At 44.2% G+C, this 57671-nt stretch carries 50 protein-coding genes (2 of these 50 running past the window's edge); 23 read left to right on the top strand and 27 right to left on the bottom strand.

What is annotated here, in order from left to right; all coding sequences use genetic code 11:
- Nucleotides 1-5, top strand: the 3' end of a protein-coding gene (locus AC1RM2_RS04330) for an SDR family oxidoreductase (protein ID WP_492983744.1). The gene continues 769 nt to the left of window position 1, outside the view; 5 of the gene's 774 nt are visible here — the last part of the coding sequence; the start codon falls outside the window, past its left edge; the stop codon is at nt 3-5.
- A 56-nt stretch (nt 6-61) separates the two neighbouring features.
- Entirely contained in the window at nt 62-211 is a 150-nt protein-coding gene (locus AC1RM2_RS04325) for a hypothetical protein (RefSeq protein ID WP_492983742.1), read from the top strand.
- Here AC1RM2_RS04325 and AC1RM2_RS04320 read toward each other — a convergent pair.
- The 10 genes from AC1RM2_RS04320 to AC1RM2_RS04275 form a co-directional block, all read right to left on the bottom strand.
- Nucleotides 180-656, bottom strand: a complete 477-nt coding sequence (locus AC1RM2_RS04320) for a (R)-mandelonitrile lyase (RefSeq protein ID WP_492983740.1) — start codon at nt 654-656, stop codon at nt 180-182. The genes AC1RM2_RS04325 and AC1RM2_RS04320 overlap by 32 nt on opposite strands.
- A 63-nt stretch (nt 657-719) precedes the next feature.
- Nucleotides 720-1490 (bottom strand): carboxymuconolactone decarboxylase family protein, encoded by a 771-nt coding sequence (locus tag AC1RM2_RS04315; RefSeq protein ID WP_492983738.1) that lies wholly within the window; start codon nt 1488-1490, stop codon nt 720-722.
- A gap of 70 nt (nt 1491-1560) precedes the next feature.
- Nucleotides 1561-2655, bottom strand: a complete 1095-nt coding sequence (locus AC1RM2_RS04310; RefSeq protein WP_492983736.1) for an efflux RND transporter periplasmic adaptor subunit — start codon at nt 2653-2655, stop codon at nt 1561-1563.
- Nucleotides 2656-2659: 4 nt separating this feature from the next.
- Nucleotides 2660-5833, bottom strand: coding sequence for an efflux RND transporter permease subunit (locus AC1RM2_RS04305; protein ID WP_492983734.1), 3174 nt, complete (start codon nt 5831-5833; stop codon nt 2660-2662).
- A gap of 9 nt (nt 5834-5842) precedes the next feature.
- On the bottom strand, nt 5843-7201 hold the full coding sequence (locus tag AC1RM2_RS04300; RefSeq protein WP_492983732.1) for a TolC family protein: 1359 nt from the start codon (nt 7199-7201) through the stop codon (nt 5843-5845).
- 533 nt (nt 7202-7734) lie between these two features.
- Complete coding sequence (locus AC1RM2_RS04295) at nt 7735-8787, bottom strand: NAD(P)-dependent alcohol dehydrogenase (protein ID WP_492983730.1); 1053 nt, start codon at nt 8785-8787, stop codon at nt 7735-7737.
- A gap of 114 nt (nt 8788-8901) precedes the next feature.
- Entirely contained in the window at nt 8902-10125 is a 1224-nt protein-coding gene (locus tag AC1RM2_RS04290; protein WP_492983728.1) for an MFS transporter, read from the bottom strand.
- 11 nt (nt 10126-10136) lie between these two features.
- On the bottom strand, nt 10137-10979 hold the full coding sequence (locus tag AC1RM2_RS04285) for an SDR family oxidoreductase (protein ID WP_492983726.1): 843 nt from the start codon (nt 10977-10979) through the stop codon (nt 10137-10139).
- A gap of 50 nt (nt 10980-11029) precedes the next feature.
- Nucleotides 11030-11467: a nuclear transport factor 2 family protein gene (locus tag AC1RM2_RS04280; RefSeq protein ID WP_492983724.1), complete on the bottom strand. Its 438-nt coding sequence runs from the start codon at nt 11465-11467 to the stop codon at nt 11030-11032.
- A 19-nt stretch (nt 11468-11486) separates the two neighbouring features.
- Nucleotides 11487-12473, bottom strand: coding sequence for an aldo/keto reductase (locus AC1RM2_RS04275; protein WP_492983722.1), 987 nt, complete (start codon nt 12471-12473; stop codon nt 11487-11489).
- A gap of 322 nt (nt 12474-12795) precedes the next feature.
- On the opposite strand from AC1RM2_RS04275, the gene AC1RM2_RS04270 reads away from it, so the two are divergent.
- From AC1RM2_RS04270 to AC1RM2_RS04245, 6 genes are all read left to right on the top strand, one after another.
- On the top strand, nt 12796-13689 hold the full coding sequence (locus AC1RM2_RS04270) for a helix-turn-helix domain-containing protein (protein WP_492983720.1): 894 nt from the start codon (nt 12796-12798) through the stop codon (nt 13687-13689).
- Nucleotides 13690-13865: 176 nt separating this feature from the next.
- The gene (locus tag AC1RM2_RS04265; protein WP_492983718.1) at nt 13866-14336 is read left to right on the top strand and encodes a (2Fe-2S)-binding protein; all 471 of its coding nucleotides are present in this window, start codon (nt 13866-13868) and stop codon (nt 14334-14336) included.
- Between the two features lie 2 nt (nt 14337-14338).
- Nucleotides 14339-16441: a xanthine dehydrogenase family protein molybdopterin-binding subunit gene (locus AC1RM2_RS04260; RefSeq protein ID WP_492983716.1), complete on the top strand. Its 2103-nt coding sequence runs from the start codon at nt 14339-14341 to the stop codon at nt 16439-16441.
- 132 nt (nt 16442-16573) lie between these two features.
- A complete protein-coding gene (locus AC1RM2_RS04255) occupies nt 16574-17767 on the top strand; it encodes a PQQ-dependent sugar dehydrogenase (RefSeq protein WP_492983714.1) in 1194 nt (397 codons plus the stop codon).
- A gap of 60 nt (nt 17768-17827) precedes the next feature.
- Complete coding sequence (locus AC1RM2_RS04250; protein ID WP_492983712.1) at nt 17828-18163, top strand: winged helix-turn-helix domain-containing protein; 336 nt, start codon at nt 17828-17830, stop codon at nt 18161-18163.
- A 132-nt stretch (nt 18164-18295) separates the two neighbouring features.
- Nucleotides 18296-20899, top strand: a complete 2604-nt coding sequence (locus AC1RM2_RS04245; protein ID WP_492983710.1) for a TonB-dependent receptor — start codon at nt 18296-18298, stop codon at nt 20897-20899.
- A gap of 65 nt (nt 20900-20964) precedes the next feature.
- Here AC1RM2_RS04245 and AC1RM2_RS04240 read toward each other — a convergent pair whose 3' ends face one another.
- The 3 genes from AC1RM2_RS04240 to AC1RM2_RS04230 all read right to left on the bottom strand — a co-directional run bounded on the left by AC1RM2_RS04240 (nt 20965) and on the right by AC1RM2_RS04230 (nt 24545).
- On the bottom strand, nt 20965-21804 hold the full coding sequence (locus tag AC1RM2_RS04240) for a hypothetical protein (RefSeq protein WP_492983708.1): 840 nt from the start codon (nt 21802-21804) through the stop codon (nt 20965-20967).
- A 97-nt stretch (nt 21805-21901) separates the two neighbouring features.
- On the bottom strand, nt 21902-22525 hold the full coding sequence (locus AC1RM2_RS04235) for a response regulator (RefSeq protein WP_492983706.1): 624 nt from the start codon (nt 22523-22525) through the stop codon (nt 21902-21904).
- A gap of 46 nt (nt 22526-22571) precedes the next feature.
- Entirely contained in the window at nt 22572-24545 is a 1974-nt protein-coding gene (locus AC1RM2_RS04230; RefSeq protein ID WP_492983704.1) for a tetratricopeptide repeat-containing sensor histidine kinase, read from the bottom strand.
- Between the two features lie 213 nt (nt 24546-24758).
- Here AC1RM2_RS04230 and AC1RM2_RS04225 point away from each other — a divergent pair, with 213 nt between their 5' ends.
- Together AC1RM2_RS04225 and AC1RM2_RS04220 are read left to right on the top strand one after the other, a co-directional pair.
- On the top strand, nt 24759-25373 hold the full coding sequence (locus AC1RM2_RS04225) for a hypothetical protein (RefSeq protein ID WP_492983702.1): 615 nt from the start codon (nt 24759-24761) through the stop codon (nt 25371-25373).
- 273 nt (nt 25374-25646) lie between these two features.
- Nucleotides 25647-26093, top strand: coding sequence for a hypothetical protein (locus AC1RM2_RS04220; protein ID WP_492983700.1), 447 nt, complete (start codon nt 25647-25649; stop codon nt 26091-26093).
- Nucleotides 26094-26654: 561 nt separating this feature from the next.
- On the opposite strand, the gene AC1RM2_RS04215 is transcribed toward AC1RM2_RS04220, so the two are convergent.
- Nucleotides 26655-26939 carry a hypothetical protein gene (locus tag AC1RM2_RS04215; protein WP_492983698.1) on the bottom strand — a complete coding sequence of 95 codons (285 nt, stop codon included), beginning with the start codon at nt 26937-26939 and terminating at the stop codon, nt 26655-26657.
- Nucleotides 26940-27224: 285 nt separating this feature from the next.
- Here AC1RM2_RS04215 and AC1RM2_RS04210 point away from each other — a divergent pair, with 285 nt between their 5' ends.
- Entirely contained in the window at nt 27225-29588 is a 2364-nt protein-coding gene (locus AC1RM2_RS04210) for a TonB-dependent receptor (protein WP_492983696.1), read from the top strand.
- Between the two features lie 210 nt (nt 29589-29798).
- On the opposite strand, the gene AC1RM2_RS04205 is transcribed toward AC1RM2_RS04210, so the two are convergent.
- Nucleotides 29799-30695, bottom strand: a complete 897-nt coding sequence (locus AC1RM2_RS04205) for a DUF72 domain-containing protein (protein ID WP_492983694.1) — start codon at nt 30693-30695, stop codon at nt 29799-29801.
- 378 nt (nt 30696-31073) lie between these two features.
- Here AC1RM2_RS04205 and AC1RM2_RS04200 point away from each other — a divergent pair, with 378 nt between their 5' ends.
- Nucleotides 31074-31847 carry a DNA-formamidopyrimidine glycosylase family protein gene (locus tag AC1RM2_RS04200; protein ID WP_492983692.1) on the top strand — a complete coding sequence of 258 codons (774 nt, stop codon included), beginning with the start codon at nt 31074-31076 and terminating at the stop codon, nt 31845-31847.
- Nucleotides 31848-31917: 70 nt separating this feature from the next.
- On the opposite strand, the gene AC1RM2_RS04195 is transcribed toward AC1RM2_RS04200, so the two are convergent.
- The 4 genes from AC1RM2_RS04195 to AC1RM2_RS04180 form a co-directional block, all read right to left on the bottom strand.
- Nucleotides 31918-32745, bottom strand: coding sequence for a hypothetical protein (locus AC1RM2_RS04195; protein ID WP_492983690.1), 828 nt, complete (start codon nt 32743-32745; stop codon nt 31918-31920).
- Nucleotides 32742-33134, bottom strand: coding sequence for a hypothetical protein (locus tag AC1RM2_RS04190; RefSeq protein ID WP_492983688.1), 393 nt, complete (start codon nt 33132-33134; stop codon nt 32742-32744). Before AC1RM2_RS04190 ends, AC1RM2_RS04195 begins: the two co-directional genes overlap by 4 nt.
- Before the next feature lie 276 nt (nt 33135-33410).
- Nucleotides 33411-34214, bottom strand: coding sequence for an SOS response-associated peptidase (locus tag AC1RM2_RS04185; protein WP_492983686.1), 804 nt, complete (start codon nt 34212-34214; stop codon nt 33411-33413).
- Nucleotides 34215-34216: 2 nt separating this feature from the next.
- Nucleotides 34217-34705 carry a hypothetical protein gene (locus AC1RM2_RS04180; protein ID WP_492983684.1) on the bottom strand — a complete coding sequence of 163 codons (489 nt, stop codon included), beginning with the start codon at nt 34703-34705 and terminating at the stop codon, nt 34217-34219.
- A gap of 145 nt (nt 34706-34850) precedes the next feature.
- Between AC1RM2_RS04180 and dinB the strand changes: the two genes are divergently transcribed.
- The 6 genes from dinB (at nt 34851) to AC1RM2_RS04150 (ending at nt 45768) form a co-directional block, all read left to right on the top strand.
- Nucleotides 34851-36008 carry a DNA polymerase IV gene (dinB, locus tag AC1RM2_RS04175; RefSeq protein ID WP_492983682.1) on the top strand — a complete coding sequence of 386 codons (1158 nt, stop codon included), beginning with the start codon at nt 34851-34853 and terminating at the stop codon, nt 36006-36008.
- Between the two features lie 4 nt (nt 36009-36012).
- A complete protein-coding gene (locus AC1RM2_RS04170; RefSeq protein ID WP_492983680.1) occupies nt 36013-38955 on the top strand; it encodes a DNA polymerase III subunit alpha in 2943 nt (980 codons plus the stop codon).
- A 32-nt stretch (nt 38956-38987) separates the two neighbouring features.
- Nucleotides 38988-39221: a hypothetical protein gene (locus AC1RM2_RS04165; protein ID WP_492983678.1), complete on the top strand. Its 234-nt coding sequence runs from the start codon at nt 38988-38990 to the stop codon at nt 39219-39221.
- A gap of 57 nt (nt 39222-39278) precedes the next feature.
- Nucleotides 39279-39821, top strand: coding sequence for a GNAT family N-acetyltransferase (locus AC1RM2_RS04160; protein WP_492983676.1), 543 nt, complete (start codon nt 39279-39281; stop codon nt 39819-39821).
- A 318-nt stretch (nt 39822-40139) separates the two neighbouring features.
- Complete coding sequence (locus AC1RM2_RS04155) at nt 40140-44960, top strand: AAA family ATPase (RefSeq protein WP_492983674.1); 4821 nt, start codon at nt 40140-40142, stop codon at nt 44958-44960.
- A gap of 16 nt (nt 44961-44976) precedes the next feature.
- The gene (locus tag AC1RM2_RS04150; protein WP_492983672.1) at nt 44977-45768 is read left to right on the top strand and encodes a hypothetical protein; all 792 of its coding nucleotides are present in this window, start codon (nt 44977-44979) and stop codon (nt 45766-45768) included.
- Nucleotides 45769-45782: 14 nt separating this feature from the next.
- Here the strand turns inward: AC1RM2_RS04150 and AC1RM2_RS04145 are convergent, their stop codons facing one another.
- Nucleotides 45783-46451, bottom strand: a complete 669-nt coding sequence (locus AC1RM2_RS04145) for a hypothetical protein (protein WP_492983670.1) — start codon at nt 46449-46451, stop codon at nt 45783-45785.
- Between the two features lie 290 nt (nt 46452-46741).
- On the opposite strand from AC1RM2_RS04145, the gene AC1RM2_RS04140 reads away from it, so the two are divergent.
- Both AC1RM2_RS04140 and AC1RM2_RS04135 read left to right on the top strand, forming a co-directional pair.
- Nucleotides 46742-46987, top strand: coding sequence for a hypothetical protein (locus AC1RM2_RS04140; RefSeq protein WP_492983668.1), 246 nt, complete (start codon nt 46742-46744; stop codon nt 46985-46987).
- 8 nt (nt 46988-46995) lie between these two features.
- Nucleotides 46996-47433: a hypothetical protein gene (locus tag AC1RM2_RS04135; protein ID WP_492983666.1), complete on the top strand. Its 438-nt coding sequence runs from the start codon at nt 46996-46998 to the stop codon at nt 47431-47433.
- A gap of 7 nt (nt 47434-47440) precedes the next feature.
- Here the strand turns inward: AC1RM2_RS04135 and AC1RM2_RS04130 are convergent, their stop codons facing one another.
- Complete coding sequence (locus tag AC1RM2_RS04130) at nt 47441-48577, bottom strand: hypothetical protein (protein WP_492983664.1); 1137 nt, start codon at nt 48575-48577, stop codon at nt 47441-47443.
- 36 nt (nt 48578-48613) lie between these two features.
- A complete protein-coding gene (locus AC1RM2_RS04125) occupies nt 48614-49294 on the bottom strand; it encodes an ADP-ribosyltransferase (RefSeq protein WP_492983662.1) in 681 nt (226 codons plus the stop codon).
- 395 nt (nt 49295-49689) lie between these two features.
- Between AC1RM2_RS04125 and AC1RM2_RS04120 the strand changes: the two genes are divergently transcribed.
- Nucleotides 49690-49884 (top strand): hypothetical protein, encoded by a 195-nt coding sequence (locus AC1RM2_RS04120; protein WP_492983660.1) that lies wholly within the window; start codon nt 49690-49692, stop codon nt 49882-49884.
- A gap of 317 nt (nt 49885-50201) precedes the next feature.
- Here AC1RM2_RS04120 and AC1RM2_RS04115 read toward each other — a convergent pair whose 3' ends face one another.
- The 5 genes from AC1RM2_RS04115 to AC1RM2_RS04095 form a co-directional block, all read right to left on the bottom strand.
- Nucleotides 50202-51152: a hypothetical protein gene (locus tag AC1RM2_RS04115; RefSeq protein ID WP_492983658.1), complete on the bottom strand. Its 951-nt coding sequence runs from the start codon at nt 51150-51152 to the stop codon at nt 50202-50204.
- A 4-nt stretch (nt 51153-51156) separates the two neighbouring features.
- Nucleotides 51157-52953, bottom strand: a complete 1797-nt coding sequence (locus AC1RM2_RS04110) for an ORC-CDC6 family AAA ATPase (protein WP_492983656.1) — start codon at nt 52951-52953, stop codon at nt 51157-51159.
- On the bottom strand, nt 52940-54136 hold the full coding sequence (locus AC1RM2_RS04105; RefSeq protein WP_492983654.1) for a metallophosphoesterase family protein: 1197 nt from the start codon (nt 54134-54136) through the stop codon (nt 52940-52942). Before AC1RM2_RS04105 ends, AC1RM2_RS04110 begins: the two co-directional genes overlap by 14 nt.
- A gap of 7 nt (nt 54137-54143) precedes the next feature.
- Nucleotides 54144-54986 carry a DNA adenine methylase gene (locus tag AC1RM2_RS04100; protein WP_492983652.1) on the bottom strand — a complete coding sequence of 281 codons (843 nt, stop codon included), beginning with the start codon at nt 54984-54986 and terminating at the stop codon, nt 54144-54146.
- 364 nt (nt 54987-55350) lie between these two features.
- Nucleotides 55351-55551 carry a hypothetical protein gene (locus tag AC1RM2_RS04095; RefSeq protein WP_492983650.1) on the bottom strand — a complete coding sequence of 67 codons (201 nt, stop codon included), beginning with the start codon at nt 55549-55551 and terminating at the stop codon, nt 55351-55353.
- 266 nt (nt 55552-55817) lie between these two features.
- On the opposite strand from AC1RM2_RS04095, the gene AC1RM2_RS04090 reads away from it, so the two are divergent.
- Nucleotides 55818-56972 (top strand): hypothetical protein, encoded by a 1155-nt coding sequence (locus AC1RM2_RS04090; RefSeq protein ID WP_492983648.1) that lies wholly within the window; start codon nt 55818-55820, stop codon nt 56970-56972.
- A gap of 197 nt (nt 56973-57169) precedes the next feature.
- A protein-coding gene (locus AC1RM2_RS04085) for a 2OG-Fe(II) oxygenase (RefSeq protein ID WP_492983646.1) crosses the window boundary here: on the top strand, nt 57170-57671 show its 5' portion. It continues 50 nt past the right edge of the window; only the first 502 of its 552 coding nucleotides appear in the window; the start codon lies at nt 57170-57172; the stop codon falls past the right edge of the window.

The following is a 57671-nucleotide window of genomic DNA, read 5'->3' as shown; positions in this document are numbered from 1 at the left end:
TATAACTGCTCCCATTGATGATGGCCAAAGCCTTCTGAATCTGAATGTTTCCTGGAAGGCAATGAAATTTTCATTTGGAAATGATCCGGCAGGCCGGGTACTGGCTACCGGGTCATTTTTATATACCGGTATAGGTTACAGGATGACCAAAGATCATTTGATGCTGTCCGGATGGAAATTTATAACTTCGCAGCGTATTCCTGATCGGTAACCTTTTCCTGCCAGATCGCAGCACCATTTCTGATATCCGGCACGGTTGCAATATGGGTCATGCTGCTATCAGACGAGGCTCCATGCCAATGAGAAATGCCCGGCAAACAAACAATCACATCGCCCCGGCGAATGATCCGTTTCTGTTTACCCTTTTCCTGGTAATATCCGGTACCTTCGGTTACGATCAGTACCTGCCCGCCGGGATGCTGATGCCAGTTTGTCCTCGCGCCAGGATCAAAAGTTACGGCACCGACTGAACAGTTAATGCCATCCGCTTTGCCCGCAAGCATATTTGTTCTTACCGTTCCGGTAAAATTTTGCGGAGGTGCGATCTGTCCTTCTGCATAGAGATTAGCAGTTTTAGCCGTTTGTGCATTTGATGAACTACTTATCATCAGGCTCAGCGCCAGGATGGCCAGGTTGGCTTTTATATTGATTTTCATGTTACAATTTTCCGTTATTAAAAGAACAGGCCGATCATACGCTTTAACTGTTGTTGGCCCTATTTAGTTATTTGCTATTTCCGATGGAGCGATTTCATTTAAACAGGCCAATGCGGTTAAAGTCCTTGGATAACCAACGTATGGCAGTAGTTGCGTGATGACATCGATCAGCATTTGCCTGCCGTTGCCAACATTCAAATTGCCGCGTATATGTCCTTTGATTTGCGGCTCCGTACCGCCTAATGCGATCAGCACGCTAAGCGTAACCAGTTCACGGGTTTTAAGGTCCAGCCCGGTTCGGGTATAGTAATCGCCAAAGCAATTCCCTGAAAGAAATTGTTGTATGTGCAGGAGGTCTTTTGGGGACTGGGCGTACATGTTATCGATCGCATCGCCGAATATCGCTTTTTGTGCGGCCAGGCCCTTTGCCATTCTGTCTTCTGCGGAAGTAGTCGACTGTCCGGCAAGAGGCAACGTAAACCCTTTCGCAACCAGGAACTCATTCGTTGTATGTAAAAAGTCAATTGCTTTAGCTACCCCAACATAGGCTACCGACTGGTAAAGGATCTCTTTGATCTCGACAGGGGTCAGGCCGACATGTAGGCCGGCACCCAGCATTACTTTATATTCGGTAAGGGCCTGTGCACCGATAGCGGCCGATAATATAGCGGTCAGCCGGGTTTTTACCGGCAGTTCATCGTGAGCGATCACTTCGTCAAAAGCGAAATTATCGAACAAAGTGATGAATTCCGGATCAGTTTCTTTCAACGTTGATTGATGGTTCGGCATCAGTTCTTCATGATTCCTGATGGCTGCTTCTGTTATTTTCATCATAATTTATGTAATGTTATCTTATGTTCAGGAATCAGCCCTTAGCCGGCCGACTCGGGATCGTTTTGTACCGCTATTGCATATGGACTGCTGAGTTCTCCCGGATCTCTTCACTTGCCTTTGTGATCAATTTATCTGCTACCTTTAACTCATCGCTGTATATTTCTATATCATCCGCCTCGGTCAGGCCTTGCTCCACTTTTACTCTTTTTGCTTTGCCATTCTCCACACGTATCACAAATACCCCCTCGCTGGTTGACATTACAGCTGTTTTTTGGACGACAAATGGCATCTTTCTACTTTTAAGCGGCAGCTTAACCTCGGCAACCATACCCGGCAAAAGGTCACTGTGACGGTTGTCTACATCAAGCTCCACACGTTCTGCACGCAGGCGTGAATCGAGTGCACCGGACATCCTGCTGATCTTTGCCTTAAAAAGTTCCCCTTTCAGCGCATTCACTGTGAAGCTGAGGCTATCGCCCGTTTTAAGGTAACCGGTATAATCTTCAGGTACGGATATAGCCAGCCTGAGTTTACGCTGATCCTGTATCGTCAGCATAGGTACAGTTGCTCCCTGTGCTATATAGGCACCTGTATTGATGTTACGGCCTGTGATTTTGCCTGTAAAGGGAGCTCTGATCACCAGGTAACTTTGTGTGACCCGCACTTCCCTGTACGCCGCGCGGGCAGCCTGCAACTGTGCATTGTCCGACTTCTGCCTGCTGAACGCGACTTCCAGGTCATTTTTTGAAATCGTTCCTTCTACTTTACTGGTTTCGAGCAATCGCTTATAGGTGCTGCTGCTTGCCTCATATACAGCTTCCTGCGAGTGGAGACGGGAAGCGGCTGCCGCTAATTGAGAGCTGATTTCCGGAGCCTCCAATACCACCAGCACCTGGCCTTCTTTTACCTCACTTCCGATATCCACCTGCAGCGTTTTCACGTAACTGTTTACCTTGGCAAACAGGTCAACCTGTTTGAAGCCGGCAAGTTCGGCCGGCAAGGAGATCTCTGAGCTGATCGATCTGCGCTGTAGTTCAAAAACAGGTGTCGCGGCCGGTTTGGCTATTGTATCAGCCATGGCCTGCCCGCCTTTTTCGCCGCTGCTGCAGCCGGAAAATGCGATGGCCGTGAAGGCGATGGCCATAATGATATAGGGTGATTTCATATGCTTATTTTGAGATTGTTTCGAGATCATAGAATTTGCTTTGGTCGTCATCCGGATCAAGCGATACCGAGGCGGTGGTTGATTTATCCTGAGCCCATGAAAAGATCAATGGTAAAATGATCAGTACGGCGAACGTTGAGAACAGCAATCCTCCGATAACAGCTCTGCCCAGTGGAGCTGTTTGCTCGCCGCTTTCGCCATGTCCTATGGCCATTGGCAGCATACCTACGATCATGGCAACGCTGGTCATCAATATCGGCCTTAAACGTAGTGAGGCGGCTTCTAAGGCGGATTTGCGTGCATCGCCGTTTTGTCGCCGCAAATGTTCAGCATTGGTTACCAGCAATACCGCGTTCGCTATGGACACACCAACAGACAGGATGATCCCCATATAAGATTGCAGGTTAAGGGTCGAGCCGGTGGCCAGCAGCATGAGCAATGAGCCCAATACTACAGCCGGTGCTGCCGAAATGATGATCAGCGAAACTTTAAAGGATTGAAAGTTAGCAGACAGCATCAGAAAGATGACAACGATGGCAACCAGCAAGCCCGTTTGCAGACTTGATAATGTTTCGTTTAAAACCAGACTTAAGCCAATAGGTTCGATTGTTAACCCGCGCGGCGGCGTACCCAGGCCGGCGATGATTTCCGCTACTTGTTTAGAAGCCGTACCCAAATCGGTGTGGTCCGTGTTGGCTGTTACAGATAAATAAGGCAGTGCGCCCAGGTCGTCGCTTTCGCCATTGGTTACCGCCGGTTTAACGGACGCTACATCACCGATGACCGGGCGGATATTATTGTTTAGCAGCGAGATCTCGTTGATCTGCTGCACCGTAGACATCTGGTTAAGCGGCACCTGTACCTGAACGTTGTAAGACAAGCCTGCCTTGCCGTCTATCCAAAGGTTTTTTTCGGTATAACGCGAAGAGGATGTTGATGCGATGAGTGACCGCGATACCTGGCTCATGTCAACCCCTACCTGTGCTGCCCTTGTTCTGTTAATATCAATGTTCAGCGCCGGGTAGCTGATGGATTGCGCCAGTTGCACATCCCTGAAATTCGGCAATTTCTGCATGGCAGTTATGAGTTTATTGGCATAAATGGCGCTCTGGGCTTTATCCCGGCCCGCCAGCCGGACTTCAATTGGCGTAGGCGATCCCTGGCTTAATATTTTATCGGTCAGTTCGATAGGCTCAAACGATAATTTTACGTGCGGCATTTTCTGCAGGATTCTGACGCGTAAAGAATCTTTGAAAGCATCCATATCGGTATGGATATCTTTGAGCGCAATCTGGAAAACTGATTCCTGCGACCCCGCCATGAAAAGATAGATCGGCGACACGGAAAACTGCGTCGGATGCATGCCCACGTAAATCGAGGATATCCCCATATGGTCTTTTCCGGCCATGTTTTCTATTTCGTGCAGCGCGGTAAGTGTCAGTTCTTCAGTTCTTTCGAGACGGGTGCCCTCCGGGGCGCGTAGTCGGAGCTGAAACTGGCTTGAGTTCACCTTAGGGAACACGTCCCGGCCGATAACATTAAGCATGATCACTGCCAGTATAATAGCAGAAAAAATATAGATGAGGGATGCCGTCCTGCGTGCCATTGTTAACTTTTCAAGCATGGACATAAAGCCATTTCTGAACTTGTCAAATCGACCTTCCTTATGCCCGGTTTTTCCCGGCTCCTGGCCGTGTTTGGCATCCGCTTTCATCAGCCAGTTAGCCATAACGGGTACAAAGGTCTGCGATAACAGGAAGGAGGTCACCATGGAAAAACCGATGGCTAAAGCCAGCGGAAGGAATAAGGCGCCGGGAATGCCGGCCATCGTAAATGCCGGGGCAAATATGGCCAGGATGCAAAGCAGGATAAGAAGCTTGGGAAGCGCAACCTCCCCGCAGGCATCAATGATGGCCCTGGCTTTTGATTTACCCATGTCCAAATGCTGGTGGATATTCTCAATGGTTACTGTACTTTCATCAACCAGGATGCCAATGGCCAGCGCCAGGCCACTTAAAGTCATCAGGTTGATGGTAAAGCCAAATAATTTTAAGAACAGGACACCGGAAATCAGTGATATCGGGATAGTCATGATCACGATCAATGCAGCTCTTTTGTCTCCCAGGAACAGGATGACCATCAAACCTGTCAGAATGGCCCCAATAGCACCCTCTGTGAGCAAACTTCTTAACGAATTGATCACGTACACAGACTGGTCAAATTCATAGGTAATATCAACATCAGGAGGCAGGGTGCTTTTTATCCTGGGAAGGCTCTCTTTTAGTTGCTTCACGATATCCCAGGTCGATGCGTCAGCTGCTTTGGCAATACTGATATAGACCGAGCGCTTGCCATTAACCAATGCATACCCTTGTGTGATGTCGGCACCGTCTTTAATATTGGCCACATCCCCAAGCCTGATATTGGCTACATCGCCTTTAAAAAGAGGGATACTTTCAAAGTCTTTAAGTGATTTAATGGTATTATTAGTTGGCGTAATATAATTGATATCACCTACCCGCACATTGCCGGAGGGCGCTGTCTGGTTATTTAACCTGATGGCTTCCACGATCTGATCGGGGGTAAGATTATGCGAACGTAGCTTTTGCGGATCGACATTTACCTCAATGGTTCGCGGGCTGCCACCGAATGGCGGCGGCGATAATAATCCGGGGATGGAGGTAAACGACGCACGCACATAGACGTTCGCCAGGTCTTGCAGTTCGTTGTTGGAACGGGTCTTACTGCTCAGGACCAGCTGACCTACAGGCAGGGATGATGCATCAAAACGAATAACGAACGGCGGTTGAGAACCCGGGGGAAATATGGCCTGCGCCCGATTGGTCAGCGCAGAAAGTTCGGCAGCGGCCTGCGCCATATTGGTGGTTTCGTAATAGGTAACCTTCATTAAGGTTAAGCCCTGTATATTCTTTGTTTCAATTGACTTCACGCCGTTTGCAAAAAGCATGGCATTTACATAGTTCTTGGCAAAATAGGCCTCCATCTGGTCTGGCGTATAACCACCAAAAGGGTGTGCCACATAGATAACAGGGAGGTTCATTTTTGGTAAAATATCAATCTTGATACTGCGAATTGCGCTGATACCGAAAAAGAACAAGGCTGCTACAAAGACCAAAACTGTAATGGGCTGCCGCAGTGCAAATCTTATTAATTTCATGTCTGATGTTTAAAGTTGATTGCTGAACATGGTAAAATCACCGGTGCTGGCCGCTTTCAGCAGTAAGGCCTGCCATACATTGGTAAATGCAATATCCCGGTCAGTTTCGGCACGATTAAGGGTATACTGTGCCGTAGTAACATCAGTAAGAGTAGTCAGGCCATTGTTATAAAGTGTAATTCTTTGCAGATAGGCCTGGCGGGCGGCCTTCACTTGTTTTGGGGCTTCGAGGTAATTGCGGAAGGAGTAATCGAGCCGGGCGTTGGCCGCATCGTCACGGGCACGCAATTCTACATCAATCGCCTGATATTCGTTTTCCAGCCCTTCGCTGACCAGCTTTTGGTAGCTTACTTTCTTAGCCGATCGTGCAATGGTAGTCAGGTTCCATACGAGTCCAACGCCTAACAAATAATTTTGCCGGGTAGGGTTTATACCGGTCAGGTAGTTTTGGTTATATGAATTCTGGTTGCTGGCGTAATCGTTGCCAAAGCCCGAACCGCGGGCCTGATAGATACCAAAAAATGAAAAAGAAGGCATGTATTCCTTTCTAAACAGCTGTTCCTGCTGTTTGCTCAAGGTGATCTGGCTTTTAAAATATTGGCGGGTTGGATGGTTAACCGTGTCGGAAACAGCTTTAAATGCTTCAATGCTCAGAGGCGCTTTTAAAACCATAGCCGTATCCGTAATGAAATTTTCGGGTGCAATACCCATCAATCTTACCAATTCGTTGTTCTGGACTTTGACCTGCTCCAGGGTCTGGTTGAGGACTATTTTGGCCCTTGATACTTCTGCGGCGGCTAAGGTAGAATCCACACCGGGCAATAGTCCGCCCTTTGCCCGCACGGAAATATTGCGGTAAAAGATCTCAGCGCGGTCAAGGTTTTTCTGCTGAGAAATTTGCAGTCGTTGGCTTGCCAGTAAATTAAGGTAGGCCGCAGAGATCCTGATCTTATGCTGAAAAACCTCCTGTTCATAATCTTTTTGGTAGCGCTGGGCATCAGCACGTGCAACGTTTACCCGCTGCCGGCTACGGCCAAAATTAAAGAACTCCCAGTTGGTGTTGATGAGGTATAGCGCACCAAAGGCCGCATTCCAGTTTTGGCTGGCCAGGGGCAGTCCGGAGGATGCCACGCCCAGACCTCCCAGTCCATACAACGGACCATTTTGGCCGTTTACGGTACCATAGTCCTGCTGCGCGGATAAATTGACATTGGGAAGGTACTCTCTTTTCATTTGGCTGATCGTTTCGCGGGAGGCGGCAGCATAATTGTTTTTTGCTTTTACGATTCCATAATTGGTTACTCCCTTTTCTATCGCCGCCTTCAGGGACAGGTTTTGTCCAAAGGCTGATGCATGGATCGTTGTCACAGCGATAAGGCCGTATTTAAGAATGCCTAAGGGGTTATTAAATCTTTTCAAACATATTTTCATTTCGGATCGGATGTATTTGAGCGCATATTACTTATTCATCAGTTTTGACATCGTATAATGACAGGTTGGAATCCATGCCCTTTGAGCCCGGAACCTACAGGGCCAGTTGGTTAGAAAAACCACAACTTTACCCTGATACAAAAATCTCTTCAATATTTTTGATTGCTGTTATACAGATTACTGGTTTACTTACCATTATCACTGATTGAGCGGCGATCTGTGCCGGCACCTGCCGCAGAAGCCGATAGCTGTCTTCAAAGCAGTGTCTGAAGCGGTCTTTTCTGAAATATCGAAATACTTGCCAATGCCCCGGGAAAGGTAGAAGAAGATTTTCCTGCCTGCCGCAGAAACTATTTGTGCCCCCAATATTTAAGGTGGGCGAACGGTTGTGGGATAGTAAAGCCTGCGATGCTGATTGGTATCAACAAAAAGCCTGACACAGGTGGTCAGGCTTTTTGCTGGAGTTTTATTTACAGGGTGCTCATGTCTATGACAAAGCGATAGTGCACGTCGCTTTTCAGCATGCGCTCATACGCCTCGTTGATGTAGGGCATCTTGATGATTTCGATTTCCGAAACAATTTGGTGCTTACCGCAGAAATCAAGCATTTCCTGGGTTTCTTTTATACCACCTATTACAGATCCCGCAACTGCCTTACGGCCCATTACCATTGGTGCCGAATTAAGGAACGGATCCAAAGGACCTAAGTACCCCACCAAAACCAACGTACCACTGATCCCTAAGGTTGACACATAAGGGTTGATATCATGAACGTAGGGCACCGTATCAATGATCAGGTCAAATTCCCCTTTAACAGCAGCCATCTGTGCCTCATCAGTAGAAATGATCACCCGGTCTGCGCCTAAGTCCAATGCGTCCTGTTCTTTGCTAGCCGAACGGGAAAACAAGGTAACGTTAGCCCCCAATGCTTTGGCCAGTTTAATAGCCATATGCCCCAATCCGCCCAGGCCAACAACGGCAACGTTGCTTCCTTCAGTCACATTCCAGTGCTTCAAAGGTGACCAGGTGGTTACACCTGCACAAAGCAATGGTGCAGCGGCAGCCGGGTCAAGGTTTTCCGGAACGCTTAAAACGTAATGCTCGTGTACGACAACTTTTTCTGAATAACCGCCGTAAGTTTGACCGCCGATATTCTTATCGGGCGAATTGTAGGTGCTGGTAAATCCAGGCACACAATAGTTCTCCAGGTCTTGCTTACAGCTTGGGCAGGTGCGGCAGGAATCCACTATACAGCCAACCGCTGCAAGATCACCTGCTTTAAACCTGGTTACCTCAGCACCAACACGGGTAACCCGGCCCACTATTTCATGTCCCGGTATTGCCGGGTAGATGGTTCCGCCCCAATCATTACGTGCCGTATGCAAATCTGAATGGCAAACGCCACAAAACAAAATTTCGATTTCTACATCCGTTGCCTGCGGTTCGCGGCGATCGATGCTTAATGGTTTTAATGATGCTTCGGCAGCTTCTGTTCCGAAGGCTTTAACTTTGGTAGTTTCCATTTATAAATAATAAAATTTCTCTGACAGTACAAAATTGAGGTCTCTTTTTTACCTGTAGCTTATACAGATTACTGTAATGCTTACCATTATTACTGATCAGTGAAAAATATCACTTCATTGGCGCTGATCATGGAATAGTTTACGCTTTCTTAAGGCGTAATATCCTAAGATGCCGGAAAGGGCCAGCAACACAATGCCGGTAGTAAGGATAGCTTTAAAATCGATCAGGTCGGCCAGATAACCCCAGCCGCCTGCCATCAGCGCACCTCCCGCGGCTAAAGCAATCGAGATATTGGAAAATATCTTGGCATAATCTTTTCCGCCGAACACTGCCCTTACCAGTAAAGCCGTTTCAACGGTTACACCGGCATATGCCCAGCCGAATAAAAATCCCCCGCCGGTCATAACGGCTATCCCGGATCTTCCGAATAATAAAAAGACAAAACCCGCAATTCCCATTCCCACGGAAGCAATGATACCGTAATACGAATTTTTGTCGTTGATCCAGCCCAAAGCGACCTTGCCTATGGTCACCCCTAACATGATGGCGGAAGCTACGACAGCCGACTGCGCAACCGAATAACCGGAACTAACCACATAGGCCGGTAGAAATAAGTTCATAGTGGAAACCGAGATCATCAGGAAGGCAAAAACGATCAGCGAATAAAACACGGGAGATCTGATCGCCGAAGCGTAGTCAACCCCGGTTTTTACGGTTTCAGTCTGCTTTACACCAAAAGCTTTCTGGCCTTTGTCAGCAGGATAATCCCGCAGTAATAAAGCCAGCAAGGGTGTAACCAGGATAAGTACGATACCCCCGAAAACGAGGTAGGTGTTACGCCAGCCGTAGTGAGCGATCAAATAGCCGCCTAAAGGATTAAAGATCACTCCGCCAATCCCTGAAGCGGCACTGCAAAGACCAATGAAAAAACCGATGTTCGCATTGAACCAGCGGTTGATCATCGTCGGGTAACTCAGGTATAGCAGGAAAGCGAGCGTTAAGCCAATGACCGCTCCGGCCATATAAAACTGCCAGACCGCATTAAAAGCAGACATCGAAAGGAAGGCAGCTCCCAGGAGGGCCGAACTTAAGGTCAATAGCCAACGTGCACTGTACCGGTCCATTAGCTTACCTGCCTTCGTCAGCATAAGGGTAGAAAACAGGTAGATGAAGGTCATATATAAACCGAAATCGCCGACCGAAACCTTTAATTCTGAACTTACCGGTTTGTAAAATATTCCGGCGCAACTCATCGCCAATCCGATGTTGATACCCATGATCAGGCAGCAGCAAAAAACGATAACGTAACCGTAATGAAAATTGATGAGTGTTGTCATGACGATATTTTTTAATTTTTTTCCGGCTGAAGCGGACCATAGAAGTAAGAGGCGGTAGCGCCGCCGTCGATCAGGAAATCCGAACCGGTAATAAATGCCCCGGCATTAGACAGCAACAACTCGGCAACGTTGGCTACTTCATCAGCAATGCCGGGCCTGCCGGCAGGGCTCCTGGCGAACATGTTCCTGTAGAATTCTCCTCTTGGTCCGTTAATTTCGTCCAGCGCTAAAGGGGTGATGATGATACCCGGCGAAATGGCGTTTACCCTGGCGCCTCTTTCACCCCATTTAACGGCTTCTGCCATTACCCTTTTACCGTTGGCACGCTTGGCCATTTGGTAAGCGTGAAGCGTGTCTTTGATATTTTCGGGTTGCAGCATTTCCAATTGCAACAGTTCTTCAACCGGTGTTGTAGCGAGCAGCCTGTCTTCATCAGGGGTTAAAGCCGGCATTCTATAGCCGGATTGGCTGGAGATAACAACTCCTGTTCCACCCGCTCTGATCACCTTACCGAACTCATCCAGTAAGAGTGACGTTCCGTAAAGATCCACTGCCAGGATATGTTCGATAGAGGCCTGGCTCGGTGATAGCCCTGCTGCATTGATAAACATGGAGATCTCGCCTTCCTTCCGGGCGGCTTTAATCAAGTCCAAAACAGATTCTTTAGAGGAAATATCCACTTTAAAGGGAATTACATCGAAGCCGGCTTCCGTCAATGTTTTTGCGATGGCCTGGGCATTTTCCAGCTTCCAGTCAGCGACAAAAATTTTATTGCCATAACCCATTCGCCTGACGATAGCCATTCCTAATTGACCTGCCCCGGTTAATACGATGACGTCTTTTTTGATTCGCATAATTTTTAATATTAATATTATTGTTCCTGTTGTAACCCGCCGGGAAGAATTTACTGCTCCGGAATAACGCTGGCATGCAGCGCCAGTAAGGTCCAGGCCCCGTTGGATGATGCCCTGGTGAATACCTCCAGGTAGGTCAGATGTGGTGTTACCTGCTTGCCGTTGACGGTTATCTTAAAAATTCCCTTGCCGGTAACAGTCCCCGTATTCCCGGATACCGTAGCCACATTTTGTTCAACCCGGATGTCATTATGCACAAATTCCCCGCTCCTGAGACGGGCGAGATATTGAGCTTTCGTTTGCGTGGCCCCGGCAGAATTCAGCACCACAAGGCGGTCAGCCAGGGTATTTTCAAGTGAGTCAATCTTATTTTCTACTTCCCACCTGAAAATCTGAGCGGATAGTTTGAGCAGGTTTGATTCGTCCGTTGACTGAGCAGATACAGCTGTGCATATCAGCAAGAACAGTGCGGTTAAGCTGGTTTTCATAGTTTAATTTTTTGTTGATTTATAAACCGGTTGTTTTTTCCAACGCCTCGGTATAGCGTTCGCCTTCTATTTTTACGGACTTCAAAGCTTTTGCGATGTTGTCCAGATCACTTTTGGTAAGCTCTATTGCTGCCCCGCCCAGGTTCTCATCCAGGCGATCCAGCTTCGTTGTACCCGGAATGGGAACGATCCATGGCTTTTGAGCCAATACCCAACCCAGCGCAATCTGTGCAGGTGTGGCATCTTTTTCACAGGCTATAGCGCTCAGGAGGTCAACCAATGCCTGGTTAGCTTTCATCGCTTCAGGCTGGAATCGTGGCAACTGGTGACGGAAATCGTTTTCGGCTATTTGGGTGTCCTCCTTTATTTTACCCGTCAGGAAACCTTTGCCGAGCGGGCTGTAGGCCACCAGTCCAATACCTAATTCTTCCAGCACCGGAAACACCCCGCCTTCATGCTTACGTGTCCACATGGAATATTCGTTCTGCACTGCAGTAAGGGGTTGAACAGCGTGTGCTTTACGGATCGTATCTACACCGGCTTCAGATAGTCCAAAGTGGAGCACTTTACCCTCGGCGATCAGGTCTTTTACTGTTCCGGCAACGTCCTCGATCGGCACGTCAGGATCAACCCGGTGTTGATACAAAAGATCGATCACATTAACATGGAGGCGTTTCAATGAACCTTCAACGGCCTGCCTGATATGCTGAGGCCGACTGTTCAGTCCTGCCATTTTATTGCCCTCGATATTAAACCCGAATTTGGTGGCGAGTACCACGTCTTTACGGAAGGGTTCCAGGGCTTCACCAACGATCTCTTCATTGGTGAAGGGGCCATACATTTCAGCGGTGTCAAAAAAAGTCACGCCTCTTTCAACCGCCGCCCGCACAAGTGCGATGGCATCCTGCTTTTCCAGCGCGTGGCTGTAAGAAAAGTTTAAACCCATGCAGCCAAAACCTATTGCGGAAACTTCTAAACCCTGTTTCCCTAATATCCTCTTTTTCATGGAAATCGCCATTGAATGATTTGTTATCGGACAGTTCCAAAGTTCTGTTGTCTGTTTCACTAATTGCTTATACAGATTACTGGATTACTTACCATTATCACTGATGGCCTCAGCGACTTTTGTCCGGCCCCTGGATAACCCGGTCATGGCCTCCTGCAAGTCCATAGGAATCCGTCCATTGCAGTCGGGGGATGGTCATAGCCTATCATCGCCCATTCACTTATACATATTACTGAATTACTTACCAATTTCACTGATTACAGCGGCTTGTTTTCGAACTCGGTCACCAATGGCTTACATTTGATATACAAAATGTTAAGTGATGGAAGATATTATCAGTTTTGACTCGATCAATCAATATAACAAGTTTAACAATAACGAGACCCCGCATCCGCTGGTTAATGTGATAGACCTTTCCAAAGCGGATCTGCGTACGATACGAAAGCAGCGTTTCGGTTTTTATACGGTGTTTTTAAAGGAAATAAAATGTGGGGATCTGCGCTATGGCTGTAATTACTATGACTATGAAAAAGGGACGCTGGTATTTGTTGCTCCCGGGCAGGTGATCGGCATCGAGTCCAAGGAGCCTTATCAGCCACTGGGGAAGGCCTTGGTATTTCACCCGGATTTTATCAGGGGAACCACTTTAGGGCGCCATATCCAGGAATACTCCTTTTTCTCTTATGAGGTATATGAGGCCCTGCATTTGTCCAGTGCCGAGCGCAAAGTCATCTACGATTGCCTGAAAAAAATAGAAACAGAACTACAGCATGCGATCGATAAACACAGCAAGACACTTATTGTGAGCAATATCGAGTTGTTGCTCAATTATTGCATCCGGTTCTATGATCGTCAGTTTATCACCAGGGAAGTAGCCAACAAAGGCATTTTGGAACGTTTTGAGGAATTACTAAATACGTATTTTGAGTCCGACAAGCCGCAGCGTAATGGTTTGCCTACTGTGGCCTATTGTGCGGAGCAACTTCACCTTTCTGCCAATTATTTTGGAGATCTGGTGAGGAAGGAGACCGGCAGATCAGCGCTGGATTATATCCAGTCCAGAGTGATGGATATGGCCAAGGAAAGAATCTTTGACCCTAAAAAGTCGCTGAGTGAGATCGCCTATGAACTTGGTTTTAAATATCCGCAGCATTTCACCAGGCTTTTCAAACAGCGTACAGGACAAACGCCGCAGGAATACCGGTCACTCAATTAGTTTAACTTGCGTAGTCCCCCGGGGAATGGTTCCGCTTTTTCCGTTTGTTCTTAATTGTAATTATTGATAACCCTGATTATTGAATTTGAATCTTTAACATCCTGGTACATCCGAAGTATTCACAAAAGTTACGAATGTGCCATATAGTATATCTTAATGAATTAACGCTGATCATTATGCCAAAATATACGTTTTCCGTCAATAAGAAGACCGTTTCGGTGGAAGCGGATGCAGATACCCCGCTTTTATGGGTACTGCGGGACAATTTGAACATGCTGGGGACAAAATTCGGTTGCGGAGTCGCCCAGTGCGGCGCTTGTACGGTCCATGTGAACGGACAAGCCATGCGTTCATGTGTATTTCCTATCGCCCATATCGGAGATAAGAAGGTAGTCACCATTGAAGGATTGAGTGCAGCCGGCGACCATCCCCTCCAAAAGGCATGGGAGGAACTGGATGTCGCCCAGTGCGGTTACTGCCAGTCCGGTCAGCTCATGTCGGCGGCCGTGCTTTTGCGGGAAAATCCACATCCGACCGATCAGGATATTGACAATGCAATGGGTGGTAATATTTGCCGGTGCGGAACCTATTCCAGAATACGAAAAGCGATACACCTGGCGGCCTCCGGAAAACTCAATTCAAAATAATTATGGGAACGACGACATCAAGAAGACATTTTTTGAAGGTATCTGCCCTGTCCACCGGGGGCATGCTGCTCAGCTTTTCCTTCCTCAACCAGATCGTCATGGCAGACGCGGCAGATAGCGGGATTTTTGAGCTTAATATGTTCATCCGTATCGGCGCCGATGACACGATCATCTTGCAGGCACCTAACCCGGAGATCGGCCAGGGCGTTAAAACCTCGCTTCCCGTAATCGTCGCGGAAGAGCTGGAGGTGGACTGGCGCAAGATCAAAGTTGAGCTTGCACCGCTGGACAGCAAATTCGGCCGGCAAACAGCCGGAGGAAGCGGGTCCGTACGCGGAAGGTTTACGGCATTGCGCACCGCCGGTGCCACAGCGCGCGAGATGCTGATCGCTGCCGCAGCCCAGGGCTGGGGTGTACCTCAAGAGGAATGCCGCGCGGAGAACGGGATCGTGATCCATAAGGCCAGCGGCAAAAAACTAACCTATGGTCAACTGGCTGCCAAAGCAGCGACCATGGCAGCACCGGCAAACCCCGCCCTGAAGGATACGAAAGATTTTAAGCTGATAGGCTCCCGCATTAAGGATGTGGATGCTCATAAAATAGCAACGGGCCAACCGCTTTATGGCATCGATACACGGCGCGACGGCATGCTGTTCGCCATGGTGGCCCGTCCGCCTGCTTATGGCAAAACCCTGGGTACGGTAGATGATACCGCAGCAAAACAGGTTAACGGCGTCAAAAACATTATCAGGTTGAAGAACTCGGTGGCCGTCCTGGCGACCTCTACCTGGGCGGCGAAGAAAGGGCGTGCAGCATTGATTATTCAGTGGAACGCGACGGATAAGCTGGAGAGCAGTTCCGAGCATTTTGCTGCATTTAAAGGGATGCTGGACAAAGGTGCAGCTACGCCATCGAGGAATGACGGAGATGTGGAAGCTGCGAAACAAAGCGCAGTGAAGACGTTGGATGTGACCTACGAATTGCCGGCCTTATCTCACGGGCAGATGGAGCCGCTTAACTTTTTTGCGGACGTACGCGGCGGCAAGGCTGAACTTTATGGCCCTACACAGGTGCCGGGCCAGGTCCGTAGCGAGGTATCGAAAGCCTTAAACATTCCGGAAGAAAATATTAAGGTAGGTGTACCGCGCCAGGGAGGCGGTTTCGGACGCAAGCTGATGCCGGACAACGGCCTGGAAGCAGCCCTGATCTCTGCCGCGGCACAAAGCCCGGTGCAGGTACAGTGGACACGCGAGGATGATATGCAAAATGACTATTACCGCCCTACTGAAATGTACCGCTTTAGGGCAGCGCTTTCCAATGACGGCCTGCTGGCCTGGCATCAGTCAGGTGTTGGAATTGCCGGTGGCCCGCGTGGCGATGGTTATGTTGCAGGAGCGCTGGCCAATTACCGGTCGGAAGGTCAGGGGTATAAAAGTAATACGCCGACAGGTTGGTGGCGGGCGCCCGGCGCAAATACCCTGGCCTTTGTAGCGGAAAGTTTTATGGATGAGGTATGTTCAGAACTTAAAAAAGACCCGGTAGCCTTTCGGCTGGAGCTTTTCGGTAAGGCTAAACAAAGTCCCGTTGGACGCCTGGGCTATGACCCCGATAAATACAGGAGCGTGGTTGAACTGGTGGCCAAAATGGCCAACTGGGGAACCAGCACTGCCGGCGTGTACAGAGGATTTGCGACCTGGTTCTCTTTTGGCTCTTATGCAGCCCAGGTTGTCGACATCAGGATGCTTGATGGAAAACCCAAGGTGGTGAAGGTCTTTTGTGCGGTCAATTGCGGGCGGGTGATCAATTTAAGTGGTGCCGAAAACCAGATCGAGGGAGCGATCACGGACGGCATCTGCCATGCGATGTACCCTAAAGTAACTTTTGTGGACGGCGCGGTTGCTGAAACCAACTTCCATACCTACAAGTTTTTGCGGATGAATGAGGCCCCGCCTGATATAGCGGTACAATTTGCCCAAACGGAGGCAGCGCCTACAGGTTTGGGAGAACCGGGACTCCCGCCAATCGCCCCTGCACTGGCCAATGCCATTTTTGCAGCCACTGGTAAGCGGATGAGGAAAATGCCTTTTGCTGAGCAACTGGCATAGGGGACGGCAGCCCTTCCGACAACAGTTACATGATATCAACATACAAAAACACCTATTATGAAAAACACAAATCCAACTTCACGAGGTCTCCTTTGTTTTTTTTCGATCTGTGCGATCTGTTTGTTAACCCTGATGAGCTGCTCAAAAAAAAGCAGCACCTCCCCGGATGATGAGGAGCCGACCACTCCTCCGACCGGCGTAAACCCTGTAGAAACCGGCAGAGCCAATACCACTTACTCACCGGCCTTTGCCGGTCAAACAAGGATCTCCGGCATTCGTACAACAACGGCGATCCAGACGGGCGTTTTAACATCTTCTTTAACCGCGCCCTGGGGAATCGCTACGCTTCCTGATGGCCGTTTCCTCATTACCGAAAAAGCCGGCAATATGCGGATCGTAACCTCGACAGGTACGGTAAGCCCGCCTATTACGGGATTCCCTGCTGTTAACAATGCCGGGCAAGGAGGCTTACTCGATGTAGCGGTAGACCCTGGTTTTACCTCCAACCGAATGATCTACTGGACCTACGTTCGATCCGTCAGCGGCGGCGGTGCGATCGCCGTGGGCAAGGGAAGGCTTTCCGATAACGAAACATTGGTAGAATCGCCTGTGGTGATCTACAGCTCCACGACGCCCGCTTCAGCCAGCAGTAACTTCGGGTCACGGATCCTGTTCGATCCTACCGGAAACCTGTTGGTCAGTTTTGGTGATCGTACCTCTAATGAAGTACGCATTGAAGCGCAATCGGTCAGCAGCAGTATCGGAAAAGTGCTCCGTATGACCACAAACGGTACTGTAGCACCGGGAAACCCAACTTTCACGCAGGCCGGTGCGCTACCAGTACTCTATACAATGGGGCACCGCAACCCGCAGGGATTAGCGATCCACCCGGTTACGGGCGAGATTTGGGAAAGTGAGCACGGTCCCCGTGGCGGAGACGAAATTAACCGCTTAACGCCTGGCGCAAATTACGGATGGCCGGTCATCACTTACGGTATCGAATACAGCGGGCAGGCTGTAGGTTCCGCCGTACAGCAGCAAACCGGCATGGAACAACCGGTTTATTATTGGGACCCTGTCGTTTCGCCAAGCGGCATCACCTTTTATGCGGGCAACAGAATACCCGAATGGCAGAATAATCTCTTCCTTTGCTCGCTGACGCAAACCCATATTATCAGACTGGCCTTCCAGGATAACAGGGTCATCGGCGAGGAAAGGTTGCTGGCCAGCGAAAATCAGCGTTTCAGAGATATTGTCCAGGGTGCGGATAATGCCTTGTACGCTATAACCGACCAGGGCCGGTTATACCGGATAGACCGTCAGTGAGCGGTTAGCTGCCATGACGGAACTGCTGAATACGTATCTTTAAGGCAAACATAACAGCTTATGGAGTTTCGATTCACCGGTAAATTATATCTTGAAGTAAACGGCGAACGTGTCATTGGCCCGGGAAGGGTGGAATTGCTGGAGAAGATCCAGGCGACGGGGTCTATCAGGCAGGCCGCCCTTCAGATGAAAATGTCCTACCGGCAAGCCTGGCAGTTCATCGATCATATGAACACGCACCTTGGAGCGCCGGTAGTGATCTCTGAACGTGGCGGAAAGGGCGGCGGTAAAGCGGAAGTTACGCCAAAGGGCCTTGAGGTCATGCAATTATTCAAGGACTTTCACGCCAACTTCAATCAATTTTTAAAAGAAAACAGCTTAACTATTAAATTTTAGTGCCTTTCCGGGGATCGCAGGTTGGCAGCATTCGTTATTCACATTCAGGAATAACGAAATCAATCCTAAGAGCAAGGCGGTGCCAACGAATGATAACACAGCATAATTTTTATCAGCATTAAGCCCCAACCTATGAATCGAATGAATATGGAGCATTACAGCTATCTGAAAACTATTTTATTCCTTTTCGCCCTGGCGCTGTTGTACCCTTTGCATGCGCAGAGCCAGGCGGCGAAAGATTCAGTGAAACAAGCGGACTCGATAAAGAACCGGTCCCTTCAGGAGGTAGTGGTCACGGCTTCCCGAATCAATGAAAGCATTTTGCGGTCACCCGTCAGTATTGAAAAGATCAACAAAGGCTCGTTTCAGCGTTCAGCAGCACCTTCCTTTTTCGATGCACTTGAAAATGTGAAAGGCGTACAATTGATCACCCCCAGCATGGGCTTCAGGATCATCAACACGCGCGGATTCGCCAATACCACCAATGTTCGGTTTACGCAATTGGTGGACGGTGTGGATAACATGGCACCGCATTTAGGGGCGCCGATCGGCAATGCCATGGGGCCGAGCGATCTGGACATCGAAAGCGTCGAAATTATACCCGGAACAGCTTCAGCGTTATACGGTTTGAACGCGATTAACGGACTTGCCAACTTCATCACCAAGGATCCTTTCACCACCGGCGGGATCAGCTTTCAGCATAAAACCGGTGTTAACCATATCAATGATGCTTTAACCTCAGCAAAGCTTTTTTCGGAAACCAGTTTCAGACTTGCGCATTCGCTATCGAACCGTTTTGCATTTAAGCTGAACGGCACCTTCACCAGGGGCTACGACTGGATCGCCAACGATCATACCGACCTGAATGCTTCGGCCAATTCGCGGCTGGGAATTTCGGGAGGCCCTGACAATCCGGGGTATGACCCTGTCAATGGTTACGGAAATGAATCCTCTGACCGCCGGACGATCACACTTGGCGGCAGGCAGTATGTTGTGGCAAGAACGGGCTATGATGAAAAGGATGTCACAGACTATAACCTGAAGAATATCAAAGCAGATGCTGCGCTGGCGTACAAGTTCAGTGAGAACGCAAGACTGACCTACACATTCAGGTTCGCCAGCCTTGATAATATCTATCAGCGTGCCAACAGGTTCCGGCTCGATGGCTATACCTTACAACAGCATGCTTTGGAATTAAAGACACCGGTTTACCAGGTTCGCGGTTACTGGACACGGGAGAATACCGGCAATTCCTACAACCTGCGCTCAGCCGCGGAAAACCAGGATCGCAATTTCAAACCGGATAATACCTGGTATACAGACTTTACATCGGGGTTTAATAATGCAATAGGGAGCGGCGCAAATGTACAGCAGGCCTTACTGAACGCCCGGCAAATGGCGGATGCCGGCCGTTATCAGCCAGGCACGGCAGCTTTTAACAATAAACTGCATGAGCTTGCCGATATCAATAACTGGGACACCGGATCAGCGCTACGGGTTAAGGATGATATGTTCCATATAGAAGGGCAGGCAGACATTTCCAGCGCCATCTCCAAAGACTTTACTGCGAACACCGGATATCGTTTTATGGCCGGTTTTGATCACCGGACTTATTTGATCCATCCTGACGGCAATTATTTTATCAATTATGAGCCAGGACACACTTTTGATGATTTTACCTACAATAAGACCGGGGGATTCGTTCAGGCTGCCAAAGCATTGTTCGAAAACAAGGTCAGCATCACGGCCACGCTCCGTGCGGACAAGAATGATGAATTCGGTATCAAACTCAATCCCAGGATCACCCTCGTCTATTCGCCTATAACAGATCATAATTTCCGGTTTTCCTACCAGAGCGGATACCGCTTTCCCAGTATCTTCGAAGGGTTTTCCAATGTGAACAGCGGCGGTGTAAGGCGCATCGGCGGTTTGCGTATCGCCTCTAACGGGGTATTTGAAAATGCCTATGTCCGTTCATCCATTGACGCTTTTCAACGCGCGGTGATCAACGACTTTAACAGCGGCCTGTCTACCAGTGCAGCGATCGAGCGGGAGAAAGGTCTTTTGGTAAAAAACGATTATACCTATCTGAAACCCGAACATATTAATTCCTTGGAGGCCGGATACAAGGCATTATTTTTTAACGGAAAGCTTTCTGCGGATATTGATTTTTACTATAACAAATACGACAACTTTATTGCGCAACTGGAAATGAACGTCCCTAACACCGGTGTTGCTGATTCCATACCCTATGCCTTAAATGACAGGAGCAAACAGTCGCGTTACCGGGTTTGGACCAACTCCAAAAGTACCGTTTACAATTACGGCGGCAGTCTTGGCTTGTCCTACAGGATCTGGCCGAAATACATACTGGCAGGCAATCTCACTTTCGCAAAGCTTGACCGCAAAACACAGGATGATGCCCTTGAGGATGGATTCAATACCCCCAAATGGATCACCAATGTATCCTTCGGCGGCAACCATGTTGTCAGCAACTTTGGCTTTAATGTCCTGTATAAATACCAGTCTGCCTATTACTGGCAGTCCTTTCTGGTAAACGGAAATGTTCCTTCTTACGGAACCTTTGATGCACAGGTAAATTATGATTTCGTTAAAATAAAATTGAATTTAAAGATGGGTGCAAGCAACCTGACCAATAAGTATTATAACTCATTTCTGGGCGGCCCGGCCATTGGGGGCTTATATTATACGACATTAACTTATAACCTGCTGTAAGGCTAGGCGATTAAAACAACGGTGAACGGGATAGATGTATTGACCTTTCGTTTAATGACAACGGATCAAAGTTTTTTCATGATTTTGATCCCATAAGTTATCACCGAGGGCTGACCGTCCATTTTCACGTTGCCGATGAGCCGCTCGGGTTGAAGGCTGGTTGATGATGTGCCCAGCGAGAAAACCCTAACTTCCGGCATTACGCTGAATTTTGCGGTCTCAAATCCCAATATTCCTATCGAAAGATAGGCGATGGCAATATGCTCGTTCCAGCCTTTGTCGTAATTAAAATCTTTAACCAGGGCCTGCGTTGCGACATCCTGTCCATTATTGTGCAGGTACATATACTGCGCGCCAAAAGCTGTTGAAAGTACGCTCATCCGGAGTTTTGATGAAAGCAGGATGAGCCACTGCGCCCTGAAATAAAGGGAAGCGCCGGCAGTTATCCCGCCCGCTGATATTTGATTGTTCTCATCGTTCAACCAATTGGCAGTCGTTTTGGCCGAAGGATTAAAAAGGATATCTGCGCCGAAGTCAAAGTCCACGAAATTAAAAACAGGGTCGTAATGGGTATCAATATAGTTACCATAATGGTCATAATGACTGGAAAATATGCCATCTCTTAACGCGGGGGTGCCCAACATGGACCTTTTTTCAATACCCAGGCTGAACAGTGTACGGCTCACATCATGGTCAAATCCTCCGGCAGCGTTAAAAAAAGGATCCCCGGTGCCGGGCGGTGTTTGCTCATATTTCCAGTGGGTGGTTTGTATGGCGCCATAACCACCAATCCCGACATACCAGCCTTTACGCTCCCTGACATTTTGTAAGGCCTGTTCTTTGGTTTGTGCCGCGCTTAAAAGCGGCAGCGCTGCTAAAAGCAGCAAAGAAATGATCTGTTTCATGATGGAATAATTTTAGTAATGAATTACTCAAAATTACCCCGTACGGATAAGCCGGGAAATAGAACAAAAGTTACATTTCCTATTAGCGCCTTAAAGCTCATCCCTGCTTTCCGAATATTTTATTGATGGCTTCGGTGCGGTTCTGTACATGCAGCTTTTCATAAATGCGATGAATATGCTGCCGTACGGTACCAGTGCTGATAAATAACTGGTCGGCGATCTCTTTATACAAAAATCCTTTGGACAGCTTGGCGAGCACTTCCATTTCGCGCGCCGAAAGCACGTTTTGCGCATCGGAAACCCGGAAAGAGTTTACCACTTTCCGGGCGATGGATGCGCTCATGGGCGAACCGCCTTCCTGCAGGTCCCTTAATGCTTCAGCGATCTTGTCCGGAGATGCGTTCTTGAGCAAATAACCGCTTGCGCCGGCGGCCAGCGCTTCAAAAACCTGGTCGCTATCCTCGTAAATGGTAAACACCATGAATTGTATCGTGCTACCGGCGGCCTTTAGTTTTCGTATACAATCCAGACCGGTGCCGTCCGGTAAGGAAATATCCATGATAGCCAGCTGCGGAGGATCAGCGAGCAATCCCCGGCAGGCATCAGCCACATTTGCATAAACTGCCAGGCAGCGGAAACCATTGGTCTGGTTGATCATGAAACGCAGGCCCTCGCGGATCTCGTCGATATCTTCTACAATGCTGACAGGGATATTTTCCATGCTATAAATTTCGCCAGATTTATACAAATTTTCGTTGTAACAAAAGTTATACGGGTAAGGGCGCTTCAAACCGGATCAGAGTTCCGTCCTCGCCGGAAATATCCATATTCCCGCCGCACCGTTCTATTCTTAAACGCATGTTTTTTAAACCGTTGCCAAACTTCTCTTTTCCCGTCGGACTAATGCCCCGGCCGTTATCCTGTATCCGTATCTCCAGTTTTCCGTTTCCGGCGGATATCGTGAGCGCCACTTTGGATGCGGCGGCATGTTTGACCACATTATGTACCGCTTCCTTTACGGCCAGGTAAATATTACGCCGGTATTCACCGTTTAATACCGAATCGTTTAAAGGTTCATTCACCCCAAATGAATATTCCAATTGGGCATTTTCCAGCATATCCGCTACGGTAGCGCGGATATAAGCTATCAGGCTGTCCAGGCTATCCTGGTCATCGTTCATGGTCCAGATCACCTCGTTCATTTTTCTGATCAGCTCCTGAGCGGTTTCTCCTATTTTTTCAGCGGATTGATGCTCAACCAGCGTCCTGCTTAAAAAAAGCATACGGGTAAGTCCAGCACCCATGTCGTCGTGCATTTCCTGGCTGATCCTTTTGCGCTCCTGTTGTTCCCCCTCGATCACGCCCTTCAAACGCTGGCTTTCCTGCTCAGCTTGCAGCACCTGCAGCGCTTTGACATTAAGTTGTTGTTTTTGGCGATAATAACGGTAGCCGAAAAAGACCAGCAGCGCCAGTATCAGCATTCCTCCGGTAGTGCCGAGCAGCCATTGCCGCTGCCGCTGGGCATCCCGCTCTTTTTGTTCCAGCAGCAGGTTTTTTTGCAGGATCTCCCGCTGTTTTTTTTCCAGGCCGTATTTGGTTTCCAGTTCCTGGATATTTTTCAGCAGGGACGTATTCGTCAACAGGTTACTCACAGAGTCGTACCGGCTTCTATAGGCTCGCGAGTTTTCTGCTTTACCCATCGCGATCTGCACATCGGCCATCAGCAGCAGCATTTTGCTCCATACTTCTTTTTGATCATGCTGTTGGGCGAAGGCAATACCACTGTTAAGTAATTTCTCGGCCTCATGATATTGTTTCTGCCAGAATAAACCGAGGCAGATCCCGTTAAGGGCATATGCCTGGCCTGAAACATCTTCAATAGCTTCTGCTAAAGGGAGCGCCTGCCGGAAATAACCGATATAACGATCCGGCCGGTTCAGCTGGACATAAGCATCAGCAATACCTATCAGCGCCGTTTCCTGGCTATTGTCATCATTGATCTTTACACCGATGTGATGTGCTTTTTTCAAGTAATATATTGATCGCTGTACCTCTCCGTTGTCTTTAAGTGCATTGCCAATATTAATGCAGGCTGAGGCAGTGGCATACAGGTCATGATCGCGCTCGGCATATTTTAAAGACAGGCGGGCATAAGTCAATGCTTTTTGTGGTTGCTTGAGGTTGCGGTAAAGGCCGCAAAGATTACCATAAGCCAGTGACAGGTTTTGTGTACTGCCGGCTGCTTCTAACAGGGGAAGTGCCTGCAGGTAATAATTAGCCGCGCGGGCGTAGTCCTCTTTATATTGATAAACAGCACCGGTATTCATCAGCGCTTTAACCAGCTGCTGTTTCAAGCCCGCTTTGCGGCAGATGGCTACTGACTCGAGGTTTAATTTTAATGACTCGTCAAATTTTCCTTGCACGTTTAAAACTGCGGTGTAATTGGCAATATAACGCACTACGCCGGCGGGATAATGGATCTGCTGACTGAGGTCGCGGGACAATTGGTAATAATAAACGGCGGAGTCCGGCCGGTTGTTTTCATATTGCTGGCCCAGGGCGATCAGTGTTTGTACTTTCAGGGTATCACCGGGCATTTTGCTCAAAACGCGCTTCAGGCTGTCTTTATTTAAGCCGACCTGCATCTGCGCCAGGGCCGTCGAAACAACCGTCAAAAGCCCCGCCACAGTAATGATGGATACTACCTTTGTAAACCAGGCTCTTAGTGATGTTAAACCCATCAGTGATTTTGTAATGGTCGTCCAGGATCGTTACAGCAGATATATTCTGCCTCCTAAAATTAAGAAAAATCCGGTAAAACGAATATTTTGAGTAAAGGCAATGGTAAATGCATGATCCGGAAAAGGTAAGAATGTAACTTTTGTTCTATTGACCAGGGAAATGGCACCCGATAATTTTGTTGTGAAACATTTACTTCATTTAAAACCAGCAACATGAAAAAACAACTCACATTAATCGCCATGTTATTTATTTGTCTTTTGAGCGCCTGTAAGAAAGATGGGAATGATCCCGGTGGCGGCGGTTCGGCCATTACCGATGAGGCCACTGCGAAAGCAGCCTTTTTAAAGATCAATAATTTGTGGACAGCAACACTTGAACCGATGATCGCTAAAACGGAAAAGACCTATAAAGATGAGACGATATCCGGGCCTAACGGTGGGCAGGCGGTAATAAATGGCCGCTACTATAAAACAAGAATTTCGTCCTCATCATCAAGCACCAGCACTACTAATTTTGATATGCTGATTACATTTAAGAATTATGTTACTGATGGAATGACGCTGGACGGCACTGTACGATTTTTCGAGTTCAGTGAGTCGCGCTCAGCCTGTTCATCCTCGGGCTGCGCGTTTACAAACCATTACAGTATCAGTTATGACACCAACGACGGCCTGGACAACAATTTCCCGCCGTTAGGCATTCAGTTCGACAACAATGGCAGCAAGGTAAATGACAAAATCCTTATTGAATCGGGCAAATCGGACAACTTTCGCTGGGGAATCACCGTGACCAGCAGCGCGGGACAGGCGTTTACATTTAATTATTGAACACTTAGGGGATATCCCGTAAAGGCGCATGGCTGGTTTTAGCCGTATGGCAGGCATAAGCAGTATGACCTGCGATTGTGGTTTTATCTGTTTAATGTTTACGTCAATAAACCGCGAGAGGGATAGGAGCGGCATCCTGCGCAGCAGATACAGCGTATAGCCCGGCCCGGAGGGCTTGCCATTATTCCCCTTTCGTCCGGTTTTGCACTTGACAAAGCGGAACAGCATTGCTTATATTTACAATAAGCGAGGCTTTTACGATATTGAAAGGCTATGGGATTAGTAAATTTCTTATTGAAGCTATTCCGGATCAAACCGCGTTTTAACGGTACGCCGGAGATGTTCCTGGCAATGGTGATGGAGTTCCAGTCAAGGAATAATAAAGAATTTTTGGTACACGAGGTACTGCAATGGGGTGAGGTGATGCAAAAGATGATGAATGTTGATCTTGCACCCTATAAGAGCTTTGCTGACCTGATGCTAAACGGTGTGCCCGATTATACCATGGTAGAGAAAGTGAGAGGGAAATTTGACGAGATACACGGAAGGGTCGAATTAAAAAAAGCGATCTATGGGGAGCATGCCGATCTGGGCGATGACGACGTGATGAAAAGTAACGATGAAGGCGCGGTATTCGCGAGAAGATTTGTGAAAGACCTGTCGAAGTATGTGGATTTTCCGGAAGAAGAACAAAAGAAGATCGATCAGATCGACGATTAACTTTTATATAAATTAGTAGTTTCGACGCTTAGCATAGGATAATATTACGCAGAACAAGGATGATTTCCAACTGGGAAATGGGCAGTGGGCATAAAAAAGGCCGGACGGCGCCGGCCTTGAGAATCTTTGCATACCCGGTAACTGTTACTGGTATGGCCTCTAAATTACTTTTTGAATTTAGCCTTCAGATTATCGAATATCTGCAGCAGTATAAAAACTGCAGACACCACATCATAAAACGTCGTCATAATAACTTGCTTTAAAGGGTTCGGGATTCGATTGTGGTGTACGATAACCAAAACTACCGGATGGTATGATGGCGTGTGCGATTTGTTGAACTTACATACAAAGATAACCACATATATCCAGATTAAAAAATCGGTAGCCGAGGGGTGTTTACCCTGGTCGATCAGGTTCAATAGAAATTGTCAGCGGTCAAACGACATGAGTGCACTATTGCTCTGCTTTCCATGCAGACATAAAGCACTCCAGCGATTCGTTGCGGAGGATTTACAGGCAGAACCAGATTAAATAGAGCTTCTTAAAAAATAAGCTATCCTGTCACGAGGCAGATTTCCAGATCTTAAAACTGTTCTCATAGCGGCCGTCCATATCACGGATAATCAGTGATAAATGTTCTTTTCGTACCGGAAAATGGTGGTCGACCGCGCGATAGATTTGCTGCAGTAAATGTCCGAGGCGGTGTTCAACTTCAAATTTGGAGATGGAAACAATGATCTGGTTGGCCACTGCCTGAACGGTGCCGTCGGTGGCCAATTCACTTTTGATCAGCTTCGCTACTGAGGCCCCAAGATCTGCGACTTGGGAAAGTTCCAAAGGGTTCATTTTCAGTTCGGTTTGCAGTAAAAAAATAAACCTGTTTCTGTGGCGGTGCGCTGCACCGCTATACAAATATAAGCCTTTGATTTATTCCTGCAAGTTTTGAAGCTGCACCAGTTTTCAATTTCTCCGTTTCGCAGCGTACACCTGAATGCTAAACTTAGAATACCCAAGATCCGCAGGAATAACATTTAACAGATGCTGCATTACCCCGGAACAGGCCGGAAGAAATTAAGATTATTATTTAGAATTAGTTTAAATAAACATACTTTTGCAGCAAAATTTTATCATATGAGACCAAGCTTACTTTCATTATTCTCCACGATTTGCCTGCTGATACTAGCCAATATCGCTTTTGGTCAAAGTGCCAAACTACAGGGAACTGTAAAAGACTCCCTGACCGCAATTCCGTATGCCACCATTCAAGTCAATTCATTAAAATTTTCTGGTGACGCCAAAGGCCGCTTCGAGGCGATTGTACCTAGCGGCCAACATTTGCAGATCAGCGTATCCGCAACCGGTTATCAAACCTTATTCTTAAAGCTGTCACCAGTTAAAAAAGATACCGTTATTGCCTTAGCCCTTAAAAGATCAAATCTTTCTCTGGGAGAGGTTATTATTTCCGCCACACGTAAGCCGGAAAGCCCGCGAAACATAGTATCGTCAGTGAGCGTGGTTTCTAAAAAGAAGCTGGAAACGGAGATTGCCGTAAACCCTGACCTGACCAGTATCCTAGCTAACCAGGTGCCCGGATTTGCTCCGGGCGCTCAATCAGGAAGTAACGTCGGACAAAACCTGCGGGGTCGGCCCATGCTGGTAATGATCGACGGCGTGAGCCAGTCTTCGCCGCTCAGAAATGCCGAAGTTGATCTGCGTTCGATCGATCCGTCAGTTCTTCAACAAATTGAAGTGGTCAAAGGCGCAACAGCCATTTACGGCAACGGTGCTGCCGGCGGCTTGGTAAACTATGTAACGCTTGTACCCGATACGGCCAAAACATTTTCCGGTAAAACAGATATTTACCTGAACAGCTCATTAGTCAAGGTACGAAATTCCGTGGGTGGCCGTATAAACCAGCTATTTTATGGCAAGGTGGATAAATTTGATTACGTGGTTAGCGGTGTTGCAGAACAAACCGGCGAATATAAAGATGCAAAGGGTGATGTGGTTGGCCCCAACTACAGCCTCGGTGAAACAGACACCTATAACGCGTTTGCCAAAGTTGGCTTTGAGCCAACCAAAAATCAGCGCCTTCAGTTTGTATATAACTACTACAGCAGTTTGCAGAATAGCAATTATACACTCGTTAACGGCAACCTGGCGACCGGTCAGAAAGCTACCGGGGTGCTGGGAAAACCCCTTGGTATTCCTACCGGGGCCAAATTCAACCATAACCTGCATTTCTCCTACAAAGTTGACAGCCTTTTTCTAAATACCAGTTTAAATGCGGACGCTTTCTACGAAAATCGTGAGGACGTGTTTTATGTTTCCCTTGGGCGGTTTGATGGTGGCGATGGTCAATCTTTGGCACATAATAATAAAAAGGGTGTCCGGTTATTTTTACAAACACCGCTGCTGAAACGTAATACGATCAGTGCCAACCTTTCTTACGGAGTTGACCTGTTAAAAGACAAGACCTCACAACCATTGGTAGACGGACGTGTTTGGGTACCGACCATGGATATGACGAACCTGGCTCCATTTGCCCAGGCAGATGTTACGATCATCCGTGACCTGGTATTTAAAACAGGTTTCCGTTATGAGCGCGTTAATATTGATGTTGACAATTACCGCACACTCCGGATTACGAATGCCACCGGGGCAACCGTTACCCCATCTTTTGATGTGACCGGCGGCACCTTGAAGTACAATACCGGCCTTTTCAATGCCGGTTTTAAATACAACCGTTTTGACTTGTTCAGCCCATATGTAAGTTTTTCGCAGGGGTTTTCTGTAATGGACATTGGTCTTGCCCTGAGGGATGCTAAAGTAAACAGTATAGACAAGATCAATACGGATGCGGTGAAGGTAAACAATTATGAGGCGGGCTTTGAGAGCCGCTACCAGGGCCTTACCTTTTCTGCTTCTGCCTACCGCAGTACTTCAAAACTGGGTATTGAGGTCGTTTACGATCCGGCAACAGACCTGTTTAATACAAGCCGCAGTCCTGAAAAAATATATGGTTTTGAGCTGGCGGCAAGCTATCTGTTGAATCGTCAATTGACCATTGCGGGAAGTTATAGCTACACCGAAGGTAAACGTGACGTGAACAGGAACGGAAAATACAACGACCCGGAAGATGCTTACCTTAACGGAAGAAGGATTTCCGCACCGAAAATCACTGGCAGTATCGCCTATTCGCCGGTACAAGTGCTGGATATTACGCTTAATTATACAGGTATTGCCGGCAGGGACCGCTTTGTAAAAAACAGCACTGGTATTTATAACGGTAATGAAGGCGCGGTTAAAGCCTATAATTTATTTAACCTGATTGCCGGATACCGTGTCAACAAAGGCACCCGTATCAGCCTCGGCGTAGAAAACCTGTTTAACGAAGATTATTTTCCTGCACGCGCCCAATGGTTCATGCAGCCGGGCTTCTATTCAAAAGGAAGAGGAAGAGCAATCAATCTCGGCCTTTCGGTAAGATATTGACATTCGCAGCGCGTTTAATAAATACCAACCGGTTCACCGAAAGGGAAGACATACTATCTGTTTTGATTAAAATGAAAAGGCCTTGTACGGGCCTTTTCATTTTAAGAAGGTAATTAACCGGAAAGATAGTAAACTGAATGAGGCTTTGACCGCGCTTGGCAAATCAGCTCACTTATTTCGCTTGCTGATAACAGATCGTGAAAGGATGATCTATCTGATGAGCCTCGGGGGCGTAATATTTGTGCCCAGTTCTTTATTCATTTTTTTGATAATGTAGTCGCACATTTCCGGACTGTTATTCTCGTCCAGCTGATGTACAAAAAACCACAGCGTCTGTAAACCCTTTTCCATCCAATCCTTAATTCTTGCCACCCATGTATCCGCACGGGAATAATCAGTAGGGTGTAAATTGCTACCGACAAAACGGATCATAGTGTGGGGAGTTGGTAATTCCATGTGTACACAGTCTCTTCGGCCAGCGCTGTCTGTTATCACAGCACCAATTTTCAAGTTATGCAGCGTCTCAAATAGTCTGTGCCTGGCTTCACCTTCTTTAAACCACTCTTTATTACGGACCTCCAGGAATACGGGGGTACTTGTTGGCAGCGCTTCAAGGTAGCTTTTCAGGTTATCAAAACTTTTTGGACTAAAGTTATCTCCAAGTTGTAACATTAAAGCACCTAGCTTATCACCAAACCCATTAATAGATTCATAAAACTGGGCGGTCTGCGTCCCGGCGTTCGCAAGCCTACGTATATGGGTGATGCTTTGAGGAAATCGGGGGCAGAACTTAAAGTCAGATCTCCCATCAACTTGTTCTCTCCATCTTTTTACATCATCCGGTTTGGGAATAGTGTAAAAAGTTGCGTTCAGTTCCAGTGTATTAAATTGTTTACCATACTCAAATAAAAACTGTTTCTCATTGGTTTTTGGCGGATATAGCCTGCCTATCCATCCCCGATTGCCCCATTTCGTACATCCAACATGAATTTTAAAAGGTTCACTACTATTCGACGCTGCAAGGGTCTTATTAGTTAAATCAGGATCAACGGGTAGCCCGAAGTCAATTTCCGCCAGTTCTAAAGAGTCAACTCTGCCAAATTCCATATTGCAAAGTAAACAGTAAAGAACAAAAGTTGTGCATGGAACGGTTTTATAATTAACTTCATATATCGTTTAAGCCACGAGCGATTGCAATTTTGGATGCAAATTTTTACATTGGCGGTAATGGCAAACCCTGTGATTGGATTCGGGATACAATATGGTGAATACTTAATTTATTGTGAAGCAACCATGGCCGAACGGAGTTATGAAATATATTTTGACGGCAAATGGATGGCATCAGTCGAACATACAGACCAATTCAATTGGATTCAGGCATCCGGGGTCATATTACCGCAAAGTATTATCGACGAAATCGGGCAAAGAATCGAGAGCCACTATAATTAAAAGAACACAGTATTTACGATCATTCGCACCTGTATCATGCCGGAAATTCCAGACTTAAACATATTCAAAAAAAATCTTAGCAAGCGTCTCATAGGTAAAGAACTCAACGAGATCAATATACTAGTCCCCAGGAAACTCAAGGTACCGGAATCTGCTTTGAAAGAAGCCTTCGAAGGACAAAAGTTGGCAACGATAAACAGGGAAGGTAAAGAGTTACATTTCGTATTTAAAAACGGGCATGTACTGGGCCTTCATTTGATGCTGCATGGAACTATGTTTTGGTACGACGGCAACAATGAGAACAAGTTTACCATCGCTGAGCTCCTGTTTTCTGATGGGACAGGATTAGCGATTACAGACTGGCAGAAAGCGGTGATAATAACACTTGATCCGAAACCTACAAAAGTACCTGACGCTCTAAGTATCCCTGACGGTTATTTAATTGCAGCATTAAAAGCCACAACTCACCCTATCAAAACGGTTTTAACGGAAGGAAAAGTGGTGCGGGGAATTGGGAATGCATATGTTGACGAAATACTTTATGCAGCAAAGATATCCCCGTTTTCCAAATCGAATAAGATTCCTGAAAACAAGGTGGGCGTTATCGTCAGCGCTATTAAAACCGTCCTGGAAGATGCCGAAAACCATATATCCCAGCTATTCCCTGATACGATCACGGAAAAGGAACGTAATTTCCTTCAGGTGCACCTCCCAAGGCATCAACTGACGCCCTCCGGCGAAATAATTTTAAAGGCCGAAATAAATTCACGAAAAACCTATTACACGGAAAGTCAAGAACTCTTCGAGTAAAATTCTAACCATTGATCCCGGTATCCTGCGTTTTCTAATATTTCATAACGATAAAAGAAAAACCAGAAATTTAAAAATTAACCAGGTCGAGGGAAAAGGCAACACCATTCCACCATTTTTTTTGATAGATCCAGTTCTGGTGACGATCCCCGGAAGCAAAGTCCCAGCCGCCAGCATACCCAAAACCGAACCTGCCGATGCCTACCAGCGCAAAAAGGCCAACAGATTTTGTCAATGACGTACGGCTATAACCAGCCGGCGCGCCAGGCACCGTGGTCTCGCTGAACGAAGTGGTCCCAAGTCCGGCGAACACTCCTGGCGTAAATGACAAGCCGGTTCTATTCAGTCCAAGAAAGTCTTTCTTTGCCTTATAATAGTTCCGGGCAAATTTATAACCAAAGGAAAAGTTTCCGGTAAAACCCGTCTCGACCGTCGAAGGCACCGTCGCTGAAACCGCAGAGCGGAACTTGAACGGAATCGTCAAGGCCTGTAACACCGCGTAACCCTGGTTGACCGCCAAATTTCCGGCAACCGGAAAGCCGGGTTTATTCGCCGGAAAATCTTTATAACTTTTCTTGACGATACTCGAAACGTCCGAAAAGAAATAGTCATTACCGGCTGCATCAAATAAAGCTTTGGGCATATTGGTGAGTGGGATCATCGTACTTATCCCCGGCTTCAATACCATCGATGTCTCATCTAGCACGATCAAGTTATCAGCAGTAGGTACTATTTCGTCCGAATAAGTCTTGACTTGGTAGCTCCACAATTCATTTTGATGGGTAGCTGCATTTTGTTTTAACTGGTAAACCGTAGAACCCGATACGACATTTTGCATCTTACAGGCAGATCCCGAAAGTACAACGGCACCCAAGATCAATGTGCAAAGTTTCCTCATGGCTGTACCCCCGCGTTAATTGGCTTACCCGTACGAATAAATTCCTTTAGCCCGTCATCAAAATAAACATCGTCATTGACCAGAATGGAAGAAAGTGCGGCCACATCGGAAACCGCTAACGCCTTTGTGAAGCGAAAAGTGGTTTCACCATCCAGTTGATATTCGACCTTACCGCGGGTCGGTTCGCCATCAGCCGAAATAGGCAGGTGGATCTTATAAGCAATTACTTTTTTCATAATGGGAACTGAAGTTTTGGTGTTGGCGGTATGAGAGCCTGCGAAATTGTTGGATTGCGGTTTAAAGAACCAGACAAGCAAGCCACCGGCGATAAAAGCCGCCAGGGCGATCAGTAAAATGGCACTCCTGCTAACGCGGGGTTTTAAGGTCATCGGGAAAAGGTTATGGTATAAGACCTAAAAATACTCCTTAATAAATTAATATCCAATAGCTTGCAATAATTTAACAGAGAATTATTTACCGGTAAAGGAACATTGAAAAGATATAAGCCAATCCGAACGATCAGCGATCACGGCACCGCCTGACCCGTATCATGGCAGCGCTGGAACACCGTTACGACGGCCCGGAAATACCACGACGATAGGTTAGCGACAGTCAGTCTAAAATTGTTCAAAAGGTACGAGGCTTTCTTCCACGACCAGACTACTCTAAAACAGTCTGGGCTGTTCGGCCGGCGGCTCTTCCTGGCCATAAACCGGCAATTTTTTACCCCAGTCATAATAAGCGTCCCGTGGCTGACCCGCTGGTAATGCGTTTTTGCCGCGGATGGTCCACACCGGGTAGTGCGCGATAGCATCAGAAGGCATTTCAAAATGGAAAAATTCATCCATGTCATCATCACCGAGGTCATCGAGTACCCATGCTTGTTCCATTTCAGGTGTCAGGAACAATGGCATCCGATGCTTATTGTCACCCGAATTGTGTATCCATTGCATTTTATCATTGGCGTGCCGGGTGATCATCGTGAATGATGCAACATTGTGCAGATCGCCGGTGTATTGGTCCACTTCCTGGCTGACCTGGTAAAGTGCGGGCACATAAAATCCCTTACGGCCTTCCAAACTGATATGATAAGGGATCTTATTCCTGAAGCCTTTTACTTCCCGGTGCTCATAGATGCCGGTAACCGGGATCAGGCAGCGGTTGTTGCGAATTCGATACCAGTAAGATTTTTTATCATCTATAATTCTTTCCGAACGGGCATTAACGTAATTGAGTCGCTGTTTTTGCCTTTCGTTTGGGTCGTCGATAAATGTCGGCACTACACCCCAGCTCATATTCGCTAACACCAAAGCCTTCCTGTTGACTACGATAGGATGCGTAGGTAGCACTTCACAGGTTACATGCACCATTTCATTGGGATAATGCGCCAGGCTGGGGGCCAGTTGAATACCCTTAAAGTCCTGGGTGATGATCTGTATTTCTGAATGAAAGCTGATATCTCTGCACATAGCTATTTGATCATATCATAAAAAAGGGCCGTATGACTTTGCTCACCCGAGGTGATTTCCGCTTTTAAACGCCCGTGCTCCACAAATATACGCACATCATAGTGATCTTCTTTTTTCATGCGGATATAGTGAATATACGCAGAAACATTTTTCACATAGGCTTTTTGCAGCCTTTTTTCATGACGGGCATCTATTGTACCATTGAAGAACATCCTAATGCCCGATTCGTTTTTCAAGAGTTTAACGACCGTCTGATATTGGTTGAGATCGAGCAGGCTCTGGGCTTTGCCCTCCTTAGGTGTTAATTCCAATTCGTGATAAAGGGCTTCCTGCTCATCCGCATAAGCCGACAACAAAAAGGTCTTTTGCAAGGGCTGGCCTGGCCACCAGAAGCGCTGAATAACGACATAAGGCTTGCCTGCTCCCATGAGTTTTTTCAGGGTGTCTTCCTTAATGCGCAGAAATGGATTATAAAACAAGCTATCAGTCATTTAGCCCAGCTCTAAAATTATTTTCAAATATAAACAAAATGCTAATATTTTTAGTATTAGTTTTGTTATCCGTTTTCTGAACGAATAAAAGCAAAAATAATGATGTGATTAAACACTGATGTTATACTAATTAATTGAAGGCATAATGAGCACCGACCGCCAGATCATCCACATGGACCAGGATGCATTTTTTGTATCCGTGGAAGTCCGTAAAAACCCGGAACTAACAGGCAAACCGGTGATCATCGGCAGCCTGTCGGATCGTGGTGTGGTGGCGTCCTGCAGTTACGAAGCCCGTAAATTTGGTATTCACTCCGCTATGCCCGCCCGTATGGCGCGGATGCTTTGCCCGCACGGCATTTGGATCAGGGGTAACATGGATGAATATTCCAGGGCGTCGCACGAGATCACGGAGATCCTGAAAGAAAATGTGCCGCTCATTGAAAAAGCCAGCATTGATGAGCACTACATCGATATGACCGGGATGGATAAGCATTTCGGTACACTGCTTTATGCAAAGGAATTGCGCGCCAAAGTCATTCGGGAAACGGCGCTGCCTATTTCGTTCGGGCTTTCAGTTAATAAAACAGTGTCCAAAATGGCCACCAATGAATGTAAGCCTAATGGCGAACTGAATATCGAAAAAGCTGTTGTACAACCATTCCTGAATCCCTTGTCTATTCGTAAAATTCCCGGCCTTGGTGAGAAAACTTTTATCAAGCTGAGCGACATGGGTATCAAGAAGATCTATGAGCTTTCGCAGGTGCACCCGGAATATATGAACAGCATATTGGGTAAGAATGGCATTTGGCTCTTACAGAAAGCCAAGGGTATCGATGATTCGCCGATCATTCCATACCAGGAGCAAAAATCCATCGGTACGCAGACTACGTTTAAAAATGACAGCATCGACCTGATAGCTATCAATTACCTGCTTACGTCAATGGTCATGGAACTGGCCTTTGAACTTCGCCAAAAAAAGAAACAAACTGCTTGCGTTACCGTCACCGTTCGCTATTCTACACGGGAAGATGTTACTAAACAAGCCAGCATTCCTTATACAGCATTGGACGGCCCGCTGATCAAAAAGGTAAAAGACCTGTTTAAACAGGCCTATCAAAAGCGATTACTGATCCGATTGGTGGGCGTTCGCTTATCCAGCCTGGTCAATGGTTTTGAGCAGATCGACCTTTATGCGGAATCCGAGGAGCAATATAGTCTTTGCCAGGCAATGGATAAAATACGTCGGCGCTTCGGCCCTGATTCCATTAAACTGGCTTCCGGTATAAATCTTAATCTTTAACGCCATGTACCTGAATGTTCACTCCCAATATAGCCTCCGTTACGGTACCATGTCGATCCCGGCACTGGTGGAGGAAGCTATTGCCTGCGGTGTGACGCAAATGGTATTGACGGATATTAACAATTCCACTGGCATCATGGAATTTATGCGGGAGTGCGATGAAAAAGGAGTTAAACCTATCGCAGGTATGGAGTTCAGGCGTGATAAGCGCCTGCTTTACTTTGGCATTGCCCGCAACAAAGAAGGCATGAAGGAATTGAATGACTTCCTGACGGAGCATAACCTGGAAAAAAAGCCGTTGCCGGCCTTTGCGCCGGCATTTGTAAACGCCTGTATTGTTTATCCTTACGGGCATCAGGAGCCGCTGAAAGAAAACGAATATTTAGGCATCCATTATAGTCAGCTCAATAGCTTATTTAACAAGGATCTTAGCGCTATCAGGGAAAAATTACTGGCTTTGCAACCCGTTTTTATCGCGGATAAAATTGAATACCGATTGCATGAATACCTGCGGGGCATTGATCTGAACGTGGTGCTTACGGAAGTAACCGCTGAAGATAAATGTGCGCCTACCGATAAATTCCTGGCACCAGGCCAACTGGAAGCGAAGTTTTCCAGGTATGCATTTATACTGGACAACACCCGGAACCTGATGAACGGCTGTGTGATGGATTATCCCAAAGGCAGGGTTAATTTAAACCGCAGAACGTTTACCGGTAACAAGAAAAATGATCGGGAACTTTTAGAAAAACTGGCGCTCAGCGGTATGGAATACCGTTATGGCAAATCCAATAAAGAAGCACTGCGTAAGGTCAAACATGAATTGAAAGTTATTTACGAACTGGATTTTTGCGCGTATTTTCTCATCACCTGGGATATTATCCGCTATTCCAGTTCGCAGGGCTATTATCATGTAGGCCGGGGGTCGGGGGCAAACAGCATTGTAGCCTATTGTTTAAAAATAACGGATGTTGACCCTATTGAACTGGACTTATATTTTGAAAGGTTCCTGAATGCACAGCGGACTTCACCGCCCGATTTCGATATTGATTATTCCTGGGACGAGCGGGAAGATGTGCAGGATTATATTTTTAAGCGCTACGGCAGCCAGCATACCGCTTTGCTGGGTACGATGTCCACCTTTAAAGACCGCAGCATTATTCGCGAGATCGGTAAGGTGATGGGTTTACCTAAATCTGAGATCGACGGTTTTACCGACCAGACGCGCGCGGCGGTTAATCAAAACAACGATACATTCAGAAAGATCGTCGCCATTCATGAGCGGATGGCCAATATGCCGAACCAGCGTTCTATTCATGCGGGCGGTGTGCTAATTACCGAAGAGCCGATCACGTACTATACCGCACTTGATCTGCCGCCAAAGGGAATGGCAACCGTACAGTGGGACATGTATGAAGCCGAAAAGATCGGCTTTGATAAATATGATATCCTGAGCCAGCGGGGTATTGGCCACATCAAGATGGCGGTAAAGCTGGTCGAAGAAAACCAGCAGCGCAAGATCGACATCCACCAGGTCAAGAACTTCATGAAAGACCCGGCGGTCAACGCCAATTTAAGGATAGGTAATACCAAGGGTTGCTTTTACATCGAATCGCCGGCAATGATCCAGCTCAACCGTAAACTGGGTTGTGATAACTACCTCATACTTGTCGCCGCCAGCTCAATCATCCGCCCCGGTGTAGCCAGTTCGGGAATGATGGGAACTTATATCAAATACCATCACGCTCCTGATACCGTGCAATACCTGCACCCGGTCATGGAAGAAATTTTAAAGGAAACTTATGGTGTGATGGTTTACCAGGAAGATGTGATTAAAGTCTGTATTCATTTTGCCGGGATGGACGGGACGGATGCCGATATTTTAAGACGGGGAATGAGCGGCAAATACCGGTCAAAAAAAGAATTTGACAGATTGGTTGAAAGGTTTCATCAGGAAGCCATTGCTTTGGGCCGTCCGGAGGATATTGTAAAGGAAGTATGGCGGCAGGTATCCTCTTTTGCGGGTTACAGTTTTTCGAAAGCGCATTCAGCCAGTTTCGCGGTGGAAAGCTACCAAAGCCTGTACCTGAAAACATACTTCCCACGGGAATTTATGGTTGCAGTATTAAACAATTACGGGGGATTTTATGACCGGGCGCTATATGTGCAGGAGTTGCAGCGTTCGGGGGGAATTGTACATTTGCCTTGTGTAAATAACAGCGACAGCATTGTTAATATAATGGGTGTAGATGTTTATCTCGGCTTCGTGGGAATTCACGGTTTGAATGAGACTTACATCGAACTCATCCCGGAAGAACGCAGGAAGAACGGTCCATTCCGGAGCCTGGAAGATTTGATCAAAAGAACCGGTATCGGTTTGGAACAGGCCATCACGCTTATCCGCGTAGGTGCGCTCCGGTTTACCGGAAAGAGCAAAAAGGAGTTATTGTGGGCCATACATCTTCTATTGGGAGCTAAAGCAAAACCCAACAATAACGCGGAACTATTTTGCCTGGAAGCAAAGAACTATTCCCTGCCTGTACTGGTCAATACCCAATTGGAGAATGCCTATCATGAACTGGAATTGCTGGGCTTCCCGTTAAGTATGACCATGTTCGACCTGTTGCAAACCGATTATCGCGGTGAAGTAGGTGCTAATGACCTGATCAATCATGTAGGGCAGGTGGTTAGGATGGTCGGTCAATACGTATGTGAAAAAACAGTTCTTACCAAAAGAAACGAAAAGATGTGGTTCGGCAACTTCCTGGATGTAGAAGGGAACACCTTTGATACGGTGCACTTTCCAAACAACACACCGGTTTATCCCTTTCGTGGCGCAGGGTGTTATCTGATACTCGGCAAGGTTGTGGCCGAATTTGGCTTTGCCAGCCTTGAAGTGCTTAAGTTTGCTAAGCTGCCAATTTTAACCAACCCTGTTATTTCATAATGATGTATATAGCAGGCTTTAAATATTAAAAAATGGATAGAATTAATATTCAATGCCTGGTTTCTGGTCAGAATACCAGCTTGCAATTAGACAAAAAATCAATGCCCGGCGAGGCTGGGCCATGTTTTATGATTTCAGCAAATGGCTGTTTTCAAGGCTATATATCGCGCCAGAAAAACGGTAATTATAAATTTTTAGGCACACCATATTATACGAATGAGGACTTACAACTCATCACCGAACAACTCGGTAAAAGTGCGCAATAATATTTTTGCCGTTTACAAGAGATTCATGTTTCTATATTTGCGCAATTTTTAATATGCATGTTTAAGCCAGTTAATTTTATAGTTGAGGATTTCGAGATATCGCCTTTAAAAGGAGAAGATTTGGACAGGTTTGATGTACTGGCTGAAGAAATTTATGCTATCCTTTCCGATCAACAAACGTTACATTTTATTCCGGAAAAAAGGCTGAATAATAAGGACGAAGCGATGCAGTGGCTAAAATTATCGTTATTAAATTTCCATTCAGGCAGGAATTTCATTCATATGATCAGAGCTAGAGTCACAGGGAAAATTATAGGAATTATTGATTTTTTGTCTCCAACACTCGTGAGAGAATATTATCAGCTGTCTTCTTACCCGTACTTCGTGGAGTTTTATATTAAAGGCGAACATCAAGGTGATTCTTTGATGAGCAAAATCTTACCGGAAGTTCTTGAGATCATCAAAAATCAGAATATCAACGTTATTGCTGCAGTGGTGGATAGGAAAAATTTTGCGGCGCGGAAAGTCCTGGAAAGATCCGGATTTGCTAATATAGAAGTGTTTGACTCTACAAAAGATCTCTTTCAAACAGGCAACTGAAATTTAATCACAGTTTCTCACAGTCGTTAAAGGAATGGCGTTCCGTCCAGATCGGTGCTGCCAAATAAAGATTAATTAATAAACTTTGGGTACAAATATGTGTAATAGCATAGTATGTCAAGAAAATATAAGTGTTTTATAGTTTAGCTATACCATTTTCTTAATCCTATCATAATAAATTTATATCTTCATTATCAATTTTCACCGGCGATAAATTTTAGTATTTAGGTTAATATTCAACAAGAATGTCTTTCTGCTGAATGCAGATACTAATTCATTTCAAGGGACTTTTAAGAACTCTTTTGCAAGACATTCTTTATGGATGATGAGATTATACACAACCCGACGTCAAATAGCGGCATAGGTTTTCACCTTGAGCATTGGGTACAGACTGGCTATTTAGCATCACTTTTATTAGGAACCCCTGTTCCCTTCAAAGGCACAGTACAAATTATTTCTCTTGAATTTCAGGCACGAAGAAAAGCGCAAACTGATGATTTAATTATTCGCCTTAATAATGATGCTGGAAGTCATTTTTTACAATCCAAAAAAGGGTTGGAGATAAATAACAATAAAGTGTTTAATGATTTGATTAAGCTGACTTGGGAGGATTATCAAAATAAAGCTCTATTTGTTAAGGGAAGGGATAAATTTATTTTCACTACTGATCAACTTTCAAAAATAGATATTAATGATACTTTGGTAATGCTGGACTGGCTTAGATTCAGTTCAGATTTGGAAGATTTTAAAGGCAAAATTGTTTTTAATAAAAGTAAAGAAACCAGATTCAATTATTTCAAAGAAGCTACTTCCAAAGCCGCCGGTAAAGTTGTAAAAGAAAAAGATGTTTATGATTTTATAAGTCATATCTATATTCAGGGTTATGATTATTTGACACAAGGTTCCCGCGATAAAGAGATTTTAATCTGGTCATTGCAGAATTATCTCAGTGATGGCATCACCGGAGTTGATGCTGTAAATCAACTAATAAACTATGTAACACTTTGCAACGCCAATGCAGCAAAGCTATCAGCCGGTAACATTGATTCTGAGATAAAAAAGCTTTTTAACTTAATAGGTTCAGGTAATATTTCGAATAGTCTGGCAAGTTTGCTGAAAAAGAGTTCATTAAGTTTAGACCACACTATTTTCTCAGATATAAATGGGTTCCACATTGAACGAACCGGTATCGTAGATCAGTTAATTGAGTTAATAGAAGAAAATCAATTAACTGTATTGGTTGGCGAGCCTGGGACTGGAAAATCGGCTCTTTTCAAAGATTTAGCAAAGAACTTTTATTCGGAGTTAACGGGTTTTATTTTTTTTAAAGCAGATAGCTTGGATCGGGATACGCTGGCAGAAACCATGGCGGATATTCAAATTCCAGTGGACTTTGAAACGCTAATCAACCAATGGTTGATTCTCCCGCGTTTGGTTATTTATATTGACAGCCTTGAAAAACTTTATGAAAGTGATAAAAAAGGTGCTTTTCTTGAATTGATTGGTGTCGTTTCTAAATATTCAAAGGTAAAGATCATTAGTTCCTGTAGAACTTTTGCTTTGAGTGATTTAACTTTCAAATTCAGATTGGATAGGTTGAAACATCAGGAGCTCAATATTCCCGACCTTCAGGATTCAGAATTGGCACAGGTAAAAAAGCAATTCCCCTCTTTAGTTACCCTGATCGATAATCCAAAATTGGGTAGTATTATTAAAAAACCCTTTTATTTAAATATCGCGATACGTGTAATTTCCGACGCAGAAGGCGGCTCAGTCGATCTTGCAACCTTCAAAAAGCACTTACTGGAGCGCGGTATCCAAAGAAAGGGTGACAGCCTGCCGGGCGTTTCGGCTAAAAGATTAGCTGTTTTCTCCCAAATCGTACTTGATCGTGCAAAAAGCAAAAAACAGTTTTCCGAATTACGGAGTGAAAATAAAGAAGATATTGTAGCAGCACTACTCGCCGATAATTTACTGGTTGAAGGAACTGCACCAGGTCAATATGCACCTGCCCACGATGTTTTTGAAGATATTATTGTCGACAATTATTTCGATGAGCTTTACTCATCAATTAACGAGGATATAATTTCATTTATAAAGTCCGTTGAACCCTTTCCCGTGTTGCGCCGCGGATTAAGATGGTGGATCATAAACAGATTTGAAGTTATTGATGAGGAATATATCAAATTCATTAAGCTTATTTTATCATCTGATAAAATAAACAAATACACGAGGGATGAGATTTTTTTGGCGTTTTTATATACCCGTAATTGTGCCGTATTATTAGAACACTTCAATGACCATCTGCTGACTGATGGTTATCCAATGCTGAAAAGGTTAATATTATTGCTACATATCAATTTCACCATAAAAACAGCCCCGGATTCGAATAACCAAATAATTAAGACAACCGGCCCAGGTTGGCTTTCTATCCTTACCTATATAGATTGTCATGACTTATATGCCCCCTTGATGTTATCGATTTATCGATTAATAGATAAAGCCAGCCTTAGTTATCCTGTAGATAGTGATCTTCCTGGCGATGCTTTGATTATAGCTAAAGCAACTTTAAGGCATATTGCGGATATCGAAAAGGAAACGAAAGATTTCGAGACTTTAAAAGGCTTATATAAAGTTTTATTTCGACTAACTAATTTGGTTGAAGGTGAAGTACGTTCTTTAATTGATTCCACTGTGAAAGAAGCGGAAAGTAATTCAAGCGATGATTTTTTCGAAGATTTGGCAGAATTTATTTGTAACGATACAACGAGTTGTATTCAGCTATATCGTCACTTTCCCGACCAGGTAATAAGGATATTTAATGCATTGTGGTTGGATGATAAAGAGATAAAATTTGATCCATATGAAAATAGATTTCGGGACATATATAGTGAATGGGGATTGATTGATCTTCGGGATACTCAGTCAGGGCCAAGCGCATACCGATATCCAACACATTATCTTTTAAAATTTCACCCAGAAAGAGCTATTGAATTTATAATTGGATTTGTTAATCATGGGGCATTGGCTTATGATAAATCCGAATCAAAAGAAGGCCATATTGGTCAGCTTACATTCCAATTGGAAAATGGTGATAAGGTAACGCAGATTTATAATTCACAGTTATGGTCACTATATAGAGGGCTGGGAAATGTACCCGAGGTGATGCAATCGTTACACATGGCTTTGGAGGACTTTCTATTATCCAGCCTTGACCAGGGAACCAGTATAAAGGATGTTGCTATTCGCTTGATTACAAAATCAAAAAGTGTTTCTATTACAGCCGTTATAGCCAGTGTTCTAATGAAATATCCATTTGCTGTCGGTAAAGAGGTTCTCAGCTTTTTAAAAGTCAGGGAATTTTATGAACTTGATTTCAATAGAAAAACAGAAGATATGTTCCAAGCAAGCATAGGTGTAACACCGAACAACCCCTATTTTGCTAATGAAAGAAAGAAAAGCAATGGTTATCCATTTCGTCAAGGTGATTTTGAACAGATGGTTTTAACACTGCAAGTTTATGGTATGAATGAACTTAATTCAATCATTGATGATTTAAAAAAATTGCCCGAAACTAAAAATTCTAATTGGCAATTTCGTTTTCATCGGATGGATAAGCGTGAACGGGAGGTTGTCGAGACAGAAACAGCGTTATTACTTAACCCCAAGCCTTTACCTAAAAATTTGCAAAAAATTGCAGCATCGACTGTAAATGATGAAAACGAGCGCAAATTATCAGCGTCCTACATGTGGGCTACGAATGCATTTAAGGAAGAAAAAGTGACAACTTTAGAGGAATGGCGTAGTCATTATGCCAATTGCCAGCTAACGTCATCAGGGATGCTAACTCGTATAATGCAACCGCAAGCATTAGTAGCCGCTTTAGGTATACGAGATCACCTTTTAGATCTAAATTCCGAAGAATTTAGCTTTGTAACCAAAAAAATGCTCCAAAAACTAAGTGAAATATGCACCGGATTTCGTAACGGACATTGGAGTGTTCTTGATTTAATGGAACGTCCGTTACTTCAAATATTTCCATTCGTATTGCATCCAAAGTTTGATGATATTGAAAATATATCATCTATACGAAACAAATTAATTGAAGTTCTCTTGTTTATTGACACCCATTATATTGGCGATTTTGTAGTTGGAATTCAAAAAAATGGATGGCAATGTAATTCAGTATTTTGCGCAGAATTAGCTAAAATATCAATCAACTTATACGATAAGGCTGACACCCATCAACAACTTTCCCGGCTTTTGCGCAGCGAAGATCCATTGCAGGAAGCTAACTTTAACAAACTTGTTAAAGAATTAACTTCAGGAGAACTTTCCTTCGATCCCAAAAATGAGCATGAGTCCAGAGGGCACTATGACCGGTTACAGCAAGGCTTAATTATGATCCCATTTCCTAATTTGTCTGAAAGTCATTTGGATGTGATCAAAAAAATGTATGATCATTTTATTGTGGTAAAAAGGCACGGAACTACTTTTACCACTAAAAAAAAGAACTTCGGTATTTATATAGGCGATTTTTTATCCAGTAAAAGCGATCTTGCTAAACCGATGCTTGAATTTGTTCTTGAGAAATTACCGGCAGATCCAGAGTACGCTTTCAAAAACATAAACAACATGACCCTTTCGGGTCATGATAAAAAGTATCCAATTGAGCTTTGGCAAAGGATTGTTAGGCTAGTGAGGTACTTTCTTGAAAATCAAGCATATAATGGCCTTGCCTCCGCTTTATTTTTCGGTGATATGCCCGCTCCTCTTGATATCAGATATAAAGTTCCCAATCAGGAAACAGTCAGAAATATTTACAAATCACTTATAACTTCCGGTTACTTTGATGATGCCAATATTGGAAGTAAAGTTTTTAAATTTTTAAGCGGTATAGGCACAACATTCCAACCGGAATGTCTTGAGTGGCTCTTAACCGGTTCGCAGAAATTTAATAATGGATTAATATATCAGAGCCATGAGGATTTGGAAAGGTTTGTTAAACAGCTGTACAACGATCATTTACCTTACGTTTTATCAAAACCGGAGTTAAAAGACTATTTTCTGACGTTTTTGGAGTTTTTAATTGACCGGGAATCAGTGACTGCATTTCGCATTCGTGAAGAAATTTATTAAATCATTTTAACATTAAATGAACCTATCTATCGACCCAACAGAACTATTAAAGAAGTATTTTTTTAAAGCACTTCTAATTCAACAAGCGACCAAAATGATAGATGAGAATTGGGGAGAGAATATTTCCAGGAGTATTTCGAATTTTATATTTACAGATCCTTTGAACGTTGCAATTCAAACGGATAAGCAGCAGGTAGCGTTCTTTAATAAACTTCTTGGAACATCGCAAGATACTATCCCATGGAGTATGAAGAAGAATTCGCAATGCTCATTGGATATAACTGAGCAAAACAAAGCAGAAATTATTCCAGATGTTCTCTCGCAGGTTTATTGCAATTTAAGCATATCGTTGTTTGAAAATCTTGTCATGCTACTAAAAAAATTATGTTCTTTTGAAAAGAAAGGTACAAGTTTTCAAATCATAAATGAGTTTTACGATTATTTTAAGAACGAATTAAAGCTATTAGATCAAAAGAAGATAGATAAAACACCTACGATTTTAATTATTCATAACCTGCGGATTTTTCGTAATTGTATAACTCACGCTAATCCCACAATGGAAGAAGTAGAAAAAGAATTTGATCAATATAACTTAATGATAAAGGAGGGAAATCAGGCTTATAGCAAAATTCAAGATTTAGGTCACCTCCCAAACAACTTATTCTATTACGATTTTGACACGTATAAAAAGAGGATCTTTCTATCCCCTAAATCATTTAATGAATTATTAGATTTTTATTCCCAACTTGCTTATATCGCCTATTTATGTTACTGTGACAAGTTTAAACATAATGTAGAAATAGAATAGTAACAATTGATACTTCAGGTAAGATGGTCTGAGGGTAAACCAACATCCGCAGGGTCTATTCCTACTTCTTTACTGTGAGTGATGTAAGAATTTATCAGGTCTTTTTTTTGTTGAACCATAGATGCTATAATATGCTTCAAGCCATCTAATGGTTCACCAATAGGATCAAAGGACATATGGGTGACAAATACGGAATCGTATATAGCGTAAACGACCCGCTGGACTATTTCAATTAATTCCCTTGCATCCTTTATTGACAAACTATTTTTTACACCAGCCCTACTTTTATCTGTGTGGCTAAAAAGTTTATCCCGTTGTAGTAATAAATTTTCAATCTTATCTTTTCCAGATATCAATTGGTTTTCCCAAATGATAAGTGTTTTAGGATTAATTGATTTAACTGAATGGTATTCGAATCCAGGCATGAACTTTTCAATGAATTTGTGAAGGTTGTAAAAGTCTCCCGGTCGGTTTGCCAAAAGTTTGGAAAGTTCAGTCACATACATGCGCCAATGTATTTCACGCGTATATTTTAAGAACTGATTTTGTGTAATTACCGCAAGTTCTAAAGGCGTTTTATCCAAATATAAATACTCTACAATCTTAAATGAGGACTGCGCTGAAAGCATAATATCCCTGATTTCCTTTGTATGATTTTCTAATTTATTTAATAGGGCTTCCATGTACTATTATATTGTTAGTAAAGATACTTTAACGTTGCATGAAAAATATATACATAAAAAAATATGATAAGCTATTTTATCATAGCTTATCCGACTATTAATAATGGGTGCCATTTGCCAAAACGTTGTGGAAATCAATATTATATTTGAAAAAAAAATAAAACATGGGTAGTATCAGCTTCGATTTTCTTAATGACAGCTTTTTATTTAACGAAAATGAAATTCTAAAAGCATACAAAGATCGTTCGGTCGATAATCCTTAATTAATACCTTAGCCATGAGAACACTTATTGAACAATCCGGAAACCAGTGCTGAAACCGGTTGCATCCTGACTGCCATGACCCCGTTCGGCGTTATGCTTGCAGAAAAGCAAAAACTGGTCGACGCATTACGCCACTATGCCGCAAGCGTTATTTATCTGAAAGAAGGATTATATATTTACGCCAGTGTCCATGACGATACGTTGTCAATCGTGATGATGCGGGACAGCAATAACATTCCGGATAGCGAACAAGATCTGGACCTGGCTTTATAGCACTGCATATGCCACTTAAAACGCCACGTGAACAAAAGATCGACGAGTTTTGCGCCCAAGGCAATCTGGAACCATATCGCGCATTAGTCACGCGCATATTGGATGATCTGCAGGCGGAAGGCGTGAATATCTCTGCACGTTATGATGTCGAGTTTTCTAATTTTGAAGCCTACGACGATAACCCTGAGCATATACGCATCAGCCTCAAAAATGTGAAAGTGCCGCTAAACGTGCTATGGATTCTGTTTCATGAGTTCGGCCATTTTCGGTCACCGAAAATAAGTCCCGGAGATAACAAGGTCGCCAGGGAGGAACTCGCCTGGGAATTCGCAGAAAAAACGATGGCCAAATATCCGGAGCTTGCCGCAGAAAAAGAAAGTTATGAAGCCTGTAAAAAGTGGTGCCTGAATTCGTATTACCGCAAATACGGTCTACCGGAAATTTAAGCGCCTTTTAGATCCGAGCGGGGTCCAGCACGATCGAGCCGCCCCATTGGTCAATTACAGCGCCAACAGCTGAAAACACTTCTTTTAACAACCGCACAAGCACAAATACTTGGACCTCGGCAACCTTGAAAAAGGTTAGGAGATCTGCTTGCCGGTATCTGGCGAAATCCCCGCTATCCATCACTACACCTTTCTCCTGATCGATCGTTTTCAGCAAAAGAAATTTGCCCGGTTTATTACCCGCTTCTATAGCCGTGCCTGCAATCGTCCGGAACCCGCTAACCTTTTTTTCAGTTTTCCGGAACAGTTCCCGGCGGTTCGCAATGTTCTCATTCAACAAGTAAAGTGCGTTGCCCAATTTGATAAGTGCGGCAACTTTATCATCATCAATATGCTTGGCAAAGATCGGGTTATTAACGATGGCCTGAAAGCTATCCTGTAAACTTTCGGTGTTTTTGAATAATTGGAAGCCCATAAAGTCACCGGCACTCAATAGTTCTGATAATTCTTGTTCTGTAAGATCAACTAAAGTGAAAAGGTCACGCGGCGTGATAAAACCCTTATAGCCGTAAAATAGTTTATACCCCAGATTAGCGATTGCCATCAAATGCTGATCGACCTGTAGTTTGATGTTCTCATAGATGACATCTTTGCTGTGCTGTTTATCCAAAACCGCCTGAAGTGATGTTTGAAGCGCGGCTGCCAGATGGTTACGCTCAGCGGCTTTCGGCCCCGTTTTACTAACCTGGTATTGCAGCGGCCGGCGGAAACGCAAATCAAATGGCAATTCTTCAGGTTGACCATATCCCGTATTATAAACACAGATGATATTCTCCCAGCCAACGCATTTGGCTGCGTAACCAAGTTCCAAAAGCACATTCGGATTAGGTGTGCGCTTGCCTTCCGTATTAATCAGGCTAACGTCCGCAACAAAAACTTGGCATTTGTCGATCTTTTCAAAAAGCGTATTGACAATATCAGGGGTCCCGCTGCTATGCTGCGTATCACGGTCGATCGCCACTTCGAGATGTACTTCCTGGCGGCTTATCCCTTTGATCGCTTTTTCAAGGCTGTCCTCAATAAACCCCCGGTTAGTATTATTGGCCAGATCAGACTGCCAGGAATAAAAGATCGTTTTTTTCATAATCAAATTTAATGGGCATTCAAATTGCCGTCGTTCCTAATAGTTGCGGTTATAGATACCAACCAGGGGAAAATCGGTTGCGGCGTCCTTCCTCAGTTCCAGTAAGCTCACATACCCGGTTCCTTGCTCAATTCCCAATATTTCAAATTTAGCGTGCCGTCGGAAAAGCACCTCCCGCTCAAACTCGTTATTCGTAAGTTTGGAAATATCCTTGCCAAAGCTATCGGCAGCCAGTGTCCGGATTTTCCAGACGACGGGCGTATTATGGTAATCCTCCTGCGCTGTTGAAAGATAATAAGGAACTTCGAACTTTGCGCCTACATGTTGATCAAACCAGCTTCTAGTCTCATCGTCATCGTCAGGTGGGATATCCATCCGGTAGACGATTTGATTATTGAATGAGGTAAGCTTACGAAGCACCTGATCTAAAGATTCCGCGAATGCTTGCTTGCAGCGGCTTGATAGTTCCTCACCGTTCCGAAGTTCGCTGTTGATCCAGCTGGAGTGTGTACCGGTATAAGCTAAAATAAAGAAAGCTTCCTCTTTCGGAATCTCAAGTTCGCGCATGTAAGCGAGATGCTGGTCAAACTCATTGCTGCCGTTTTCAAAGGCCGCAAACCATGCTTTGAATCCCTCATAGCTCCGGGCAAGTGTCAGCCCGTGGTGATTGCGCTCGCCATTGCATAACCGAAGTGTGTCTTCTAAACTTAAACTCATTCCTCAAAAGTGCGCAAAGAAATCAAGAACCGCGATTCAGTCAAAGCCGGCTGAAAAATAAAAAAAATCATAGATCAGTGAAAAATAAACACAAAACACTGATTGTCAGAAGAATTATTTTTTAATAAAGGCAAAATTTCCTGTGAATTACCCTTCAAAATTAACTTTTTGCCTCCATTTTAGCCCGTTTTTTCACGACGGGGATACCATAATTTATCTTAATGATGGGCGGTATAAATTTTTTCGCCGCTTAATGAAACTTCCGGCGCCGCTTGAGTACTATATGCGCAATTTAAAACCCGTCTTTCCGCGGGGGTGAAGTACTTGACACCGCGCCAACACTGTGCTATAATGTTCAGGAAGCCCTAATCATTAACTAACATAATATATAACGTATGGAGACCATATTAAAATTATTGCCTTTTATCACTGTGGCAGTCGGCATGCTGACCGCCCTGCTTAACCTGAAAATTAGTTTAACAAAAAACCATAATAACAAAGCCATGTCTGAAACTTCTTTCGCCCTGATCGCTATAGTAGTGGTCTGCCTGATCGTAATCGCCGCCATCTGCTACCTGGTTAAAAAGTGATGGCAGCGAATCGGGAAAGTGAGGGTTTAACTAACCCTAAAAACTGTTAAATGACGTGGAAACCCGGTTTGAAATTATATCAATACACATAATCCCATATTATGATCGGCGGTACCAAAATGTTCCTCTATAAAATGCCCGTCATTCATTTGCTCAAAGGGCGGTGGAAAAGAAATTAATCCAAATGCAATACAGAAATGTACCGGCACGAAAGCATATTAACGACCATGCTATACTAATCTGACTTTTCCTTTAAAAAGGCGGACGTGGCGGTTGACGCGGTGCTAGACTTTTGAGTTGAGAGAAAAGAATGGAATTTATTCGGACACCGCGATTACTTGTCTTTTCGGTTTGTCTTGTGATGTCGATGTAAATATCACTTCGTTGATCACGAATGTATTATCATCAATCGGCACCCTTTTATACTCATTAATATCGGATCCCGACCCGACCCGCCAAATATCTATATCAGGGAATTTGACTGATAGTAACATAGAGATAAATGTAAATGGTTTCGGACCAAGAGGCGCGACAATAATACTGTAATCTTCTCTAAGCAAGTAGTATAACGAGGTTAACTGCCGCTCCAAGTAAAGCAGATCGTCGAATGGATAAGTAATAATATTGGTATAATGATCTAATATATTTTTGTTATTTGCCTTGACCGTAGAAACAAATTTGGAATCCAGGGCAGGCTCTGTGTAAAAAACATAACAGATCTTTGGATCTAAGTGATCAATTATTCCTTCCGCCTTATTCTGTTCGTAGCCTAAACAGACAATTAAAGCTTTGGGCTTATTTGTCGGCACAACATATTTTCCCGGCAATGGGGCTATTTCTGTATTGTGCTTCGGCTTCTGAGGTGCAGAATATTTAGAGGGTGTATAAAAAAATAATGCATTCACTTTTGATATCGCAAGATCTCTTTTGGTTAGGTACAGAATTATTGAATAATACCAAGATTTAGTCATACAGGAATAATCGACAACTATATTAATCTCTTCATTACCATATTTAGCAAATTCTAAATCGAGAATGTCGTAAATTTCTACATGACTTTTAAGATGAATTAGCTCAATTGTACCTTTCTTTTTCTTCGTTAACGGTTTGTAAGAAAATCCAATTGATTTGATAACTGTGTTACTGTCTTGAATTTTGTTATAGGCACATAAAATCCTCTTTTCATGATTGCAGGCAAATAAGAACAAATGAATGGTCTTATTTTGTACTTCGCTTAATTGAATTTGTCGTCCGTATTCCAGTTTCATAATCTTAAAATAATGAAGTTTGTCCTGCCCGTTCAATCTGTAATCCGCGCAAACATTCGCTCAATTTTATATCCGTGTATTTCCTTAGAGGGATATCATATAATGGAGCAAATAAATACGACAATTTTATTCGTTTCCCCCGTAGTTCGAAATCAAACGACTGACCGTCGCTGTCTACCAGGATAAGTGCACCTTGCGCTACACCTTTTTCTAATAGATTTATAATCTCACCTGACACCTGGTGATGATTTTCGTCGACCACAAATGTGCCTTTCGGATCAAGGTTAAAATTCGGCCCCAGGACTTGATATTTAAAAAACTGACCAACCCTTTCAATGATTTCCGTTAAAGGCGTGGAAATTGTTGCGCCTGTTGGGATATTTGCAATTACATTTTGAAAGCGTTTGGCTGCACTTATAATCTCATCATATTGCAATTTTTCAGACATTCCCCGGGTGGCAGCTTTTGATAAAATTGAAGTCACAATTGCTATTAACCAACGTGGATTACCGTCACAGATTTTTGTCAGCACTTCTATTCCCGAATAAAGCTCACCCGTTTTCCTACTTCGATAGCCAGTTTTAAACTTGTTGCCATCCACTTTTCTATTTTCAGACAAATAGTAATTCCTGAAAGCAACAACTGGCTTAATCTTCCTGAATAAGACGTCTTTTTGATTATCGACTGGAATCGGTCTGCTAACGTCCACATTCTTATCTACCATAAACTCTCTAAAAGCATCGTCTTTCTTTAAAAGCTCGATCATCTCCTTATAAAATTCGCTGCCTTCGTTATAGCTATCCGGGCTTTTATTATAGATCTCGTTTGAACCGAAATAGGTTTTGACATCGCGAATGTTAAGTTTTCTGGCTAAATAAGATTCTATTATTTTTTTAGAAAAGTTGTCCGCTTCCGACGAACCCCACATTTTAATGAGGGACACATCGTTTCCGATTGTCGCGCTATATTCGTCTGATAACGATCTCGCTAGTGCTAAAGGAAGTATTGGACTAGAACTTAGTTTATAAAGGATGTATTGGGTCCTGCTACGCAATGACCTAAATAATTTTTCCTGAAGCCATAATGGCGCGAATTCAAGTTCATCAAAACATAAAGCCCATTGCCTTTTGTTTTGCAAACCATATATCCTCTCAAAGATTGGTATTACATATTCCAACGAAGTTTCGAACGACAGATTGAAAAAATCGGGCGTAATAACTTCTTGATTTTTCTTATGGTTAAAGATTACATCCTGGATGAACTGGTTTACAAAATCAACTCTTTCATTTAATGCTTCTTTAACATATTCAATCTTCGGAACCGTAGCGTTCAACTTCCAAGCCTTGATTAAAACTTTGCATAATTCTAGTTCCTTTGCCTCGTCATCACAACGAATATCGATTTCCAAAATGTTTTTGAAAGTGTCGCAGAGTGATGAAAATACATTACTTGTCACCGAGAACTGTGATATTCGTTCGGAAAAATTACCGAACGATTCCAGTTCCGAGCTGTATGTTTGGTTTTTAACATCCCAGTAAATGTCTGTCGAAATATAAACTGCATGAAAAGGCAGACCCGTACGGATATCAGCAGCCCTCTCATGGTCCCAATGGTAAAGAGCGGGCAGCGTCAACATCTTCATCAACGTGGTTTTACCACACCCCCGTGCACCCAATATTACGGAATGGTCATTCTGGATCAGCTTTTCAAAACTGTTTGAAAAGATAAAGCTCTCGGCAACCTCGGATGGCTTTAAATGCCGCGCATTGTAAGTATTGTAGAAATTGTCAATCTCTTTCATAATATACGTGCTTCGGTTTTACGCCGATCTTCGATGTTAATAATATTTGTTCTGCCAACAATTGTGCCTCCAGTTCGTCCATTTTATCGGGTGTGAGGTAGCGAATTTCCGGAATATCTTCCACGACGGCGTCCCATTTAAGCATGCCGGTAGCTGACGCTTCCAGCTTTGTTTTTATCTTTTCTACGATTAATTTTAGATTATCTAAATATCCAAACCCCGCATAAGGGTAAAAGCCATCCTCACGGTCTTTTTTCCATCCGATTCTATTTTTGAAGGTAAGGGTTTCCAACATACCAGTGGCGGGTGTGTCTTCATCCTTAGTAATTTCAATCAAGTGGAAATAGTTAAACTTGTTGATCCAGGAAATCTGGTTTGTTGCTGAAAAACTACCTGACGAGAGTATTGGTATCTCAAATCCGTTTTCTGTAATATTGTATCTCAGCCATGGATCATGTTTATGCCCGTGGATCAATAGGTCGTAGCGGTATGTTCCCAAAACATTTAAAAAACTTTCACCGTTCTCGATGAAATCGTACTCGCCTAACTGTTGTCGGGCATGTTTGATCGGATGATGATGTACCAGTGCGATTTTGATTTTTTTCGGATCGTTGTGCTCCTTCAGGTACTTCTCTATTTGTTCAATCTGCGCCGTGTCCATTTTGCCTTTAACAACCGGGTTGTCGATCGGATTGTCCTTGTCAGAATGAGTATGAAAATGGGTGCTGTTGACTACGAGGATTTGAAAATCCGGTTCTTCGATGAATGCAAAACCAGTATCCCAAAATTGTGCAAGCCTTGTCTTATCAAGCGGAAAATCTTGGCTTATTTTCTTCGGTATATCAAAACTATAGTTAGAATAGGTATGCCGCGAGTCAATATCATGATTGCCAATAGTGGCTATTACCTCGTCGGCCTTTAAGGCACGGGCGATCTCGTTTACATAAGACCATCCTGAAAAAAAACCTTGCTTATGCGACTGATGAGTAAAGTCGCCAGGGCTTAATACCAAATCTACTTTAATCTTTTCATCTTCAATGATATCCAGCAAATTCTCTACCGGGTGCTCGTTGGTGGGCAGTCGTAATTTATCACTGAATAAAAGCGTATTATTTTTCGCGTACTCCTTTTCTTCCGGGTGGCAATGCAGATCGCTAATTACAGCTATTTTAAGTTTCTTCATTGCCATATTACCTACAGATATTTGAGATGACTAATTCATTATACATGCGCCTGGTCTTGTTCCTGCCGCCGACCTGGCTGTTCCGTGACAATTTTTTCATCGTGCCGATATTTTTATAAAGTTCGGCTATTGACGTATGGCTGGCATTAGTTAAAATAAAGTATGCGCCCAAATCCATCAGGTTTTCAATCAAACGCCTTAGTCTTTCCTGATCCTCCCAGGCGAAGAGATGTTGATTATATTCAATAAAACCATTGTTTTCATGTGCGACTGTATAGGGGGGATCCAAGAAAACCAGGTCCCCCGCTTTCACGTCCTGAATGCAACATTCGAAGCCTTGTGCCTGAAGGTGCACACCTTGCAGACGATCACTGACATCCTGTAACAATCGTTCCGTTACGAAGTCTACTTTTGCGCGATTACCATATGGTACATTGTACAGGCCATTACTGTTCACTCTATATATACCGTTAAAAGAAGTTCGGTTCAGATAGATGAAACGCGCTGCACGTTCCTGTGCACAACCAAGGCTCAAACTTCTGATATGGTAATAATCTTCTTTAGTATTTTTAAACGATTTCAGACTGTGAATCACCTCATTTGGGTTATCTCGTAACTGCAGATAAGCATTAGTCAGATCTTCGTTGGAGTCAGAAAGAAAGAATTGTTTCCCGCTTGGAACTTTATTCATCAAATGAAAAAATACTGCTCCTGCACCTAAAAAAGGCTCATGATAGTTGCCAAATTCGGCCGGCAAAAAATCTTCGATATGGCTTTTTGTAAACCATCGCTTAGAACCTGTCCAGCGCAGGAAGGGAATAACAGTTTTATTTTCTACTTCAGACTCCATTTAAAAACGAATATAGAACTTTTAAATGGCCCAATACCCCGCCATGATTTACCAGACAAGCGGTACCCGCAACGGATCAGAAGTGATTTTTTTGATAATAAATTCAAATCGGAAAGATTTAGACGCTGAATTTACAACAAAAAGGGCTTTCTATCATCATCGTTAACTCTTTTATCAATAACCCAGATTTTCATTAAGTAAACCATTGGCGCTTGCTAAGTCGTCCGGCATATGATAAAAGGCGCGAAACCAATGACCTAATCTGGTATTTGGTCATTTTTGCACGTAGGCGTTAATGGCCTTAAGTTCAGCATCTATAAAGAATAAAAATAACCTAATAATCGGCGATTTCGAAATTGTCCCTTTAAAGCTTAACTGTAAATAATTTGAATGCAGCGGTATTCGGCACTTTGCCGCCTTCCTCAACAGCGATTAGCAGATAATTTTTTTTATAGTGCCTGATGTTATTTGTATATTTGTACTCGGGATAACCGAACGTTCTTAAATTGTAATAAATCATGTCAAAATAATTGGTGCCCCATATGGTGCCCTGTTTTGATTTCAAATGAAAAAAAGTGCTTTTAAAGCACCTAATAGCATATAACTGACTCGCAAAAGGATCAAAAATTATCCCAGCGGGATCACAGAATGTAGCTGGATACAATGTATCTGGCTACATTTGTTTTAAACACATCCATTTCTTTTTTTTATTATTATTCAAGTCATGCATTTCATCGATAATTTATAATTATGAGGTTTTGTTACGTATTTTTGGATCAAGCAGACTAATACGTCATCTTCGCATAATGGATACAATAATTGGCGTACTAAATGGTGATTAATCACTATTTAGAATATTGCTCAAAGATTATAAACCAACAATCTGGTAAAAATACTTTAAAAATGATTTTTTTAAAAAAAAGCATATTCTACTTGTTTGTTATATTAACCCTAACGGTGAAATCAAACGGTAATTCTTTCGCGGCAGATGCAACTGCCTTACCTGTAACAGTTGGTATTTCCGAAAAAACTGATGTTTATGTGGCGGGCTACTCAAATAATGATAAATACAATTTTATTGCTACCTATTGGAAAAATGGAAAGCCAGTATATCTTACAGAGGGGAACCATCAAGGGAAAGCGACCGGTATAGTTGTTGTCGGGAGTGATGTTTATGTATCGGGTGCAGTATATAACGTAGGACACAGTGTAGCCACCTATTGGAAGAATCGCATAGCGGTAAGTCTGACTGATGGAAATAATAAAGCTTCAGCTACAGGAATAGCTGTTGTTGGTAAAGATGTTTATGTATCAGGATATGAAACTGGTAAAAACGGATTGTACATTGCGATGTACTGGAAAAATGGAATACCAATTCGTCTGAGCGATGAAAACCACTATGAGCCAACAACAGCAATTGCTGTTTCGGGTAACGATGTGTATGTAGCGGGTTTTGAACAAGACATGCACAATTTACGCTCCTCCGTTGCTAAATATTGGAGAAACGGTAAAGCTGTTTTGCTTGCCCCAGCCGACAAGGAAGCAACTGCAAGCGGTATTGCTGTAGTGGGCAATGATGTTTATGTAGCAGGACAACAGATGGGGAAGTTCAGCTTTATGGTTAAGTATTGGAAAAATGGAAAAGAGATCAACCTTAGTGACATAGAAGGAAGAGGTGCATGTTCACGTGCTATTGCAGTAGTAAGCAACGATGTATATGTAACAGGAGCTGAAAAAGGAACTGACTACAACCTGGTGCCTGCCTATTGGAAAAACGGAAAAGAAATAATCCTTAGTTCGGATACGCGCAAGTTTAACGGATATGCTGAAGCAATTGCGGTTTCAGGCAACATCGTTTATATAGCGGGTGAAGAAAATAATGGTCATTGCGATGTTGCGAAATATTGGAAAAACGGCAATGCTATTTACCTTGGTGATGGTAAGCATAATTCAGCAGCCTATGCAATTGCCGTTGTTCGTATTTAACTAATCCTAATACCCAAAAAATACTGGCCCTGCAGGCGATTTCTTTTTAAACTAATTTAAAGCCCTCAATTTTGATCCGCCATTTGCACAGCAAGGCTGGGGCTAAATCATAAAGTTCCGATAAACTTTTATGCTATATTTGAATATCGAAAAGGCCGCCATAAACCTTAAAGGGTAAGCTGAAATTAAACCTACACATGATGCAACTCCATGTTCTGACAAGTGATATTTTCATAATTGAAGATTTTTGGACGCCGGAAACGTGTGACGACTTTATTTTAAAAAGTGAGGCTGTTGGTTATGAGCCTGCAACCATTGAAACAGGGGGCGGACAAAAAGTTGTTACAACGGTTCGTAATAACAACAGGGTTATTTATAAAGACGATGAACTTGCCGGCATACTGTGGCAACAACTAAAGCCATTTGCACCTAACCAAATTGGGTATAGCAAAGCTGTCGGACTAAATGAACTTTTCAGATTTTATAAGTACCAGCCCGGTCAGGAATTTAAACGCCACAGAGACCAAAGTTATATCAGAAATAATGGCGAAGCAAGCTACTACACCTTTATGATTTATTTAAATGAAAATTATGAAGGAGGCGAGACGAATTTCGGTAGCCTCACTATTCAACCGAAAAAGGGGTTGGCGCTTGTTTTCTTACACAATTTAGAACACGAAGGAAGGCCGGTGATTAATG

Source organism: Mucilaginibacter sp. GW822-FHT03E02 (genome assembly GCF_058801545.1).
This window is presented reverse-complemented; position numbering and strand designations above follow the sequence as displayed.

Bases quoted from the DNA above. Each gene is read 5' to 3' on its own strand.
- AC1RM2_RS04325 (WP_492983742.1), top strand. From the start codon at position 62: ATGAAATTTTCATTTGGAAATGATCCGGCAGGCCGGGTACTGGCTACC.
- AC1RM2_RS04320 (WP_492983740.1), bottom strand. From the start codon at position 656: ATGAAAATCAATATAAAAGCCAACCTGGCCATCCTGGCGCTGAGCCTG.
- AC1RM2_RS04315 (WP_492983738.1), bottom strand. From the start codon at position 1,490: ATGATGAAAATAACAGAAGCAGCCATCAGGAATCATGAAGAACTGATG.
- AC1RM2_RS04310 (WP_492983736.1), bottom strand. From the start codon at position 2,655: ATGAAATCACCCTATATCATTATGGCCATCGCCTTCACGGCCATCGCA.
- AC1RM2_RS04305 (WP_492983734.1), bottom strand. From the start codon at position 5,833: ATGAAATTAATAAGATTTGCACTGCGGCAGCCCATTACAGTTTTGGTC.
- AC1RM2_RS04295 (WP_492983730.1), bottom strand. From the start codon at position 8,787: ATGGAAACTACCAAAGTTAAAGCCTTCGGAACAGAAGCTGCCGAAGCA.
- AC1RM2_RS04290 (WP_492983728.1), bottom strand. From the start codon at position 10,125: ATGACAACACTCATCAATTTTCATTACGGTTACGTTATCGTTTTTTGC.
- AC1RM2_RS04285 (WP_492983726.1), bottom strand. From the start codon at position 10,979: ATGCGAATCAAAAAAGACGTCATCGTATTAACCGGGGCAGGTCAATTA.
- AC1RM2_RS04280 (WP_492983724.1), bottom strand. From the start codon at position 11,467: ATGAAAACCAGCTTAACCGCACTGTTCTTGCTGATATGCACAGCTGTA.
- AC1RM2_RS04275 (WP_492983722.1), bottom strand. From the start codon at position 12,473: ATGAAAAAGAGGATATTAGGGAAACAGGGTTTAGAAGTTTCCGCAATA.
- AC1RM2_RS04270 (WP_492983720.1), top strand. From the start codon at position 12,796: ATGGAAGATATTATCAGTTTTGACTCGATCAATCAATATAACAAGTTT.
- AC1RM2_RS04265 (WP_492983718.1), top strand. From the start codon at position 13,866: ATGCCAAAATATACGTTTTCCGTCAATAAGAAGACCGTTTCGGTGGAA.
- AC1RM2_RS04260 (WP_492983716.1), top strand. From the start codon at position 14,339: ATGGGAACGACGACATCAAGAAGACATTTTTTGAAGGTATCTGCCCTG.
- AC1RM2_RS04255 (WP_492983714.1), top strand. From the start codon at position 16,574: ATGAGCTGCTCAAAAAAAAGCAGCACCTCCCCGGATGATGAGGAGCCG.
- AC1RM2_RS04250 (WP_492983712.1), top strand. From the start codon at position 17,828: ATGGAGTTTCGATTCACCGGTAAATTATATCTTGAAGTAAACGGCGAA.
- AC1RM2_RS04245 (WP_492983710.1), top strand. From the start codon at position 18,296: ATGAATCGAATGAATATGGAGCATTACAGCTATCTGAAAACTATTTTA.
- AC1RM2_RS04240 (WP_492983708.1), bottom strand. From the start codon at position 21,804: ATGAAACAGATCATTTCTTTGCTGCTTTTAGCAGCGCTGCCGCTTTTA.
- AC1RM2_RS04235 (WP_492983706.1), bottom strand. From the start codon at position 22,525: ATGGAAAATATCCCTGTCAGCATTGTAGAAGATATCGACGAGATCCGC.
- AC1RM2_RS04230 (WP_492983704.1), bottom strand. From the start codon at position 24,545: ATGGGTTTAACATCACTAAGAGCCTGGTTTACAAAGGTAGTATCCATC.
- AC1RM2_RS04225 (WP_492983702.1), top strand. From the start codon at position 24,759: ATGAAAAAACAACTCACATTAATCGCCATGTTATTTATTTGTCTTTTG.
- AC1RM2_RS04220 (WP_492983700.1), top strand. From the start codon at position 25,647: ATGGGATTAGTAAATTTCTTATTGAAGCTATTCCGGATCAAACCGCGT.
- AC1RM2_RS04215 (WP_492983698.1), bottom strand. From the start codon at position 26,939: ATGAACCCTTTGGAACTTTCCCAAGTCGCAGATCTTGGGGCCTCAGTA.
- AC1RM2_RS04210 (WP_492983696.1), top strand. From the start codon at position 27,225: ATGAGACCAAGCTTACTTTCATTATTCTCCACGATTTGCCTGCTGATA.
- AC1RM2_RS04205 (WP_492983694.1), bottom strand. From the start codon at position 30,695: ATGGAATTTGGCAGAGTTGACTCTTTAGAACTGGCGGAAATTGACTTC.
- AC1RM2_RS04200 (WP_492983692.1), top strand. From the start codon at position 31,074: ATGCCGGAAATTCCAGACTTAAACATATTCAAAAAAAATCTTAGCAAG.
- AC1RM2_RS04195 (WP_492983690.1), bottom strand. From the start codon at position 32,745: ATGAGGAAACTTTGCACATTGATCTTGGGTGCCGTTGTACTTTCGGGA.
- AC1RM2_RS04190 (WP_492983688.1), bottom strand. From the start codon at position 33,134: ATGACCTTAAAACCCCGCGTTAGCAGGAGTGCCATTTTACTGATCGCC.
- AC1RM2_RS04185 (WP_492983686.1), bottom strand. From the start codon at position 34,214: ATGTGCAGAGATATCAGCTTTCATTCAGAAATACAGATCATCACCCAG.
- AC1RM2_RS04180 (WP_492983684.1), bottom strand. From the start codon at position 34,705: ATGACTGATAGCTTGTTTTATAATCCATTTCTGCGCATTAAGGAAGAC.
- dinB (WP_492983682.1), top strand. From the start codon at position 34,851: ATGAGCACCGACCGCCAGATCATCCACATGGACCAGGATGCATTTTTT.
- AC1RM2_RS04170 (WP_492983680.1), top strand. From the start codon at position 36,013: ATGTACCTGAATGTTCACTCCCAATATAGCCTCCGTTACGGTACCATG.
- AC1RM2_RS04165 (WP_492983678.1), top strand. From the start codon at position 38,988: ATGGATAGAATTAATATTCAATGCCTGGTTTCTGGTCAGAATACCAGC.
- AC1RM2_RS04160 (WP_492983676.1), top strand. From the start codon at position 39,279: ATGTTTAAGCCAGTTAATTTTATAGTTGAGGATTTCGAGATATCGCCT.
- AC1RM2_RS04155 (WP_492983674.1), top strand. From the start codon at position 40,140: ATGGATGATGAGATTATACACAACCCGACGTCAAATAGCGGCATAGGT.
- AC1RM2_RS04150 (WP_492983672.1), top strand. From the start codon at position 44,977: ATGAACCTATCTATCGACCCAACAGAACTATTAAAGAAGTATTTTTTT.
- AC1RM2_RS04145 (WP_492983670.1), bottom strand. From the start codon at position 46,451: ATGGAAGCCCTATTAAATAAATTAGAAAATCATACAAAGGAAATCAGG.
- AC1RM2_RS04135 (WP_492983666.1), top strand. From the start codon at position 46,996: ATGCCACTTAAAACGCCACGTGAACAAAAGATCGACGAGTTTTGCGCC.
- AC1RM2_RS04130 (WP_492983664.1), bottom strand. From the start codon at position 48,577: ATGAAAAAAACGATCTTTTATTCCTGGCAGTCTGATCTGGCCAATAAT.
- AC1RM2_RS04125 (WP_492983662.1), bottom strand. From the start codon at position 49,294: ATGAGTTTAAGTTTAGAAGACACACTTCGGTTATGCAATGGCGAGCGC.
- AC1RM2_RS04120 (WP_492983660.1), top strand. From the start codon at position 49,690: ATGGAGACCATATTAAAATTATTGCCTTTTATCACTGTGGCAGTCGGC.
- AC1RM2_RS04115 (WP_492983658.1), bottom strand. From the start codon at position 51,152: ATGAAACTGGAATACGGACGACAAATTCAATTAAGCGAAGTACAAAAT.
- AC1RM2_RS04110 (WP_492983656.1), bottom strand. From the start codon at position 52,953: ATGAAAGAGATTGACAATTTCTACAATACTTACAATGCGCGGCATTTA.
- AC1RM2_RS04105 (WP_492983654.1), bottom strand. From the start codon at position 54,136: ATGAAGAAACTTAAAATAGCTGTAATTAGCGATCTGCATTGCCACCCG.
- AC1RM2_RS04100 (WP_492983652.1), bottom strand. From the start codon at position 54,986: ATGGAGTCTGAAGTAGAAAATAAAACTGTTATTCCCTTCCTGCGCTGG.
- AC1RM2_RS04090 (WP_492983648.1), top strand. From the start codon at position 55,818: ATGGTGATTAATCACTATTTAGAATATTGCTCAAAGATTATAAACCAA.